48 protein-coding genes are annotated in these 41582 nt (G+C 69.2%); 28 read left to right on the top strand and 20 right to left on the bottom strand.

From position 1 onward, the window contains the following. Positions 1 to 128 precede the first annotated feature (128 nt). On the bottom strand, positions 129 to 662 hold the full coding sequence (locus PUT80_RS40980) for a GNAT family N-acetyltransferase (RefSeq protein ID WP_043839465.1): 534 nt from the start codon (positions 660 to 662) through the stop codon (positions 129 to 131). A 113-nt stretch (positions 663 to 775) separates the two neighbouring features. Here PUT80_RS40980 and PUT80_RS40975 point away from each other — a divergent pair, with 113 nt between their 5' ends. After that, entirely contained in the window at positions 776 to 1132 is a 357-nt protein-coding gene (locus PUT80_RS40975) for an ArsC/Spx/MgsR family protein (RefSeq protein WP_275295348.1), read from the top strand. Here PUT80_RS40975 and PUT80_RS40970 read toward each other — a convergent pair. Then, positions 1125 to 1889, bottom strand: coding sequence for a sulfite exporter TauE/SafE family protein (locus PUT80_RS40970; RefSeq protein ID WP_275295347.1), 765 nt, complete (start codon positions 1887 to 1889; stop codon positions 1125 to 1127). The two genes, PUT80_RS40975 and PUT80_RS40970, sit on opposite strands and share 8 nt — an antisense overlap. 86 nt (positions 1890 to 1975) lie before the next feature. Between PUT80_RS40970 and PUT80_RS40965 the strand changes: the two genes are divergently transcribed. From PUT80_RS40965 to PUT80_RS40940, 6 genes are all read left to right on the top strand, one after another. Then, complete coding sequence (locus tag PUT80_RS40965) at positions 1976 to 2740, top strand: helix-turn-helix transcriptional regulator (RefSeq protein WP_275295346.1); 765 nt, start codon at positions 1976 to 1978, stop codon at positions 2738 to 2740. Positions 2741 to 2825: 85 nt separating this feature from the next. Continuing rightward, positions 2826 to 3515: an alpha/beta hydrolase gene (locus tag PUT80_RS40960; protein WP_238608085.1), complete on the top strand. Its 690-nt coding sequence runs from the start codon at positions 2826 to 2828 to the stop codon at positions 3513 to 3515. Between the two features lie 220 nt (positions 3516 to 3735). After that, on the top strand, positions 3736 to 4644 hold the full coding sequence (locus PUT80_RS40955) for a hypothetical protein (protein ID WP_275295345.1): 909 nt from the start codon (positions 3736 to 3738) through the stop codon (positions 4642 to 4644). Between the two features lie 143 nt (positions 4645 to 4787). Next, positions 4788 to 5195 (top strand): hypothetical protein, encoded by a 408-nt coding sequence (locus PUT80_RS40950; protein WP_051173191.1) that lies wholly within the window; start codon positions 4788 to 4790, stop codon positions 5193 to 5195. 10 nt (positions 5196 to 5205) lie between these two features. After that, positions 5206 to 6261, top strand: a complete 1056-nt coding sequence (locus tag PUT80_RS40945; RefSeq protein WP_275295344.1) for a sensor histidine kinase — start codon at positions 5206 to 5208, stop codon at positions 6259 to 6261. Beyond that, positions 6258 to 6866 (top strand): response regulator transcription factor, encoded by a 609-nt coding sequence (locus PUT80_RS40940; RefSeq protein WP_238608083.1) that lies wholly within the window; start codon positions 6258 to 6260, stop codon positions 6864 to 6866. Before PUT80_RS40945 ends, PUT80_RS40940 begins: the two co-directional genes overlap by 4 nt. Before the next feature lie 965 nt (positions 6867 to 7831). On the opposite strand, the gene PUT80_RS40935 is transcribed toward PUT80_RS40940, so the two are convergent. Further along, entirely contained in the window at positions 7832 to 8206 is a 375-nt protein-coding gene (locus PUT80_RS40935; RefSeq protein ID WP_275295343.1) for a DUF5997 family protein, read from the bottom strand. Between the two features lie 44 nt (positions 8207 to 8250). Here PUT80_RS40935 and PUT80_RS40930 point away from each other — a divergent pair, with 44 nt between their 5' ends. Together PUT80_RS40930 and PUT80_RS40925 are read left to right on the top strand one after the other, a co-directional pair. After that, positions 8251 to 8979 carry a LysR family substrate-binding domain-containing protein gene (locus PUT80_RS40930; protein ID WP_238608081.1) on the top strand — a complete coding sequence of 243 codons (729 nt, stop codon included), beginning with the start codon at positions 8251 to 8253 and terminating at the stop codon, positions 8977 to 8979. Between the two features lie 16 nt (positions 8980 to 8995). Further along, complete coding sequence (locus tag PUT80_RS40925) at positions 8996 to 9790, top strand: SDR family oxidoreductase (RefSeq protein WP_275295342.1); 795 nt, start codon at positions 8996 to 8998, stop codon at positions 9788 to 9790. Here PUT80_RS40925 and PUT80_RS40920 read toward each other — a convergent pair. Beyond that, complete coding sequence (locus tag PUT80_RS40920) at positions 9784 to 10647, bottom strand: type II CAAX endopeptidase family protein (protein ID WP_275295341.1); 864 nt, start codon at positions 10645 to 10647, stop codon at positions 9784 to 9786. The genes PUT80_RS40925 and PUT80_RS40920 overlap by 7 nt on opposite strands. Before the next feature lie 20 nt (positions 10648 to 10667). After that, positions 10668 to 10838 carry a hypothetical protein gene (locus PUT80_RS40915; RefSeq protein ID WP_158691536.1) on the bottom strand — a complete coding sequence of 57 codons (171 nt, stop codon included), beginning with the start codon at positions 10836 to 10838 and terminating at the stop codon, positions 10668 to 10670. A gap of 139 nt (positions 10839 to 10977) precedes the next feature. Here PUT80_RS40915 and PUT80_RS40910 point away from each other — a divergent pair, with 139 nt between their 5' ends. Both PUT80_RS40910 and PUT80_RS40905 read left to right on the top strand, forming a co-directional pair. Continuing rightward, positions 10978 to 12225, top strand: a complete 1248-nt coding sequence (locus PUT80_RS40910) for a sensor domain-containing protein (RefSeq protein WP_275295340.1) — start codon at positions 10978 to 10980, stop codon at positions 12223 to 12225. Then, a complete protein-coding gene (locus PUT80_RS40905) occupies positions 12213 to 12866 on the top strand; it encodes a response regulator transcription factor (RefSeq protein WP_275295339.1) in 654 nt (217 codons plus the stop codon). Before PUT80_RS40910 ends, PUT80_RS40905 begins: the two co-directional genes overlap by 13 nt. Before the next feature lie 238 nt (positions 12867 to 13104). Here PUT80_RS40905 and PUT80_RS40900 read toward each other — a convergent pair whose 3' ends face one another. Together PUT80_RS40900 and PUT80_RS40895 are read right to left on the bottom strand one after the other, a co-directional pair. Then, the gene (locus tag PUT80_RS40900) at positions 13105 to 13230 is read right to left on the bottom strand and encodes a hypothetical protein (RefSeq protein ID WP_255443149.1); all 126 of its coding nucleotides are present in this window, start codon (positions 13228 to 13230) and stop codon (positions 13105 to 13107) included. Next, entirely contained in the window at positions 13227 to 13463 is a 237-nt protein-coding gene (locus PUT80_RS40895) for a hypothetical protein (RefSeq protein ID WP_037820561.1), read from the bottom strand. The genes PUT80_RS40900 and PUT80_RS40895 overlap by 4 nt, the downstream gene beginning before the upstream one ends. A 235-nt stretch (positions 13464 to 13698) precedes the next feature. Here PUT80_RS40895 and PUT80_RS40890 point away from each other — a divergent pair, with 235 nt between their 5' ends. After that, positions 13699 to 14382: a TetR/AcrR family transcriptional regulator gene (locus PUT80_RS40890; RefSeq protein WP_037820558.1), complete on the top strand. Its 684-nt coding sequence runs from the start codon at positions 13699 to 13701 to the stop codon at positions 14380 to 14382. Between the two features lie 58 nt (positions 14383 to 14440). Here the strand turns inward: PUT80_RS40890 and PUT80_RS40885 are convergent, their stop codons facing one another. Continuing rightward, positions 14441 to 15271, bottom strand: coding sequence for an SAM-dependent methyltransferase (locus PUT80_RS40885; RefSeq protein WP_037820552.1), 831 nt, complete (start codon positions 15269 to 15271; stop codon positions 14441 to 14443). Between the two features lie 147 nt (positions 15272 to 15418). Between PUT80_RS40885 and PUT80_RS40880 the strand changes: the two genes are divergently transcribed. Together PUT80_RS40880 and katG are read left to right on the top strand one after the other, a co-directional pair. Then, the gene (locus PUT80_RS40880; protein ID WP_037820549.1) at positions 15419 to 15847 is read left to right on the top strand and encodes a Fur family transcriptional regulator; all 429 of its coding nucleotides are present in this window, start codon (positions 15419 to 15421) and stop codon (positions 15845 to 15847) included. Positions 15848 to 15870: 23 nt separating this feature from the next. Beyond that, positions 15871 to 18114 carry a catalase/peroxidase HPI gene (gene katG, locus PUT80_RS40875; protein WP_275295338.1) on the top strand — a complete coding sequence of 748 codons (2244 nt, stop codon included), beginning with the start codon at positions 15871 to 15873 and terminating at the stop codon, positions 18112 to 18114. A 90-nt stretch (positions 18115 to 18204) separates the two neighbouring features. Here katG and PUT80_RS40870 read toward each other — a convergent pair whose 3' ends face one another. From PUT80_RS40870 to PUT80_RS40860, 3 genes are all read right to left on the bottom strand, one after another. After that, positions 18205 to 19101: a C1 family peptidase gene (locus PUT80_RS40870; RefSeq protein WP_037820547.1), complete on the bottom strand. Its 897-nt coding sequence runs from the start codon at positions 19099 to 19101 to the stop codon at positions 18205 to 18207. A 544-nt stretch (positions 19102 to 19645) separates the two neighbouring features. Next, entirely contained in the window at positions 19646 to 20329 is a 684-nt protein-coding gene (locus PUT80_RS40865; RefSeq protein ID WP_275295337.1) for a TetR/AcrR family transcriptional regulator, read from the bottom strand. Between the two features lie 49 nt (positions 20330 to 20378). Further along, a complete protein-coding gene (locus tag PUT80_RS40860) occupies positions 20379 to 20951 on the bottom strand; it encodes a TlpA disulfide reductase family protein (protein WP_275295336.1) in 573 nt (190 codons plus the stop codon). A 60-nt stretch (positions 20952 to 21011) separates the two neighbouring features. On the opposite strand from PUT80_RS40860, the gene PUT80_RS40855 reads away from it, so the two are divergent. The 3 genes from PUT80_RS40855 to PUT80_RS40845 are packed head-to-tail and all read left to right on the top strand — an operon-like array spanning position 21012 to position 24033. Further along, a complete protein-coding gene (locus PUT80_RS40855; protein ID WP_275295335.1) occupies positions 21012 to 22178 on the top strand; it encodes a histidine kinase in 1167 nt (388 codons plus the stop codon). Beyond that, positions 22175 to 23629, top strand: coding sequence for a BTAD domain-containing putative transcriptional regulator (locus tag PUT80_RS40850; protein ID WP_275295334.1), 1455 nt, complete (start codon positions 22175 to 22177; stop codon positions 23627 to 23629). Before PUT80_RS40855 ends, PUT80_RS40850 begins: the two co-directional genes overlap by 4 nt. Next, the gene (locus PUT80_RS40845) at positions 23626 to 24033 is read left to right on the top strand and encodes a VOC family protein (RefSeq protein ID WP_275295333.1); all 408 of its coding nucleotides are present in this window, start codon (positions 23626 to 23628) and stop codon (positions 24031 to 24033) included. Before PUT80_RS40850 ends, PUT80_RS40845 begins: the two co-directional genes overlap by 4 nt. On the opposite strand, the gene PUT80_RS40840 is transcribed toward PUT80_RS40845, so the two are convergent. The 7 genes from PUT80_RS40840 to PUT80_RS40810 all read right to left on the bottom strand — a co-directional run bounded on the left by PUT80_RS40840 (position 24011) and on the right by PUT80_RS40810 (position 28571). Further along, entirely contained in the window at positions 24011 to 24910 is a 900-nt protein-coding gene (locus tag PUT80_RS40840; RefSeq protein WP_275295332.1) for a hypothetical protein, read from the bottom strand. The two genes, PUT80_RS40845 and PUT80_RS40840, sit on opposite strands and share 23 nt — an antisense overlap. Then, entirely contained in the window at positions 24907 to 25215 is a 309-nt protein-coding gene (locus PUT80_RS40835) for a type VII secretion target (protein WP_238608068.1), read from the bottom strand. The genes PUT80_RS40840 and PUT80_RS40835 overlap by 4 nt, the downstream gene beginning before the upstream one ends. Continuing rightward, positions 25212 to 25649 carry a YbaB/EbfC family nucleoid-associated protein gene (locus PUT80_RS40830; RefSeq protein ID WP_051173186.1) on the bottom strand — a complete coding sequence of 146 codons (438 nt, stop codon included), beginning with the start codon at positions 25647 to 25649 and terminating at the stop codon, positions 25212 to 25214. Before PUT80_RS40830 ends, PUT80_RS40835 begins: the two co-directional genes overlap by 4 nt. Continuing rightward, the gene (locus PUT80_RS40825) at positions 25649 to 26443 is read right to left on the bottom strand and encodes an ESX secretion-associated protein EspG (RefSeq protein ID WP_037820535.1); all 795 of its coding nucleotides are present in this window, start codon (positions 26441 to 26443) and stop codon (positions 25649 to 25651) included. The genes PUT80_RS40830 and PUT80_RS40825 overlap by 1 nt, the downstream gene beginning before the upstream one ends. Next, the gene (locus PUT80_RS40820; RefSeq protein WP_037820534.1) at positions 26440 to 26766 is read right to left on the bottom strand and encodes a hypothetical protein; all 327 of its coding nucleotides are present in this window, start codon (positions 26764 to 26766) and stop codon (positions 26440 to 26442) included. The genes PUT80_RS40825 and PUT80_RS40820 overlap by 4 nt, the downstream gene beginning before the upstream one ends. A 25-nt stretch (positions 26767 to 26791) precedes the next feature. Then, a complete protein-coding gene (locus tag PUT80_RS40815; RefSeq protein ID WP_275295331.1) occupies positions 26792 to 27943 on the bottom strand; it encodes a hypothetical protein in 1152 nt (383 codons plus the stop codon). A gap of 88 nt (positions 27944 to 28031) precedes the next feature. Next, the gene (locus PUT80_RS40810) at positions 28032 to 28571 is read right to left on the bottom strand and encodes a helix-turn-helix transcriptional regulator (RefSeq protein WP_037820531.1); all 540 of its coding nucleotides are present in this window, start codon (positions 28569 to 28571) and stop codon (positions 28032 to 28034) included. A gap of 70 nt (positions 28572 to 28641) precedes the next feature. Between PUT80_RS40810 and PUT80_RS40805 the strand changes: the two genes are divergently transcribed. From PUT80_RS40805 to PUT80_RS40775, 7 genes are all read left to right on the top strand, one after another. After that, positions 28642 to 29580, top strand: coding sequence for a hypothetical protein (locus tag PUT80_RS40805; protein ID WP_275295330.1), 939 nt, complete (start codon positions 28642 to 28644; stop codon positions 29578 to 29580). 132 nt (positions 29581 to 29712) lie between these two features. Further along, positions 29713 to 30363, top strand: a complete 651-nt coding sequence (locus tag PUT80_RS40800; protein ID WP_238608064.1) for a superoxide dismutase family protein — start codon at positions 29713 to 29715, stop codon at positions 30361 to 30363. A gap of 129 nt (positions 30364 to 30492) precedes the next feature. Then, positions 30493 to 31941 (top strand): polyprenol phosphomannose-dependent alpha 1,6 mannosyltransferase MptB, encoded by a 1449-nt coding sequence (mptB, locus tag PUT80_RS40795; protein WP_275295329.1) that lies wholly within the window; start codon positions 30493 to 30495, stop codon positions 31939 to 31941. Between the two features lie 28 nt (positions 31942 to 31969). Continuing rightward, the gene (locus PUT80_RS40790; protein WP_275295328.1) at positions 31970 to 32647 is read left to right on the top strand and encodes a haloacid dehalogenase type II; all 678 of its coding nucleotides are present in this window, start codon (positions 31970 to 31972) and stop codon (positions 32645 to 32647) included. Positions 32648 to 32672: 25 nt separating this feature from the next. Then, a complete protein-coding gene (locus tag PUT80_RS40785) occupies positions 32673 to 34208 on the top strand; it encodes a hypothetical protein (RefSeq protein WP_051729813.1) in 1536 nt (511 codons plus the stop codon). A 79-nt stretch (positions 34209 to 34287) separates the two neighbouring features. Next, positions 34288 to 34902, top strand: coding sequence for an ATP-dependent Clp protease proteolytic subunit (locus PUT80_RS40780; protein WP_037820577.1), 615 nt, complete (start codon positions 34288 to 34290; stop codon positions 34900 to 34902). After that, the gene (locus PUT80_RS40775) at positions 34899 to 35489 is read left to right on the top strand and encodes an ATP-dependent Clp protease proteolytic subunit (RefSeq protein WP_009073577.1); all 591 of its coding nucleotides are present in this window, start codon (positions 34899 to 34901) and stop codon (positions 35487 to 35489) included. The genes PUT80_RS40780 and PUT80_RS40775 overlap by 4 nt, the downstream gene beginning before the upstream one ends. 188 nt (positions 35490 to 35677) lie before the next feature. On the opposite strand, the gene PUT80_RS40770 is transcribed toward PUT80_RS40775, so the two are convergent. Continuing rightward, entirely contained in the window at positions 35678 to 36025 is a 348-nt protein-coding gene (locus tag PUT80_RS40770; protein ID WP_043839420.1) for a helix-turn-helix transcriptional regulator, read from the bottom strand. A gap of 59 nt (positions 36026 to 36084) precedes the next feature. Continuing rightward, positions 36085 to 36456 carry a hypothetical protein gene (locus PUT80_RS40765; RefSeq protein ID WP_275295327.1) on the bottom strand — a complete coding sequence of 124 codons (372 nt, stop codon included), beginning with the start codon at positions 36454 to 36456 and terminating at the stop codon, positions 36085 to 36087. A 103-nt stretch (positions 36457 to 36559) separates the two neighbouring features. Here PUT80_RS40765 and PUT80_RS40760 point away from each other — a divergent pair, with 103 nt between their 5' ends. From PUT80_RS40760 to PUT80_RS40745, 4 genes are read left to right on the top strand one after another with little or no spacing between them, the layout of a single operon-like run. Continuing rightward, the gene (locus PUT80_RS40760; protein WP_275295326.1) at positions 36560 to 37894 is read left to right on the top strand and encodes an aminotransferase class V-fold PLP-dependent enzyme; all 1335 of its coding nucleotides are present in this window, start codon (positions 36560 to 36562) and stop codon (positions 37892 to 37894) included. Between the two features lie 60 nt (positions 37895 to 37954). Further along, positions 37955 to 39433, top strand: a complete 1479-nt coding sequence (locus PUT80_RS40755; RefSeq protein ID WP_275295325.1) for an MFS transporter — start codon at positions 37955 to 37957, stop codon at positions 39431 to 39433. 41 nt (positions 39434 to 39474) lie between these two features. Next, positions 39475 to 40611 (top strand): alpha/beta hydrolase, encoded by a 1137-nt coding sequence (locus PUT80_RS40750; protein ID WP_275295324.1) that lies wholly within the window; start codon positions 39475 to 39477, stop codon positions 40609 to 40611. Positions 40612 to 40661: 50 nt separating this feature from the next. Continuing rightward, the gene (locus PUT80_RS40745) at positions 40662 to 41348 is read left to right on the top strand and encodes a TetR/AcrR family transcriptional regulator (protein WP_037820575.1); all 687 of its coding nucleotides are present in this window, start codon (positions 40662 to 40664) and stop codon (positions 41346 to 41348) included. Positions 41349 to 41582: the final 234 nt, after the last annotated feature.

The following is a 41582-nucleotide window of genomic DNA, read 5'->3' as shown; positions in this document are numbered from 1 at the left end:
GTCTGGGGTGGCTTGTCAAGGCATCTTTCCCGCCTTGACAAGCCACCCCAGACCGTCAGCACAATCAAGCTTCGGGGTGCCCCACGCACGCCAGGGCGCAATGTCGCCGCCAGGCGACGAGCCGAACGTCAGACAACATCCCCCCGCCGAACCCGATAAACCTGCAACCTCAACTCGTAATACTTAGTAGTCTCCCCAACCCAAGACATCCCGATCCGCTCCGCAGTAGCAATAGCCCGGGAATTACTAGGCCGCGCCACCGCGAACAACTCATCAGTCCCGTCCTGGGAAAACGCCCACTCCACCAACGCCCGCGCGGCCTCGGTCGCGTACCCGTGCCCCCACTCCTCGGGCCGCAACTGCCAGCTCAGCTCCAAATCCTCCCGATAGGGCGGCAGCAACCGGATCCCCAGCCCCCCGATCACCCGGCCGTCAGACCGCAGCTCCACCGCCCACCGCCCCCGCGGCGGGGTCAGATTCGGCTGCGCCTCCTGCCAGGCCTGCAACACCGACCGCATCGCAGCGGCGTCCGCGACCCGGTCCATCGCGGGAGTGAGCCAATGCGTCACGTCGGAGGAGCCGTAGATCTGATACGCGGCTTCGGCGTCGTCAGCCGTCCAGTCCCGGATCACGAGACGGTCGGTGGTAATCGGCAGGGTCATGCAAGAACGGTACGCCCGTTCCACCCGATCGGGGCAAGTGATCCAGGACGCACCGCAGAAGTCTTGCCCGGCAAGGACTCCGCCCGCGACAACGCGCGGGTTAGACTGCGCGGGTGGAGATCTGGGTGAACCCGCGTTGTTCCAAGTGCCGCTCGGCGGTGTCGCTGCTCGACGAGGCCGGCGCGGCGTACACCGTGCGCCGCTACCTGGAGGATCCGCCGACCGAGGCGGAGCTCGTCGCGGTGCTCGACCGGCTCGGCCTCGACCCGTGGGACATCACCCGCACCGGCGAGAAAATCGCCGGTGAACTCGAGCTGAAATCCTGGTCCCGGACCCCGGAAGACCGTCCACGGTGGATCGCCGCGCTCGCCGAGCACCCGGAGCTGATCCAGCGTCCGATCATCACCGCCGACGACGGCACCACGGTCGTCGCGCGCGACGAGGACACCGTCCGGTCGGTGCTCAGCTGACCGCGACCGCGATCAGCGCGGCCGCCAGCAGCACCACGTACGCGACGGCGTGCACCTTGTCCGGCAACCGGTCGGCGACCCGGCGGACGAGCGCGATCGTCGGCAGTGAACCGGCCAGCAGCGCCGCGCCCGCGATCGGGTCGAGATACCCGGACGGCCCGCCGCCCGCTGTCGCGTAGACCGCCGTCGCCACCACCGCGACCGGCACGCTGAGCGGGTTCGCCATCGCCGCCGCGTCCGCCATCGGCAGTCCCTTGCGGCGCAGCAACGGCACCGTCATGACGCTGCCGCCCACCCCGAGAAAACTCGCCACCGCACCGATTCCGACGCCGCCCGCGGTGGTCGTGAACGTGCTCAGCGGTTTGGCTTCCCCTTGTGGTTTAAGGAATCCGCCGCGCACCAGGCTGTCCACAATGGTCACTGCCAGGTAGACGATGAACAGGACACGCAACAGTCCGTCTCCGGCGTAGGTCGCGGCCACTGAACCGATGACGGCACCGATCGCGACGAACACGGCGAGCGGCCAGATGTAGTCGCGACGGAGGCGCCCGGCCCTGGCTTGCACGACGGTCGCGCTCACCGCATTCACCACCATCACCGCGGTGGACGTCGCGACGGCGACATGCATCGCGTCGCCGCGGCTCGTGACCGCCGCGACCACCGGCACGGTGACGAATCCGCCGCCGAAGCCGAACAGCACGGTCGTGACGCCGCTGAGGCAGCCGAAGAGCAGAAGAATCAGGATCGAGGTCAACACTGGCTTCAAGGTAGGTCGTGCCGGGTGCGGCGCGCATCCGAAGATTCGCCAGCTTCTTTCGAGAATCAGACACCTACTCTGGAGGCATGCGCAACGTTCCGTTGTCCGAGGTCGACGCCCTGCCGCGGGCTGTGCTCGCGATCAGCACGGACTACCCGCCGGACCACTTCCTGCCGCCGCATCGCCATCGCCGCGCGCAGTTCCTTTACGGGGCCACCGGCGCGATGCGGGTCGGAACGGCAGACGGAACCTGGACCGTCCCGACGCGGCGCGCGGTGCTGATCCCGCCGGAAACCGACCACAGCGTCGTGATGATGAACGTGACCACGCGCAGTCTGTATCTGGAACCGTCCGCCGTGCCGTGGTTCCCGCGCCGCTGCCAGACCGTCGACGTCTCGCCGCTGCTGCGGGAATTGCTCCGGGAAGCCGTGGACGTCGCCCCGGAATACCCTCGCCGCGGTCGCGATGCCACGCTGATTTCCCTTCTGTTGCACGAAATTTCCCGCTGCGTACCGCTGCCGCTCGAACTTCCGTGGCCGCGGCACGAGGGTCTGCGTGCTCTGTGTCAGTCCTTTTCGGACGCTCCCGATGTGCACGATCCGCCGTCTCGCTGGGCGGCGGAGCTGCACGTCAGCGAACGGACGCTGCACCGGCTGTTCCGTGCCGAAACGGGCCTGAGCTTCGCCCGCTGGCGGGAGCGGGCGTGTGTGCTGCACGCACTCCCGCTGCTGGCCGCGGACCTTCCGGTGGCCGACGTCGCGGTCACCCTCGGATACGAAAGCCCCGCCGCCTTCACGACGATGTTCAGCCGCCTGCTCGGCGCGCCGCCGACGGCTTACCGCGAGCCGTGACCCAGATCTCATTGAGTGCAACTTGATTGTGCACAACTTAGTTGTACTGTGGGTCCCGTTCGGAACTTTCTCTGAGGAGGACCTCATGACTGCCACTGTCGTTCTGGTGCACGGCGCGTTCGCGGATTCGTCCAGCTGGAACGGGGAGATCGAGCGGTTGCAAGCGGCCGGGCACCGGGTGATCGCGGCGGCGAACCCGCTGCGCGGAGTCGCCGAGGACGCCGCCTCCGTGCGGTCTTTGCTCGACAGCATCGAGGGCCCGATCGTCCTGGTCGGCCACTCCTACGGCGGTTCGGTGATCTCGGCCGCCGCGGCGGGCCACCCCGGGGTGCGGGCGCTGGTCTACATCGCCGGCTTCCTTCCGGACGAGGGCGAAAGCGCGGGCGAACTGGCCGGCAAGTTCCCCGGCGGCACGCTGGGCGAGACGTTGGAGCAGGTCGCCCTGGCGAACGGCGTCGACCTTTACGTCCGGCAGGACCTGTTCCACCAGCAGTTCGCGGCGGACGTCCCGGCCGCGCAGGCCAGCCTGATGGCAGCGGGCCAGCGCCCGATCGCAGCAGCGGCCCTGGACGAAGCGTCGCCCGCACCGGCGTGGAAGGACCTGCCGGTGTACAGCCTGATCCCGACCGCGGACAAGAACATCCCCGCCGAGGCGCAGCGTTTCATGGCGGAACGCGCGGAGGCGGAGGTAGTCGAGGTGGAGGGTGCTTCGCACGCGGTGCTGGTTTCGCAGCCGGAAGCGGTGGCGGACCTGATCCTGCGCGCTGCCCGGTGACTTCGCCGAGGTGAGGCCGGTCCCGCGCTGCGCCTGGGTGTGCAGCGTGGGTCCGGCTCGGCGGTCCCGGATCTCCGGGCTCAGTTTCGGTGGTTGGCCTGGTCAGCAGGCTTGTTGTGCGGGGTTCGGGGAGCCGATCGGTCCCGTTGTGCGGACTCGTCATAGTCGAGCCGGAATTTCACCGTTCACCGCGTCGGTGCGGCAGTTACCATCGGCGGCCATGAGCACCTCAGGGGGTCCACAGGAGCAGCCGGGAACGCCGCAGGAGCCGGGCGCGGTCCCGCCGGGATGGCAGGCGCCTCCGCCGGGCGCCGGTAATCCGCAGCAACCCGGAACTCAGCCGGGTTATCCGCAGCAGGCCGGGCAGTCTCCGCAGTACGGACAGCAGTACCCGGGCCAGCCGGGCTCGTACCCCGGCCAGGCCGGACAGCCGGGGCAGTACCCCGGACAGCCTGGGCAGGCGCAGTACCCGGGGCAACCGGGTCAGTTCCAGCCGGGCCAGCCGTACCCCGGTCAAGCGGCTTACCCTGGCCAGCCGGGTTATCCAGCACAACAGCCGGGCTACCCGCCCCAGCAGCCGGGAGCCGGTTACGCCGCACCCGGCCAGGGCTTCCTGCCCCAGAACCGGCCGCTCACCACCCCGGGGCTCGGCGCGATCCCGGTGGCTCTCGGCGCGATCCTCGAGGTCGTCGCCCTGTTCGTCCCTTGGGTCACGTTCACCCTGGGCTCCCAAACCGCCTCGGTCACCTTCATCGACGCGTTCAGCAAGATGACGTCCGGCATGGACAGCTTCGCCGCGATGTACGTGCGGTTCCTCGCCTTCCTCCTGATCGCCGCGACGTTGCTGTCCACTCTCCCGTGGACGCTCGGCGCGCTGCGCACGAAGAGGTCGGCGTACTGGCTCAGCGGGATTCGTCGCCGGGAGCTCACTCCGCCGAACTTCTGGTGGTACCGCACCGTCTTCGCGGGCCGGGCGACCGTCATGCTGGCCTTCCACATCGCGGGGATCGTCGCGATGTTCTCCGAGGACCTGTCGAAAATCGGCCTCGGCGCGTATCTGCTCATCCTCGGCGGGGTGCTCGTGATCGCCGGCGCGGCGATCGGGCCGAAGCTCACGGCTGCCCGCTGACGGCGCGGATGACCGGGTTCTGACAAATGTCATCGCGCACCGGTGCGCGGTGACACTACGGCTCGCTTGCCCGTCCGCCCACCATGGGGCGGGCAAGCAGCGCCGGCTCCTCCGGACCGCTCAACGGTCCGGAAAGGACAGTCATGAACTCCCGTCCCGCAACGGTTTCCGAACAACCCCGGATCAGGGCGGTCCGCGTCCTCACCGGGGCCTACCTGGCGCTGAGCGTGCTCACCCTCGGCGCGATCTTCCTCTTCCGCGACGACCCGTCGATGGTCACCGACGTCGTCTGGGTCCGGGCCACGATCGTGGCGGCCAGCGCGTTGCTCACGTTCCTGTTCGCGAGAAGCGCGGCTCGCGGGTCGAAACGAGGGCTGCTGCGGCTCCGGATCGTGTCGGCGGTGATGACGGTCGCGATCGTCGTCATCGTGTCGATTCCGGGCTTTCTACCGCTGTGGGTCCGGCTTGAACAGGGCGTCTGCGGGGCGCTGTTGCTGGCGGTGGTCGTCCTGGTCAACGGACGGCACGTGCGTTCGCTGTTCTCCGAGTAGCGTGCCGGACGTGGACCGCGGCCCCGATTCCGACGCCCAACGCTGGGTACTGGGCTGGCGCCGGCTCGTGCTGGACGCCGGCCTCCTGGTGTATCCGCTGATCGTCCTCGCCCAAACCGGCGGCCAGACCGCGGCGGTGGTGGCGCTGCTGGCGTTCTGCGCCTGCTACACCGGGGCGGCCATCGCTGCTTACCAGTTCCGGAGCCGGGTTTTCTGGATCCTGACCGGGGCGTTGACGCTGCTGTTCGCCGTCGTGCTGCCGATCGCTCGGGCGAACGCGTTTTACCTGCTCGCCGTGGTGGTTTCGCTCGCGGTTCCGAGGTTGCCGCGCTGGGGTGCGGTCATCGTGCCGATCGCCGCGGCGGCGACTGTGGTGGTGCCGTGGGCGGTTTGGCAGGCCGACCCGGGGTGGGCGCAGGCGGCGGCGTTGGTGTTCACCGTGCTGGTGGTGGTCGCGTTCGCGGAGGCGCTGCGGGCGAACCGGGCGTTAGTGCAGGCGCGGGCGGAGGTGCAACGACTGGCCGCGGATGCCGAGCGCTCGCGGATTTCGCGGGATTTGCATGATCTCCTGGGGCATTCGCTCACCGCGATCACGGTGAAGAGCAATCTTGCCCGGCGGCTCGCGGTCAAGGGGGATGAGCGGGCGGTCGAGGAAATCGGCGAGGTCGAGCAGTTGTCCCGGCAGGCGTTGGCGGATGTCCGGGCGGCGGTTTCGGGCTATAGAGAGGTGACGCTGGCCGGTGAGCTCGCTCGGGGGCGCGAATTGTTGCGGGCGGCGGGGATTAGTGCGGATTTTCCTTCTGCGGTGGACGGGCCTCATCAGGAATTGTTCGGTTGGGTGGTTCGGGAGGGGTTGACTAATGTGGTTCGGCATTCTCGGGCTACCGCTTGTGCGGTGATTGTTTCGGATTCTTCCGTGGAAATTCGTGACGACGGTGTTGGTTCTGCTGCGGATGCCGGGAATGGGCTTTCCGGGTTGCGGGATCGGGTGGTCGCTGCTGGCGGGCGGATGGATGCGGGGCCGGTGCGGCCTCGGGGGTGGCGGTTGCGGGTGACGGTGGCGTGACTATTCGGTTGTTGCTTGCGGATGATCAGGCGTTGGTGCGGCAGGCGTTGGGGACCTTGCTTGATCTTGAGGACGATTTTGTGGTGGTCGCGCAGGTGGGGCGCGGGGACGAGGTGGTGGGGGCGGCGCTTGAGCATCGGCCGGATGTTGCGTTGCTGGATATCGAGATGCCTGGGCTGGACGGGTTGGCCGCGGCTGCGGTTTTGGCGGAGCAGGTGCCTTCGTGCCGGGTGGTGGTTTTGACTACGTTCGGGCGGGCCGGGTATTTGCGGCGGGCTATGGAGGCTGGGGCGGTTGGGTTTGTGGTTAAGGACGCGCCTGCTGAGGCGTTGGGGGATGCTATTCGGCGGGTGATGGTGGGGGAGAGGGTGGTGGATCCGGCGTTGGCGGTGGCTACTTTGGCTGCTGGGGAATCGCCGTTGACTGCTCGGGAGAGGGATGTGCTGATCGCGGCCCGGGGTGGGGGGTCGGTGGCGGAGATCGCGGGGAGTTTGTATTTGTCTGAGGGGACTGTGCGGAATTATTTGTCTGGGGCTATTGCCAAGACCGGGGCCCGGAACCGGATGGGGGCGGTTCGGGTTGCTGAGGAGCGGGGGTGGTTGTGAGTGCTCGTCGCCTGGCGGCGACATCGGGCGTTGGTTGCGTGGGGCACCCCGAAGGTTGATTGTGCTGACGGTCTGGGGGTGCTTGTCAAGGCGGGAAAGATGCCTTGACAAGCACCCCCAGACCGCAGGGAGGCTTCGTATCGGGGTGCGGGGGAGCGGCTGGGTGCCTCGATGGGTGGGTGCATCGGCTGTGGTTTAGGGCGCGTGGGTTGGGTGCCTGGTCTTGTTGGGTGAGCGGGCTGCGGCGGGTCCGCGTGCGTTGGGTGTCTGGTCTCGTTGGGTGAGTGGGCTGCGGCTGGTGCGTGTGGTTTGGGTGGCTGGTCGCGGGTGGGGCTGCGGTCGCGGAATAGCGCCCCATTGTGGCATTGGGTGCATGTGACGCACCGACTGTGGCATTGGGTGCATCCAGCGCACCCAATGTGGCGTTGGGTGCGTGGGGGTGCACCGAACGCGGCGTTGCAGCGGTGGGGAGGTCGTGAGGGGAACCCTCACGGAATCAGGGTCTGTGAGGGGTCCCCTCACGCACTTCGCGCGCCGCGACGAAGGCCGTGAAGGGCTCCTTGAGGGAATCTGGGTCCGTGAAGGGGTCCTTCACGCGCGCGAGGAACAGTCGTGAGGGGAACCCTCACGGAATCAGGGTCTGTGAGGGGTCCCCTCACGGACTTCGTGCACCGCGACGAAGGCCGTGAAGGGCTCCTTGAGGGAATCTGGGTCCGTGAAGGGGTCCTTCACGCGCGCGAGGAACAGTCGTGAGGGGAACCCTCACGGAATCAGGGTCTGTGAGGGGTCCCCTCACGCACTTCGCGCGCCGCGACGAAGGCCGTGAAGGGCTCCTTGAGGGAATCTGCGTCCGTGAAGGGGCCCCTCACGCGTGCCAGAAAACAATCGTGAGGGGAACCTGAAGGAATCAGGGCCCCCACGTAACGCACCAACACGGGCGCGCAAGAAGGTCCGAAGTGGACGGACTAGTCGTTCTTCTCCGCGTTCAGCCTCGCGGCTTCGCGGCGGACTTCGGCTTGGGTTTCGCGTTCGCGTTGCAGCCAGGTGGGGTTTTCGGCTTTCAGGGCCTCGATCTGGTCCGTCGTCAGGGCTTCGGTGACGCCGCCCCTGGCCAGGCCGCCGATGGAGACTCCCAGTTTCGCGGCTACCACCGGGCGCGGGTGCGGGCCGTTGCGGCGCAGGTCGCGGAGCCATTCCGGCGGGTCGTTCTGGAGGGCGTTCAGTTCGTCGCGCGAGACGGTGCCCGCGCGGAACTCTGCGGGGGTCGCTTCGAGGTAGACGCCCAGCTTCTTCGCTGCCGTCGCCGGCTTCATGGTCTGGGGGGTCTTCTGCGCCGTCATGCCCACCAGCGTAACCGGCGACCCCGCGCCGGTAGCCTTGCCACGTGACAGGAGCCGACCAGGCCTCGGCGTTCCGGCTCGCCTACGTTCCGGGTGCGACCCCCGCGAAGTGGGTCCGGATCTGGGGCGAACGCAATCCCGAAGTGCCGCTCGACCTGGTCGCGGTCGCTGCTGCCGAGGCCGCGGGCGTCGTGCGCGACGGTGGGGTGGACGCAGCGCTGCTGCGGCTGTCCGCCGACCGCGACGGGCTGCACGCGATCCCGCTCTACACCGAGACCACGGTGGTCGTCGTTCCCAAGGATCACCTGGTCGCGGCTGCCGACGAGGTGTCCATTGCGGACCTCGCGGACGAGCTCGTGCTGCATCCGCTCGACGACTCGCTCGAGTGGGACCAGCTGCCCGGCAAGCCCGCCCTGGAGCGGCCCGAGACGACCGGCGACGCGATCGAGCTGGTGGCGGCGGGCGTCGGCGTGCTGATGGTGCCGCAGTCGCTTGCCCGGTTGCACCATCGGCGTGATCTCACGTACCGGCCGGTCGAGGACGCGCCGCAGTCGCGCGTCGCGTTGTCCTGGCCGGAGGGCGAGACCAGCGACCTCGTGGAGCAGTTCATCGGCATCGTTCGCGGGCGCACGGTGAACAGCACTCGCGGGCAGCAGGAAACGCAAGCCAAGACCGGCAAGGCGGCGCCGGCCAAGAAGAAGCAGCGCGAACCGGACCGTCGCCGGAGCGTGCCCAAGTCCGGCGGGCGCGGCAAGCCTCGCCGTCGTCGTTGACGTTCAGGGAGCAGCTGTGGATCTCGGGTTGAAGGGCAAGTGCGCGGTCGTCACGGGGGCCAACCGCGGGATCGGGCTGGCGGTTGCCGAGGTGCTCGCGGCGGAGGGTGCTGACCTCGCGCTCGTCGCCCGGGACGCCGAAGCCCTTGCCGCTGCGAAGGAAAGCCTCGGCAGGCACGGTACGAAGGTGGTCGCGCTTCCGACGGACACCACCGACGACGCTGCGGTCGCGGCGATGGCGGAGCGGGTCAAGGCGGAGTTCGGGGCGGCGGACGTCCTGGTCAACTGCGCGGCGCCGGCGTCCAGCGGGGTCCGCACGCCGCTTGCGGACCTGCGGGACGAAGACCTGCGCCTCGAGATCGAGACCAAGGTGCTCGGCTACCTGCGGTGCGCCCGTGCGCTCGCGCCGGGGATGCGGGAGCGCGGCTGGGGCCGGATCGTGAACGTCAGCGGGCTCAACGCGCGGCTGGCCGGTTCGACGTTCGGGTCGATCCGCAACGTCGCGGTCGCGGCGATGACCAAGAATCTCGCCGACGAACTGGGGCCGCAGGGAATCGCTGTGACGGTCGTGCATCCGGGCTACACGGTGACGGAACGGACGCCGGAGAAGCTCGCCGAGATCGCCGCTGCGCGGGGGATTTCCGTGGCGGAGCTGGAAAAAGGTCTCACGGCCGGGGTGAGCATCGGTCGGTTGGTGACGGCGGCCGAGGTGGCGGACGTGGTGGCCTTCCTGGCGTCCCCGCGCAGCGTGGCGATCAACGGAGACGCCATCGCGGTCGGCGGCGGCGTTCCCGGGCAGATTTACTACTGAACGGCCTGGAGTTCGCGCGCTGGACTGAGGTAGCCGAGACGGCCCTTGGTCGCGGCGAGCACGATCAGCGCGGCGGCGGCGAACGCGGCGAACAGCAGGTGCTCGGCGATTTTCGGATCCGCGTTGGGGAACAGTTCAGACCAGGCGACGGACAGGTAGTTGTTGATCCCGGCGTGCAGCAGCAGCGCGATCGGCAGGCTTTCGCCGCTGCGGTTGAACACCCAGGTCATCACGAAGCTGATCGCGATCGCGGTGCCGACGAACTCCAGCACGGACCAGACCGTCACGTTCGGCCAGTGGCCCCATTCGGTGAAGAACAACGGCAGATGCCAGACGCCCCACAGCGGGCCGAGGATCAGCGTGCCGCGCAGCGGGCCGTACTTCGGCTGCAAATGCGGGAGGGCGAAATCGCGCCAGCCGGGTTCTTCGGCGAGGCCGGTGGTGAGCACCTGGAGCACGAAACCGAAGACCCACACCAGGATCAGCGACGCGGCAGGGGCCCGGAACGCGCCGGCGAACGGCAGGCTGGAGAGCGTCAGCACGACGGGAACAGCGAAGAGCGCGAGTGCGTACCATCGCCAGTTCACCCGCCATCGCAGCAATCGACCTGCCCACGCGCGCAGCCCGGGACGGCCTTCGGCGAGCGCGGTGACGATGAACGCGGAGAAGATCGGGCCGAGGTACGCGCCGGGGAGCATGCCCAGGATTTGCGTCGTGCCGAGTACCGGCGGGAATCCGAAGTGGACGATGCCTAGGCCATTGTCCGAGAGTACATAAGGGAGCCACGAGAGCCAGCTCAGTGCGATGGCGAGCGTGAAGAAAGCCGTGATCGGGCGTCGGGCGACGAGGGCGGTCATGATGGTCCTTTGTGGACGAGTCAGCGATGGGTGCGGTAGTTCGCGACGAGCGCGATGCCCGAGGCGAGGGTGACGACGCCGAAAACGGTGCTCAGCACCAGGTTGACGCCGAGAGCCGAGGTGATCGCGTTGGCTGCGGCGCTGAGCACCAGCACGCCCCACAACAGCGCCCGGGGAGGTGATTTCGTCATGCCGGGAACGCTACGAACCGGGGCTCGCCAGGACGATCCCGTGCGCGGGAGGATCTAGGTACAGCAGGCTGTACTCCTTCGCTCCGAGGCGGTGCCGGGGCGGATTTCTGGGCTAGGGTTCGGCGGGGTGGGAGGTGCGATGGCAACCGCAGGCGAACCGACGCCGCGTCCGTGGACCGCGCGCGTCCGGGCTGCTCTCGACGCGCTGGAACACCTCGTCGGCGGGATCGGCACTTCGGTGCTGGCGCTGTTGGTACTGCTCGGCGTGGCCGTGGTCGCGGTGCTGAGCCTCGTGGGCGTCGGACTGCTGCTGGCCCGGCCGATGCTGCGCATCGTGCACGCGGTCGCCGACCGGGAACGGATCCGGCTCACCGCGATGAAACCGGACGTCATCAGCCCGGGTCCGGGCCCCGAACGGCTCGGTGCGGCGCTGCGCGAGCGGACGGTGCAACGCGAACTGCTGTGGGTCGCGATCCACGGTGCGGCGGGCTTTCTGCTCGGCTTCATCGCGCTGACGATCGTGCTCAACACCGCGCGCGACGGGCTTTTCCCGCTCTACTGGTACCTGCTCCCGCCGGACGAGGCGACGGCGTCACTCGGCTGGCCGGTGCACAGCCTGGCGGAGGCGCTCCCGGTGTCCCTGCTCGGCGTCGCGTGGGCGTTCCTCTCGGTCGCGCTGCTGCCCGCGATGGCTCGGCTGCAAGCATTGCCCGGCCGACGCCTGCTGCCCGCGGGCTCGGACGCTGACGTCACGCTCCGGATCGCCCACCTCACCGCGACCCGGGCCGCCGCGCTCGACGCGCATTCCGCCGAACTGCGCCGGATCGAGCGCGCGCTGCACGACGGCACGCAAAACCGGCTGGTCGCGGTCAATGTCCTGGTCGGCGCGGCCCGCCGGGCAGCCGCCCGAGGTTCGGCCGACGTCGACGAAATCCTTGGCCGCGCGCAAGACGCCACCGAGACCGCGCTCGCCGAACTGCGCGCGGTGGTGCGCAGTATCCTGCCGCCCGTGCTGGCCGACCGAAGCCTCGCCGACGCGTTGACCGCGCTCGCCGCGGACTGTCCGGTGCCGTGCACCATCGACGCCGACCTGCCCGGGCGGTATGCCGTTTCGGTGGAGGCGTCGGTGTATTTCGTGGTTGCTGAGGCGCTTACGAACGTCGCGAAGCACAGCGGTGCCAGCGGTGTTGAGGTGGTTTTGCGGCGGGAGGACGACGTGCTCCACCTGCATATCACCGACGACGGCCGTGGTGGTGCGGCGGAGTCCGGTGGTTCGGGGCTCGGTGGGATGCGGCGTCGGGTCGAGGCGCTGGATGGAACGTTTGCGCTGGCGAGTCCCGCTGGCGGACCGACGACTGTGGTGGTGAGTTTGCCATGCGGATTGTGATCGCTGAGGACGACCCGTTGCTGCGCGAGGGTCTCGCGCTGCTGTTGCGGGCCGAGGGTATCGACGTCGTCGCGACCACCGACAACCCGACCGATTTCCTTGCTGCCGTGGACAAACACGAGCCGGACACCGCGGTCGTGGATGTGCGGATGCCGCCGACGCACACCGACGAGGGGATCGTCGCGGCGGTCGAGGCTCGGCGGCGGCGGCCGGGGCTGGCGGTGCTGGTGCTGTCGGCGTATGTCGAGCAGGCCTTCGCGACCGACCTGCTCGGCAGCGGCAGCGCGCGGCTCGGGTATCTGCTCAAGGAACGCGTCGGGCGGGTCACCGAGTTCATGGAAGCGCTGAACCGGGTGGCCGACGGCGGAACGGCGATCGATCCGGAAGTGGTCGCGCAATTGCTGACCCGGACGCGTGCGGATTCCGGACTGGAACGGCTCAGCCCGCGCGAACGGGATGTGCTGGCGCTGATGGCGGAGGGATTAGGGAATGGCGCCATCGCCGAACGGCTCGTGGTGACGGACGGCGCGGTCCACAAACATATTCGCAGCATTTTCGCGAAACTGGATTTGGCACCGGACGACAGCGCGGATCGGCGGGTTACCGCGGTCCTGCGTTATTTGGAAGAAGCGCGCCGTTGATCCTTCGCGTGCTTCTGGGCGAAGCGGTGAAGACCTGACGGAACGCGGCCCGGGAGGGGCTGACGGGCGTCCGGCGAGGGCGAAATGGGCAGCGTTCACCGGCATTCGGCCGCGCGCAGTTCACCCGGACGAGTGCAGTATCGGACGCACCCCGAACGGGCCTCAGCCCACCCGGGCGCGTGAAAACCGCACCGGAGCTGTCCGGTGCGATCTCCGGCTGGGACGAGCCCGCCGGTGTCTATTTGCCCGAGCCGGGCTTCTCGTCCGCCGCGCCCTGGGCAACGTCCTCTTCGGACCAGTCGAGCCCGGCCTCGGCGACCACGCCGTCGAAGATCGGGGTGGCCACGGCCTGTTCCGCGCTCACGACGCGCTCACCACGTCGATGATCGCGTCGGCCGCGATCCACTGCGGATCCGCGTCTCTTGCCTGGCCGTCGACCTGGACCGGGACCCAGGTGACCGCGGTCGCGTCGTCGGTGACCGGGGCTCCGGTGACCACCCCGCGCCGGCACAGCTGGCGCCTGCCGGTGCGCTGGCCGACCAGGTAGGTGACCCGGTGGCCGGTGGACAGTTCGGACCGGTGCTGTTCGCCGTCCATGTGTTCCTCCCTGCACGCCACCCTTGTGGGCGACGCTCGCTTCATCGACGCGACTCGCTCCCCTCGTGTCGATGACGCACTCCCGGTCCGTGATCTGGGCCACAGCGACGCAACGGCCGCGGTGAACGCGACACCTACATCGAGGCAACCCGACCACAGACAGTCATCCCTCTATACCCAAAGTAACAGGTACAGTGGCGTATCCGGTATGTGACCCGGCGATACACTCGCGCGGATGACGTCCTCAGGTACTCCGCCCGACGGGCGGGCCACCCGGTGGGCAGGGCAGCGCGAACGCCGGCGCCGTGAGTTCGTGGAAGCCGGTATGCGCGCGATCGCCCGGTTCGGGCCGGAGGTGTCCACCGAGCAGATCGCCGACGAGGCCGGCGTCGCTCGCACGCGCATTTACAAGCATTTCGCCGACACCGCGGACCTGCAGCGCGCTATCGCGTTGCGCGCGGCGGAAATGATCGGCGCGCAATTCTCTCCGCTGTGGGGAGTTTCCGGCACTCCGCGCGAAATGGTGCACGCGACGATCGGCGCGCATATCGAATGGCTTTCCGAACACCGCGCGCTGTATCAATATCTGATGCGGCAGTCGGTGACCGGGCCGCGCGACGTCGTGGCGGACGTGAAAACCGCGATCGCCCGACAGCTGACTGTGTTGTTCGAGTACTACCTCGGCCTGTTCGGCGCGGACCAGCGGGTCGGCGAAACCATCGCGTACGGGCTGGTCGGCTTGGTCGAGTCCAGTACCGCGCACTGGCTCGACGCCCCGCGCGGCATCGACCGCGAGGATCTGCGCCAGTTGCTCGCCCGCTGGGTCTGGTCGATCCTCGACGACACCTTGCGCACGGTCGGCGTCGCGCTCAACCCGGACTCGCCGCTGTCCGATCTGGACTACCGCATCCTCGACTGACCGCGCGAAAGAGCCCCTCGCGGGAATCCCCGCAAGGGGCCCTTCTCGGACCAGCGCGTCAGGCCTTCCGGCCGACCCCGCCCGCGATGCACTCCTGGACCTGGTTCAGCGGCTGGTACCGCGGGCCGTCCGGCCACCAGTCCTCGCACAGCACGAGGCCCGGGTCGACCAGTTCGGTGCCGCCGAACATCCGGCCGATCTCGTCCCAGGTGCGGAAAAGGCCGCTGCCCATCGGGCTGTGCGTGAACTTGTCCTCCATCCGCCGGGCGATCTCGCTGTGCTCGGGCGTCTGCGGGTCGAGGAAGTGCGCGACCACCACGAACGACCCGGACGGCAGCGCGTCGACGTAGGTCCGCATCATCTCCTCGTAGTCGTCGCCGAGGTAGTGGTGCAGAGTTCCGTTGTGCAGCAACGCGATCGGCTTCGTCCAGTCGAGGAACTCGCGCGCGGTCTCGTTCTGCAGGATCTGGTCGGGCTTGAAGATGTCCGCTTCGATGAACCGGGTGTTCTCGTTCTCCTCCAGCAGCGCGCGCCCGTGCGCGAGGACCACCGGGTCGTTGTCCACGTACAGCACGCGGGCTTCGGGGATGATCCGCTGCACGACCTGGTGCGTGTTCTCCGCCGTGGGCAGGCCGGAACCGCAGTCGAGGTACTGGGTGACCCTGCCCTGGGTGGCGAGGAAGCGGCAGGCGCGGATGAGGAAGTTGCGGTTGGCCCAGGCGAGGTCGTTGACCTCCGGAGCCACGGTCCGCACCTGGTCGAGCACCCTGCGGTCGATCTCGTAGTTGTTCGTGCCGTTCAGCGCGGCGTCGTACACCCGGGCAATGCTCGCTCGCGTGATATCGACCCCGACCGGGTGCGAACTGGGCGATTCGACGGCCTCGGTCATTTCTGGCGTCACCTCGGATGTGTCGGACGTCTCTTTGGTCTACTCACCGTAGACCTTCCGGGCTGTCAAGCGACCGCCAGGAGGAGGACAACCGGAGTGGGTGACAGATTCTTGATTCATTCCAGAAAATCGGGCAGACTCCGGGGCATGCCGACGACCACGGACTTCGAGCAGCTGCTGCGCGGAGTGCAGTTGCGGATCACGCGCCCCCGGGTGGCCGTGCTCTCCGCCGTGCACGCCAACGCGCACGCGGACACCGAATCCGTCATCGGCATGGTGCGCGCGGATCTCGGCGAGGTGTCCCACCAGGCCGTTTACGACGTGCTGCGCGCGCTGACCGACGCGGGGCTGCTGCGGCGCATCCAGCCGCCCGGTTCGGTCGCGCGGTACGAGGCCCGGGTAGGGGACAACCACCACCACGTCGTGTGCCGCTCGTGCGGTGCCATCGAGGACGTCGACTGCGCGGTCGGGGAAGCGCCTTGCCTCACCGCTTCCGACGCGCACGGTTACGTCATCGACGAGGCCGAGGTCGTCTACTGGGGCCGATGCCCCGCCTGTTCGACGGCAGCAAACTGATTCTGATTTCCGGAAGGATTCCCGTGTCTGACACCCCGAACGCCGAAGTCGGCGAGATGAATGAGGAGACCGCTGGCGGGTGCCCGGTCCACACGGGCCGCTTCGCGCACCCGACCGAGGGCGGCAGCAGCCGTGACTGGTGGCCGAACCAGCTCAACCTGAAGATCCTCCGGAAGCATCCCGCCGTGGCGGACCCGATGGACGACGGCTTCGACTACGCGAAGGAATTCCAGAGCCTCGACCTCGACGAGCTCGCCCGCGACGTCGACGCGGTGCTCACCGACTCCCAGGAATGGTGGCCCGCCGACTTCGGCAACTACGGCCCGCTGTTCATCCGGATGGCCTGGCACAGCGCCGGCACCTACCGGATCGACGACGGCCGCGGCGGAGCCGGCGCCGGGCAGCAGCGGTTCGCGCCGCTGAACAGCTGGCCGGACAACGGGAACCTCGACAAGGCGCGCCGCCTGCTGTGGCCGGTCAAGAAGAAGTACGGCAAGAAGATCTCGTGGGCCGACCTGATGATCTTCACCGGCAACCGCGCGCTCGAGACGATGGGCTTCAAGACCTTCGGCTTCGCCGGCGGCCGCGCCGACGTGTGGGAGCCGGACGAGGACGTGTACTGGGGCCCGGAGCGCACCTGGCTCGGCGACGAGCGGTACAAGGGCGACCGCGAGCTGGAGAACCCGCTGGCCGCGGTCCAGATGGGGCTCATCTACGTGAACCCGGAAGGCCCGAACGGCAACCCGGACCCGATCGCCGCGGCGCGCGACATCCGCGAAACGTTCGGCCGGATGGCGATGAACGACGAGGAGACCGTCGCGCTGATCGCGGGCGGGCACACCTTCGGCAAGACGCACGGCGCGGCCGACGCGGACGTGCACGTGGGCGCCGAGCCGGAAGGCGCCTCGATCGAGCAGATGGGCCTCGGCTGGAAGAACAGCTTCGGCAGCGGCAAGGGCCGGGACGCGATCACGAGCGGGCTGGAGGTCACCTGGACCCCCACCCCGACGAAGTGGAGCAACTGGTTCTTCCACAACCTCTTCACTTACGAGTGGGAGCTGACCAAGAGCCCGGCGGGCGCGCACCAGTGGAAGCCGAAGAACAACGCCGCCGCGAACACCGTGCCGGACCCGGAGACCGGTGACCTCAACCGGGCGCCGAGCATGCTGACCACCGACCTGGCGCTGCGCTTCGACCCGATCTACGAGCCGATCTCGCGCCGGTTCTACGAGAACCCGGACCAGTTCGCGGACGCCTTCGCCCGCGCCTGGTTCAAGCTCACCCACCGCGACATGGGCCCGGTCCAGCGCTACCTCGGCCCGCTCGTGCCGCAGGAAGAGCTGATCTGGCAGGACCCGGTCCCGGCCGTCGACCACGAGCTGGTCGACGACGCGGACGTCGCCGACCTCAAGGCGAAGGTCCTCGAGTCCGGCCTTTCGGTCGCGCAGCTGGTGTCCACCGCGTGGGCGTCGGCCTCGACCTACCGGCACAGCGACAAGCGCGGCGGCGCGAACGGCGCCCGCATCCGCCTCGAGCCGCAGCGCGGCTGGGAGGTCAACGAGCCGGACGAGCTGGCGCAGGTGCTGCGCACGCTCGAGGGCGTCCAGGAAGCGTTCAACAGCGCGCAGACCGGCGGCAAGAAGATCTCGCTCGCCGACCTGATCGTGCTGGCCGGCGCGGCGGGCGTGGAGAAGGCGGCGAAGGACGGCGGCGTCGAGCTCACCGTTCCGTTCACGCCGGGCCGCACCGACGCGACGCAGGAGCAGACCGACGCGGACTCGTTCGCGCCGCTCGAGCCGAAGTCCGACGGGTTCCGCAACTACCGCGGCAAGGCCAACGCGCTGCCGTCGGAGTACCTGCTGGTGGACAAGGCGAACCTGCTCAACCTGAGCGCGCCGGAGATGACCGTGCTGGTCGGCGGCCTGCGCGTGCTGGGCGCGAACTACCAGAACTCGGCGGCGGGCGTGCTGACCGACCGGCCGGGCACGCTGACGAACGACTTCTTCGTCAACCTGCTCGACATGGGCACCGAGTGGAAGCCCGCCGACGGCGAGGGCCCGAACGCGGAGTCCTTCGAGGGCCGCGATCTCGCCACCGGCGAGGTCAAGTGGACCGGCACCCGCAACGACCTGGTGTTCGGCTCGAACTCCGAACTGCGCGCCGTCGCCGAGGTCTACGGCAGCGACGACGCCAAGGAGAAGTTCGTCCGCGACTTCGTCGCCGCGTGGCACAAGGTCATGAACAACGACCGGTACGACCTGGTCTGAGTTTCCTGATCAGCTGATCGGAAAAGGGCTCCTTGCGGGAATTCCCGCAAGGAGCCCTTTTTTCGCATCACCCGGGTCGCGCGCTGCGGGTCAGCTCTGGACGAGCTTGCCCATCGCGTTGACCTCGTCGACGTCGCCGGTGTTGAAGAACGACCACGGCACGGTCACGAAACCGCTGTCGCCCCAGCCGGAGCCCCAGCTGTTCTCGATCTTCACGCCCTGGTCGTTGTAGGCCACGATGGTCACCTCGTGCCCGCCGACGACCGGGTCGCTGTTCGAATCGCCGGGCAGGTACGAGTAGTCGCTCGCGGTCGAGGAGTTCAGGTCCATGAAGCTCTGGTGCACGGTGAACCCGATCGCGACCGGCTCGCCCTGGGAAATGGCGTTCTCGATGTCGGACCGCGCCGCGTCGCCGCTCGTGGACAATTGCGTGTAGCCGGACAGCTTGTAGTGCGCGGCATTCGCTTTTTCGTTCTGGTCGGGCTGAGTCGTGTAGTCGAAATCGCCCTGCCAGTAGTCGGATTTGGTGTCGATGCCCTGCTGCTGTTCCATCGGCAGCGCGACACTCGCCCAGGTGCCCTGGTCGTTGCCCTTGGCGATCTGGGAGTAAATGAACATCGGGGCCATCGGGCCGCCGCTGATGCCCTGCTCGTTCATCAGCACGCCGTAGCCGGTGTAGCCGGTGGCCCAGGTGACGCACGAGCCGACCTGGCCCTGGTCGCCGGGTGCGTTGGCGTACTGCGTGAGGTCGCCGCTGGAGGGCAGTTCGGCGGTGGTGCGCTGGTGCACGGGGAGCGCGGAGTTCGCGTGGGCGTGCATCCTGGACTGCGCGGCCTTGAGCCCGGCGACGTTCAGCCCGAGGCCGTGCTTCTGGTGCTGCGGGTGGTGCTGGGCGGCGGCCGCGGAGGCCGGGGTCGCGCCCATCGCCGCGGCCATGCCGGCGGCGGCGAGCAGGGAAACGAGTGCGGACGTTTTTCTGATCTGCATTCTCATACTCCTTGTGGGCATGCAGAAAAAGAAATCGGAAAGGGTGGGGAGGTGGATCCGACCACAGCAAAGGTAGATCGGCGGAAATTTTCCGGGAACCTACGAAAGGAGGGAACGTATCAACTGCGGTATTTGCGGGGGATCGATCAAGTGGACATTATGCCCGTTACCGCCGCTATTCCGGCGTACTGGTCCATGATGGACTCATGGGAAATCCTTGCCCCGGCAGTGGTTTGAACCATTCGGCGAGGGTTTCGCGTAGTGCGCGGAGACTCTGCCGCGATGGGCGCGGCGCGGGCCGAGGTCCGTGAAGGGCTCCTTGAGGGAATCCGATTCCCTCAAGGAGCCCTTCACGGACCATTGCCGGGGAGAGAAGCACGCTGCGCGTCGCGTGCGAAAGCCGCCGCAGCGAACCGCCGGGCGATGCGGGTGCGCTGGTGCGGTGGGCTCCCACGAAGTACGTGAGGGGAACCCTGAGGGAATCAGATTCCCTCAGGGTTCCCCTCACGTACCGTCGCGCCGCGCAACCCGCTGCGGAGAAACCTCAGTCCGGCAGCGGGGTCGTGCGCGCGCCGTTGAGAAGGGCGTCGATCGCCCATCGGGAACGTGTGTCGGCGTTGCCGGAGAACAGATTCCCGCTCGCCGCGGCGATGTTCGGATGCGTTTCCGGCGAGAGCCCGCGGACGGTTTCGGCGAGCATGTCGTGCTGCCGTTCCGCGTCCGGGCGGTCTTTGCGGGTGCTGTGCTCGACCGCGCTGGCGGTGGCGACGAGCAGCAGGAGGTCGACCGTCCACGCGGCGGGGCCGGACGGCACCCCGGCTTCGGCGAGCAGGCCGAGCACGGTGTCGACGACGGCGAGGTAGTTCGGTCCGTTCAACGGGGTCACGAGTGCGACGCGGGCGAGCCCGGGGTGCGCGTACAGGACGTCGCGGTAGGTGGACATGACTGTCCACAAGCGACTCCGCCAGTCGGCTTCGGCGGCACCGGCGGCGGTGGTGGGGACTTCGCCGAGGAGTTCGTCGAGCACCGCGGCGTGGAGTTCGTCGGTGTCGCGGACGTAGACGTAGAGCGAGGCCGGACCGGTGTCCAGTTCCTTCGCGAGCCGCCGCATGGTGACGCGTTCGGCGCCTTCGCGGCGCACGACGTCGAGAGCGGCCGCGACGATGCCTTCGCGGCTCAGCGCGGGCTTGGCGGGACGTTCCCGGCGGTTGTAGCCACTCGCGGTCATCCGCCCATGGTAGGCGCACGCCGCCCGAACGGTCTGGACCTTGGCCGGTCTACTCGGCGAGCACGCTGTCCAGGGTGGGCTGGACGTCGGTCCGCAGGACCGCGCCGAGGTAGACGGCCGCGACCCGCTGCTGCTTGTCCACGACCAGCGAGATCGGCACCGCGCTCAGCGGGAGGCCGCGCAGCCGCAGGGCGACCCGGCCGGACGGGTCGAAGATCGACTCGTAGCTGAGCCCGAGGTCCTTGACGAAGTCGGCGGCGTACTTCGGGTTGTCGCGGACGTTGATGCCGAGCACCCGGATCCCGCGGGCGTGTCCGGAGTCGGCGATCGTCTGCAGAGTGCGCGCTTCGGCGCGGCACGGCCCGCACCAGGCGCCCCAGAGGTTGAGCAGGACGACTTTGCCGGAGTAATCGGCCAGCGACAGGTCCTTGCCGGGTTCGCGCAGGCTCTGGCCCTTGAGGTCCGCTACCTTTTTGCGCTGCTCCACGGGATAGTGGATGGTCGTCTGCCCGCCCGGCGAGACGAATTCGAACGTGTCCGGCTGGCTGACCGCGTCCTTTCCGGTCGCGCACGCGGTGAGGGGCAGCAGTGCCAGCAGAAACAGGCGACGGGCGAGGCGCACACGGCATGGTATCGCTGATACCGCGGGCGGCCTCCGCCCCGGTTTTCTAGGCTGGACCTCGTGTGGGAGAGAGCGCGGGACCGGTTGCGGAGCAGGCTGGCCGACGGCTTGGCCCGGTCCGGGCTCACGCTGCCCTGGTGGGTGCCGATGGGGACGACCGCCTTCACGGTGATCGGGCTGATCGTCGCGGTCGGGCAGCGGGCCGGGTCCGCGCTTCCGGTCGCGATCGGCGGGTTTCTGCTGGCCACGGCATCGACGCTGCTGTGGGTGTGCACCGGGCGGCTCGCGCCGTCGTGGGTGAAGGCGCTCGGGATGCTCGCCGGGATCGGGCTGCTGCTGACGCATCCGGTGGTGCCGGACTTCGCGCCGATGCCGTTGATCGTGCTCACCGGCGAACTGGGGTCCATCGCTTCGGCGCGGGTCGCGTTCGCGGCGACCGGCGGGGCGATCGCGGTGCTCGGGGCGGCCGCGCTGACCGTCGGGCTGGTCGGGTTCCCGGTGTACATGCTCGCGGTGGTGGTCGGGATGGCTGCCGGGTTCATGCTGCGCTGGTACGTGCGTGCGCTGGACGCCGAGCGAGGCAAGCAGGAAGCCGTGCGCGAACAGGCGATGCTCGGCGAGCGGCAGCGGATCGCGCGCGAGGTGCACGACGTGGTCGCGCATTCGCTGAGCATCACGTTGCTGCACGTCACGGGCGCGCGGCACGGGTTGCGCACGGATCGCGACATCGACGAAGCCGTCGCGGCGCTCACCGAGGCGGAGCGGATCGGACGGGCGGCGATGGCCGATATCCGGCGCACGGTTGGATTGCTCGCGCAGGAGTCGGCGGGGACGCGGCCGTTGCCCGGTGCGGGCGACATCGCGGACCTGGTGGCCGAAACGTGCGCGGCCGGGCTGGTCGCGGACTACGAACTGAGGGGTGACGTGACCGCGGTCGACAGCACGGTGGGGCTGGGGCTCTACCGGATCGTCCAGGAGTCGCTGGCAAACGTCGTCAAACACGCACCGGGGGAGAAGGCGTTGGTACGACTGGAGATTGACGCGACGGACGCGCGGCTGACAGTCCGCAATGGACACAACGGCGCGGCGCGCAACGAGGGTGGTTCGGGGTTGGCGGGCATGACAGCACGCGCGCATCAGCTCGGTGCGCGGCTGGCAGCTGGACCCGAGGGCGGCGAGTGGGTAGTCGACGTGGCGGTGCCGTTGGCGCGCGGGGCCGCGTCGTGACCGCTGCCGCCGGGGAAACGCGGGTCTTGCTCGTCGACGATCAGGAGCTGGTGCGGTCCGGGTTGCGGTTGATCCTGCGTCGCCGCGACGGGTTCGTGGTGGTGGGCGAGTGCTCGGACGGCGACGAGGTCCCGGCCGCGCTCGAAGCGGCCGGCGGGGTCGATGTCGTGGTGATGGACCTGCGGATGAAGCGCGTTGACGGCATCGAGGCGACGCGACAGCTGCGCGCGTCCGGCCCGCGCCCGCCGGTGCTCGCGCTGACCACGTTCGATGACGACGAACTGCTCGCCGGGGTGCTGCGCGCGGGCGCGGTCGGATACGTGCTGAAGGATTCCTCCGCGGAGGACCTGATCCGCGCGGTGCGAGCGGTCGCGATGGGCGAGGCGTGGCTCGATCCGGCAGTCACCGGACGCGTGCTCACGACCTACCGCGAGGCGGCGGTGGATCGCCCGGCGATGCCGTCCGGGTTGTTGACGCCGCGCGAACTGGATGTCCTGACCGCGGTGGCGCGGGGTTTGACGGACGCGGAAATCGCCGGAACGCTGGGGATTTCCGCGAGCACGGTCGAGGCGCATTTCGAGCGGCTGTGCGCGAAACTCCGCCTCCGCGACCGGGCGGCGGCCATCGTCTACGCCTTCGACCACGGCCTGGTCACCCCCGGTGCCGCCCCCGCCCCGGTCGACGCGGATTCGTTGCGGTTCAGCGTGCTCGGCCCGTTGCAGGCTTGGCGGGGGCCGAACCTGCTGGACCTGGGCCCGGTGCGGCAGCAAGCCCTGCTCGCGGCGCTGGTCCTGCGTCCGGGCGAGACGGTCAGCCCTGGGGAGTTGCTCGACGGCGTCTGGGGTTTGGAGCCGCCCGGCACCGGTGGCCGGGTGGTTCCGGTTTACGTGCACCGCCTGCGGAAATGCCTGCGCGGGGCTGGCGAGCGGACGGAAGACTCGGTCATCGGCAGCGATCGCGGCGGATACCGCTTCGCGGGGGAGCGAGCGCAGCTGGACGTCACCGAGCTGACCGACCGGATCTCGGAAGCCGCGACCGCCACCCGAGGCGGTGACCCGGCAGCCGCGGTCGACGCGTACGACGGTGCGCTGGCCCTGTTCCACGGCGAGCCCTTGGCGGGATTGCCCGGCCCGTTCGTCGAGGGGGAACGCGTGCGCCTGACCGAGCGGCGGCTGACGTTGGTGCAGGAGAAAGCCGTGCTGCAGCTGAAGCTCGGGCGAACCGACGACGTGGTGCACGAGCTGTCGGCGTTGCTGGCGGTGCATCCGCACCGGGAACCGCTGGCGGTGTTGCTGATGCGGGCGCTCCACGGCGGCGGCCGCCGGGCGGACGCGCTGGCGGTGCACCGGCGGATGCGGGAACGGCTGCGGGCGGACCTGGATGTCGAACCGGGGGCGGAGCTGGACCGGGAGTTGCGGGTGGTGCTCAGCTCGGAGCGGGGTCCCTCGTGAGTGCGCACGGGACCCTGCACCATGTCGAGTTGTGGGTGCCGGACCTGGCCCGCGCGATCGCGTCGCTGGGATGGCTGCTGGAAGAGCTGGGATATCAGCGGTTCCAGGACTGGGAGGCCGGACGCAGCTGGCGGCTCGGGCCGACGTACCTCGTGGTCGAGCAATCCCCGGCGCTGACCGCGGACCGGCACGACCGTTGCCGGCCGGGGCTGAACCACCTGGCTTTTCACGTCAAGGACGCGGCGACGGTCGAGCGGTTGGCCGCCGACGCCGCCCGGCACGGGTGGCAGCTGATGTTTCCGGAGAAACATCCCTATGCGGGCGGCGCGGAGCACTACGCCGCGTACCTGCAGAACGACGACGGCTTCGAGGTCGAGCTCGTCAGCTCTGCTGCGCGGTGCTGACCGGAGTGCGCGGGCGGCTTTGGCTCGGGTACTGCGAATCCGCCGAGTCCGAGTCCGAAGAATCCGCGTACTGCGAAGAAGCCGGATAACGCGACGAAGCCTGCGAAGAAGAATCCGAAGAGCTGGAGTCCTCCCCGGAACTGCTCTTCGACGCCTCGCTGAGCTTCGTCATCAGCTGCGTCGCGGCTTCCAGCCCCTGCGTCACCGAAGTGATCAGCTGCAGCAGATTGTCCGAGTCCGACAGCAAAACCCCGAGCTTCTGCGCGATCTGCCCGCCGTACTGCGTCGCGATCGCCACCGCCTGCGGGATCGCCGCCGCGATGCTCGCGCCGAAGGTCGCCTGCGCGGCGGCGAACGCCTGCGTCATCAGCTGGATAATCTGCCCGACAGCCTCCGAAATGAGCCCGCCGACCTCCTGCTGCGCCTTCGCGACGACCTTCCCCGCTCCGGTGGCCGCCTTGGCCATCGCGATACCGGCCTGACCGACAGCCTCGACGCAGTCCGCGTGCTGGGAGCTGTTGTCGCGGTAGCTCGAAGCCGAAGAACCGCTCCACTCCGACGTCTCCGGACCCGCCGACTGCCGGTAGTCGTCCGCGACGGACGACACCTGCTGGCCGCCGCCCTCCATGCCCTGCGAGTGCGACGACACCGAATCCGGGTTGCCCTGCAACTGTTTCAGCGGTTCTTCCAGGAACCGCACCAGCTCGGTGATCATCCCGAACCCGGCGGAGGTCAACGCGGCGAGCGGGTCCTGCGACGCGCCGAGCAGGTCGAGCGCGGTGGTCGCGCCGCCGAGCCCGGCGGACACCCAGTCGTGGTTCTCGACCGCCTTCGTGGTGGTCTTCAGGTCTGCCAGCAGCTGGCCGGAGTCGGTCACGGCAGGTCCTTCCCGGGCAGCGAGGCCGCGTTGCCCTGGTCGCGACGCTCGTAGCTTTCCGCGGCCTGTGTGAGATTCGCGCTCACTTTGTCCACAGTGGACGATGCGTGCGAGACGGCGTCGTTGGTCTTGCCGACCGCTGCTTGCAGGCCGGCGGTGAGGAACTGCACGAAGACGCCGAGCGCCTGGTCGCCGAGTCCGGACGGGGCGCTGCGGGCGACATTGCCGAGCCGGTCGGCCAGGTCGCCGACGGTGGCCGCGTGCCGGCGCAGTTGCGCGGGGTCGACCTCGAAGCCGGCGGTCACGAGATGATCCCCGGGTTCGCGAAGTAGTCGTCCTCGCGCGGCGCGGCGGGAGCGGCCTCGACCGGCAGGTTGTCGCGGACGAGCTGGAGTGCCGGGCCGTCGCCGACGTAGTCGGTCATGATGTCCACGACCTGCGCGCCGGCCTGGCGGTGCGCGTCGTGGACGGTGGCGAGGATGAGCCGGGCGAGCGCGTCGGCTTCCAGCGCGCGGGCGGCAGGGCTCAGCCGCAGGTCGGTCAGTGCGCCGCTCGGGCCCACCTCGACCTCGACCTCGCCGCGCGGGGACGCGGCCCGGCCGCCGACGCGGCTGAGGCTCGCGCTCGCGGCCTCGGCGTTCGCCTGCATCCTGGACAGGTTTTTCTGGTAGTCGGCGAGCCAGGCCGCCGAGTCTTGGATCGGCACGGAAGGTCCTCCGGTCGTTTTCGGTGCGGTCATCACGGCCGCCGCGCGGCGGTGGCCATCTCGCCGAGGGCGAAGCGCAGGTCGGCCGGGCGCAGCGAGTTCACGCTGAGCCAGCCGCCCCGCGCGGGGTTGATCCGGACGCGGCCGCGCGGTCCGTCCATCCAGGACAGTTCGCGGCCTGCCCTGGTGCGCCCGTCGCGGGTCGCGCCGAGCTGGCCGCGGCCGGTCAGCGGGACGACCAGGCCGACGAGGCTGTCCAGTGCCGCCGGGTCTCCGCCGCTGTCGTGGACGAGGTCGCGCAGCCGGTGCGCGCGCGAGGCGTCGTCCTCGTCGTCGGTGAGCGCCATCGCCTCCTTGACCGCGTGCGCGGGCAACGTGACCGGCATCGTGCGGGCCGCCTCGACCTGCGGAATCTCCGCGAGCACGGCGTCCACCAGCGCGGTCTCGTCCACCCGGCGCACCGACAGCGTGTCGGCCTCGAGCCGTTGCCGGCAGATCAGCGCGGAGGATCGGTAGACGAGTGCGGTGACGGCGGTCGCCCCCTCGGCGTCCGCCACCACCAAATCGACGATGCCGCGGCGTTCGCGCAGTGCGGTCACGGCTTCCGCGGCGAGGCCGTCCGGTCCGGATTCGTCCGCGAGACCGCGCGCCTGCAGCGCCTGTCCGGCGGTGGCGAACAGGATCTCGCGTTCGCCCTCGATCCGGCCGTAAGACGGCACCTGCAACGGAAACGGCCAGCTCGCCCCGGCGTGCACGGCCAGCAGGTCGGCCTCGACAAGTCCGATGTGGACGGTCTCGTCGCCGGCGCGCGGCAGCACGGCGGTCATTCGGCTTGCCGTTCGAGCCGCTGGAACGCTTCCTGCACTCCGGATTCGTGCTCTTGATAGCGCCGGATGCCCGCCTGCAGCGCCTCGTGGAACCCGGTCAGCTCGGTGTCCGCGGCGCCCAGTTCGCCGGTGAGCCCGGCGTGCCCGGCGGCCTCGCGCAGCCGCTGCGCCAGGTGCAGCGCGGGCGGCGCGGTGCCGAGTTGCGGGAGCCGGTCGGCGAGCCGTCCCGCCGAACCGACGAGTTCCCCGGTCTGCTCGCCGAGCCTGCCCAGCGCGGCGACCTGCCGGTCCAGCGCGTTCGGGGCGACCTCGTGGCCGGTCATCGGAAACTCCTGTCTTTTTCGGCCGTCACAGCCCGATCACCGGGCTGATGGTCTTGTCTTCGGGGTGCAGGAGCGGCTGGTCGAGGACCGGCATCTTGTTCTTGTGCTCCTCTTCCTCCTCCTGCGCGGCTCCCGCGCCGCGGCCGGGCATCATCCCGTTGCCGCTGGCCGCGCGGGCGGCGGCCATCTCCGCCATCGCCGCGTTGCGGGCGAGCAGGGCGCCCTCCATGCCGAGCGCGGAGGGGATCCCGGCGGCCATGCCCGATTCGACCGGGGCCGCGGTGGTCAGCGCGCCCCACGGCATGCCGCTGCCCGCGCCGGTCCCGGCCCCGCCGAGCGGACCGGCGTAGCTCGACGCACTGGTCGACTCGTCCGCGCCGTAGGAATCCGCGGTCGTCGCCCCGGCGGGCGGCGGATTGATCGCGTGCGAGCTCTTGTGCAGACTGGCTTCGTAGCGCTGCATCACGTGCACCGCTTCGGCTTTCTGTTCGGCGGCCGCGACATTCGCGGCGAACATGCTGGCCCCGCCGCCCGCGACCGCGCCGATCGCCGCGCCCATCAACGCACCCGGACCGGCCCCGATCCCGCCCGCTCCGGCGCCGAGGATTCCGCCGATCACCGCGCCCGCACCCGCTCCGGCCGCCGCGGCGGCGACCACGCCCCCAGTCGGGTCGCCCGGCGGCTTCGGCATGGTGTTGCGCGCGACGGCGAGCGAATCGCCCGCGTTCTGGGCCGCGCCGCCGACGGTCCCGGCGCGGTCGCCGATCCCGGACGCGCGTTCGCCGAGCGAACCCAGCCGTCCGGAAGCGCGTTCGGCGGCCTGTCCGCTCCAGTTCTCGTGCAGCGTCCCCTGCTGCGACTTGAGCGAATCGGCGTGCGACCGCATTTCCGAACCGTGCCGCTGCCATTCGGCGGCGACCGTGCTGACGTCGCCGACGTCGGCCTTGTCCCACAGCATCTGGTACAGCTGCTGGTGCGTGTAGGCGTTCCAGTTGGTGCTGCCGGGCGGGATCGGGGCCCCGAAGTAGCCCTCCCACACGTTGCGCAGCGCGGACACGACCGGTTTGGCCAGGTCGCCGACCGGTCCTGCCTTGTCGAGTCCCGCGAGCGCCGAGTCCGCCAGGTTCTCCACCCCTGCCGACGCGGCGTCGACCACTGATCCGGATTCGCCGGTCATACCCCCACCTTCGCCTCTGCCCGGCAGGCTGTCGCCAGGCACTCGCGCACGGTAAGGGGCGGCGATGAAATCACGATGAAAGCTGTGATCACCGGGGCGGGACGAGGTCTCCGCTCTCGATCCTGGCGGCGGTGCGGGCGAGCCACGCGGCGTCGTGCCGGAGCCGCGAAACCAGGAAATGCGCCTCGATCATCTGCATTTCCGGCAAATCGGCGTTGTCGAGCGTCGCGGACAGCTCGTGCTGCTGGTCGCGGACCCGTTCCGCGCGGTCGCGCAGCAGGGTCACCGCGCGGGCGGGCGGCAGCGCGCCGAGGTAGGCCAGCGCGATCAGGAACCGGGAATCGAGGTTCGGGTCGGCGTCGCGCAGCTGCCGTTCGATCCGCTCGCGGAAGTCGGCGAGGCCCGCCTCGGTCAGCCGTACCGGCTGCGGATCGCCGTCGCCGTCCGGTTCGACGAGCCCGTTCCGGGTCAGCGTGCCGACCAGCGTGTACACGGTCGACGTCTTCGGGTTCAGGAACGGATAGCGGGTGCGCAGCTCGCGCAGGAGCGCGTACTGGTGGCGCGGGGTTTCCACGAGCAAGCCCAGCATCGGCAGCACGAGGGGGTTGTCGAGAGCGTTCGTCGGCACCGGACCAGGGTAGCGCACGTTAGTCGTATACGAGTACATTGCTCGTATACGACTACTGGAGGAGATGCTCGTGATCGTCTTTGGCGTGTGGCCCGGCGTGGTCAGCACGGATCTGGTGCGGCTCGAAACCTTCATCGACGCGCCGCCGGAGGACGTCGAACGGACCGCGGAAGCGTTGCGGGACCTCGCGAAGGGCACGGAGCGGTTCTACGTGCGGTGCTACCGCAGTTACCGGGGCCCGCACGCGCCGACGCCGCCCAACCCGGTGCCGTATCTCGGGGACGGGCGGGTGGTCGACTACGTGCTCGGCTACAGCAGCCCGGAGGCCGATCCGGACGGGTTCGCCGACGCGGTGCGTGCCGCGGTTCGCGAGGTCGCCGAGTTGGGCGGCGGGAAACTGCAGGTCTGCGAGGAGGTCAACGTGGCCGCGCCGCTGGACGGCGGCAGTCCTGGTTGCTACGAAGCGCTCGGCGCCGGGCTCGCGGCGGCGCTGGACGAGCGGACGCGGCTCGGGGTCGACGTGGCGATCGGGTTCAACGCCGCGGTCGCGCTGCCCGGCGATCCGTTCTGGGTCGCGGTGCAGTCGGCAGTGGCTCCGGAGGTGCTGGCTCGGGTCGATTTCCTTGGTCTGGACTTCTTCCCGGACGTTTTCCGACCCGTGCCAGCCGACGCGTTGACCGGTGCGGTGACTCACGTCGTGCGGTCGTTTCGCGAATCCGCGTCGGCGATCGGGATCCCGGTGAGCGTGCCGATTCATATCACCGAAACCGGATGGCCGACCGGGCCGGAGAATTCGGAGGAACAACAGGTTCGGGTGATGGAATCCGTGGCGCGCACGGTGCTCGGGTTGGCTGCCGAGATCGGGGTGGATACCTACGAGATTTTCGGGCTGCGGGACGGATTGTCGAGCGGTCCGCGGGAAAACCGATTCGGGCTGCTGCGCGACGACTATTCCGCGAAACCGGTGTACGAGACGGTGAAGCGGCTGATTGCCGAGCATTCTTCCTGACCGGGGATTTGCGAAAGGTGGACATTCCGCCGCGCGCAGGACCCGGTTAGTGCCATCTGGCCCCTGGTCACGGGGAAGGCGAGGCCCGATTCTGGATCGGTCAGAGATCACCAGTGCCTTCAGGGAGATACCGTGCGCAGAAAGAAGTTGGTGGCAGGCGCGTTGGGTGCCTGCGCACTGGTCATGGGCGTGGCGCCAGCGGCCAGCGGCTACGTCGGCGAGCAGTTGCCGGACACCGCCCGGCAGCCGGCCGGTGCGGCTTATCGCGACGGCGATTCCGCCTCCGCCACGCTGAAGGACGCCAACGGCAATGAGGTCGGCTCCGCGTGGTTCACCGCCGACAACCGTTCGCACGCCGTCTGGGTCGAGGTGTACCTCACCGGTCATTTCACGCCCGGTTTCCATGGCATGCACGTGCACGAAAAGGGAAACTGCACCGTCGGCGACCCGAAGAACCCGTTCACCGCCGCCGGCGGCCATCTGATGCCGATGGACCACCACACCGGACTGCCGATCGGGCAGCTGCCGTCGGTCCAGGTGCGGTCGAACGGCCGCGGGTACCTCAAGTTCGTGCTGGACACCTTTACTCTGGACCAGCTGTTCGGTCCTGACGGGACCTCGATCATCGTCCACTCGAAGTCCGACAATTTCGCGAACATTCCCGCCGACCGCTACAGCGTCCGGGGCGACCCCAACGCACCCGTGCCGGACGAGAAAACCAAGGCGACCGGCGACGCGGGAACTCGGTTCGCCTGCGGGGTGATCACCCGGGACCAGAACTGAATCCGTCCTTTGTGGACTCAAATTCAGGATGGTCCGTGAAGGGCTCCTTGCGGGAATCAGATTCCGGCAAGGAGCCCTTCACGGACCGGCAGCCGGGGTCGCGGAGGCGGCGGCTACTACGATCGGGGCATGTCTAGTCAGCCGGTCACGCTCTCGCGGCCCGTGCGGTTCTTCAGTTTCGCGTCCGCGGCGAGTCTGCGCTGGACTGGCTTCGGCGGGGTGCTGCTGCTGGCCGTCGCGGTGTACGCCGGGGCCGCCGGGATGTCCGGGGTCCTGCCATTCGCGGGCGGGATCGCCGGTGTCGGCCTGGTGGTGCTCGCGTGGGCGCTGCTGGGCGGGCGCGTCCTTGCCTCGGACCTCCCGGACGCGGGCTGGCTGAAGCGGACGCTCGCGTTGTGGTGCGGGCCGTTGCTCGTTGTGCCGCCGCTGTTCAGCGGGGACGTCTTCAGCTATCTCGCGCAGGGTGCGGTGGCCGCGCACGGGTTCGACCTCAACGTCGTCGGGCCGCAGCAAGCACTGGGCTCGGCGTCGGACATCGTCGGGCGGGTCAGCGTTTACTGGCGCGAGACGCCGTCGCCGTACGGGCCGTTGTTCGGTGCGGTCGAGCGGGTCATCGCGCAGGTGTCCGGCGGGAATCCGATCGTCGGGGTCGCGCTGCACCGGCTGATCGAGGTGGCCGGGCTGGTCCTGATCGCGTGGGCGGTGCCGCGGCTGGCGGCCGCGGCGGGGGCGTCGCCGCGGGTCGCGTTGTGGCTGGGCGTGCTGAACCCGCTGGTTCTGTGGCACGTGGTCGCCGGGACGCACAACGACTCGCTGATGCTCGGCCTGATGGTCGCGGGCGTGGCGATCGCGCTGAACGCGCTGGGCGACCGGATTCGCTGGTGGCCGCTCGCGGGCGGGGTGCTGCTCATCGCGCTCGGCGCGGAGGTGAAGGTGCCCGCGCTGGTCGCGCTGGCCGCGGTCGGCACGGCGATTGCCCGGCGGCGCGGGCGGATCGGCGAGTTCCTGCTCGCCGGCGCGGCGATGGTCGTCGTCTTCGCGGCGGTGTCCGCGGCGGTTTCCCTGGCGTCGGGGATCGGGTTCAGCTGGGTGTCCGCGCTGACGACGTCGGGGGAGGTCAACAGCTGGATGGCGCCGACGAACTGGTTCGGCTTCCTCGTCGGCGGCATCGGTTCGCTGTTCGGCGCGCACATCACGCAGACGATGATCGGCGTCGGCAAGGTCATCGGGTACGTGCTCACCGCGGCCGCGATCGTCGTGGTGCTGCAGCGGCAGTGGACCGGCCGGATCGACGCGGTCCGCTCGCTGGGGCTGATGCTGAGCGCGGTCGTGGTTTTCGGGCCGGTGGTCCAGCCGTGGTATCTGCTGTGGGCGGTGATTCCGCTGGCCGCGTCGCTGCCCGCCGGACGCGTGCGGTCCGTGGTGATCACGCTCGTCGCGGTGTTTTCGGTCGTGCTTCCGCCGGTGGGCGGCAACTTCAGCGGGCGCGTCGGGTTGCTGGTGCTCGCGTACGTGATCGGGCTCGCGGTGGTGGTCGCGGCGTTCTTCGCGCTGCGGAAAGCCTCCACAGTGGACTAGCGCTCGCGCGGCCGGATAGGTTGCGATCATGGACATCGAGGTGCTCGTGTTCGACGTGCTCGGCACGCTCGTCGACGAACCGGCCGGAATCCGCGCCGGGATCCGGAAATTCGCGTCGTCGCTCGCTGCCGCGGAAGTCGAAGAGCTGCTTGCGGTGTGGCAGAAGCACGTCGAGCAGGAGCAGGGCCGCATTGTCGCCGGGGAACGGCCGTACGTCGCGAGCGATGTCATCGACAGGGAAGCCGCGCAGGCAGTCGCCGACGTGGTCGGTACCGGCGATGTCGCCGAGTTGGCGCTCGCGGCCCGGCGGCTGCCGCCGTGGCCGGACACGGTGGACGGCCTCGCCCGCCTTGCCGAACGATTCCCGCTGGTCGGTCTGTCCAACGCGAGCCGGACCGTGCTGCTCGACCTGTGCGCGAATGCCGGATTGCGGTGGCACACCGTGTTGTCCGCCGAGAACGCGCGCACCTACAAGCCCGCCCCGGACGTCTACCGCCTGGCCATCGACGTCGCCGGTCGCGCGCCCGAGCGGCTGCTGATGGTCGCGGCGCACGCGTGGGATCTGCGCGGGGCGCAGGAAGCCGGGTTCCGCACCGCGTACGTCGGCCGTCCGGTCGGCGATCCGCCGGGTCCCGACGATCGGTTCGACTTCCACGCCGACGGGCTTGCGGACCTCGCCGAGCAGCTCGAACACGGTCGCGACTGAACCCAGGACCAGGCATGATCTCGGCGTGACTGATCTCAGCGACTTCGAACAACGGCTCGTCGAAGCGGCCCGCGAAGGCGAACTGCTCGGCGCCGCCAAGATCGACGTCGCGGACCTCGCCGAAACCGAAAGCCCGGACCACATCGTGCGGGCGCAGGTCCTCCGCGACCTGCTGCTCGGCAGGCACGGCGACCTCGACCCGCGCGGGATCATGCTGGCCAGGGCCCGGATCACCGGTCTCCTCAACCTCGACGGCGTCTCCGCGGCCGCCGGGCTGATGCTGCTGACCTGCGTTTTCGACCAGCTTGTGCTCGCGCGCCAGGCAAGGCTGCCGCACCTGTACCTGATCGGCGGGCGGATGCCGGGCCTGCACGCGTCCCGGGTGCGGATCGAGGGAGACCTGCACCTGTCCGACGGCGTGCGGATCACGGGGGACAGCCCGGACGGGGCGATCCGGCTGATCGGCGCGCACCTCGGCGGGAGCCTGCTGTGCCGGGACGCGGAAATCACGAACCCGGCCGGGCTCGCCCTGGAGGCGAGTTCGGCGGAGCTGGGCAGCGGGCTGTACCTGCACCGGGGAACGCGGATCAGCGGCTCGTCGGCCGACGGCGCGATCCACCTCAACGGCGCGTGCATCGGCGGTCCGCTGGAGTGTCAGAGCATCAAGGTTTCCAACGATCTCGGACCGGCCATCGAGGCGGACACCCTGACGGTCGGCCGCAGCATGCTGATCCGCGATTCGGAGTTGAGCGGCAAAGGCGAGATCGGCGCGGTGCGGTTGCAGGGCGCGCAGATCGGCGGGCAGCTCGAGTTTTCCGCGACCACGCGGGTCACGTCGCCGGAAGGACGGCTGCTCGGGCTCTCCGACGCGAAGGCGACCACGGTGTTCATGCCGGACAAACTCGTGTGCCCCGACGGCAGCACGAGCGCCGAGTGCGACCACCCCGAACTGGCGTGGCTGGACGGGTTCACCTACGCCGCCATCGATCCGTCGTTCGGCTGGCGGCGATGGCTGCACCTGCTTCGCTGCCACACCGAGTACTACGACGCCACCGGTTACCAGAAGCTGGCGGCCGTCGAGCGGACCGCGGGCCACGACGGCAACGCGCGCACCATCCTGATCGCGCAGCAGGACGACCTGCGCCGCCGTTCGCCGGAAGCGCTCGGCGGACGGATGTCGCGGCTGTTCCACTGGATCTGGGGCACGCTGGCCGGATACGGCTACCGAGCCCGGCGTACCGCGGCGGCGTTGCTGCTCGCCCTCGTCGCGGCCGGAGCGCTCGGATTGTGGGCCGGGGCAACGGAAACCCAGCCCGGACACCACGCGGCGCAACGAGTCGCGACCGGTGCGGCGTGTTCCCCGGTCGAGCTGATCGGTCTGGGACTCGACCGAGGTTTGCCGATCGCGCCGACCGGCTTGCGGAGCCGCTGCGACCTCGACACGGCGAGTGTCGCCGGGCAGGTGTTCACCGCGGCGATCTGGGGGGTGCAGATCGCGGTGTGGGGACTCGCGACGCTGGCGCTGGCCGGGTACACGAACCTGGTGCGCAAAACCGCCTGACCTGCCGCGCTGCTCACAGCAGATCTGCCGTCGGCAGAGAAGGCGGACGCGACGGGTTCCGCGGCGGCAAGGTCGGGGCATGACCAACGAATCGACTCCGCCGATGTTCGACCAGCGGCTCCGGGAACGGTTCCTGAGCCAGCGGGTCCTCGTACTGGACGGCGTGCTCGACGACGACAACGGGACGGTCCTCGCGACCCAGATGCTGTCGCTGGCCGGCGAAGACCCGGTCAAGGACATCGCGCTGTGGATCCACTCGCCCGGCGGATCGGTCCCGTCGATGCTCGCGATCCGCGACGTGATGCGGCTGGTGCCGTGCGACGTTTCGACGCTTGCCCTCGGATTGGCGTGCAGCGCCGGGCAGTTCCTGCTGTCCGCCGGCACTCCCGGGAAGCGATTCGCCCTGCCGCACGCGCGCATCCTGATGCACCAGGGCTCGGCGGGAATCGGCGGCTCGGCCGTGGAGGTCGAGGTACAGGCCGACGACCTGCGCTACACCCGGGACACCGTGCTGGGCCTCACCGCGCAGGACACCGGTCAGCCGTTCGACCGCATTTTCGCCGATTCCCTGCACGACCGGTGGTACACGGCCGCGGAGGCGCAGGACTACGGCTTCATCGACCAGATCGTCGACCGCCTGGAGCAGGTCGTGCCGGTGCGCACGCACGCGATGGGCCTGGGGGTACGCGCATGAGCACCTACACCATCCCGAACGTCGTGACCCGCAGTCCCGGCGGCGAGCGGATCATGGACGTCTACTCGCACCTGCTGTCCGAACGGATCGTGTACCTGGGCACGGCGATCGACTCGGGGGTCGCGAACGCGCTGATCGCGCAGCTGCTGTTCCTGGAGTCGGACAACCCGGAGCAGGAGATCAACCTGTACATCAACTCCGAGGGCGGCGACCCGGCCGCGATGCTGGCGCTGTACGACACGATGCGCTTCATCAAGGCCCCGGTGGCGACGACCTGCGTCGGCCAAGCGGTGGCGACGGGAGCGGTGCTGCTGGCCGCCGGAGCCGCCGGCCGCCGATCGGTGCTGCCGCACGCGCGGGTGGTGCTGCATCAGCCCGCCGCACAGGGCCGCGGGACCATCCCGGACCTGATCCTGCAGGCCGACGAGGTGATCCGGGTCCGGACGCAGCTGGAGGAGATCACGTCCCGGCACACCGGCCACGACGTCGCGGAACTCCGGCACGACACCGACCGGGACCGGGTGTTCGACGCGGCCGGGGCGGTGGAGTACGGGCTCGCGGACCAGGTGATCGAAGCACGCCCGTGAGGCGAGGACGCAGGCCGGTTCTGGGGCTCCGGCCTGCGGCTTCGCGCCCCGGTTCGGTGGGCCGCGGGTGGTTCCGCGGGCTGCCGTCAGCGCTGGTGCGAGCTGCGACTCGACCGCATCGATCTGCCGGTTGTGCGCGGTGATTTCACAGCCTGGCGCCGGTGGTTCGAGTAACTCCGCGGCCCGGTTCAGGCCGCCATCAGCACCGGACCGGCCGGACGTCGCGCCGGTCGCGGTCCGACCACGCTGATCCGCCGCATGTCCCCGGCGATCCCGCTCAGCAGACCGGCCAGGTTGACCCCGAGCGCCCCGGTCACCGCGGCGATCATCTCGCTCGACGGTTCCTTCCGCCCGCGCTCGATCTCGGACAGGTACTGCGGCGAGATCCCGGCCCGCTCGGCGACGTCGACGAGCCGCTCGCCCTGGTTCTCCCGGGCGGCACGGAGACTGCGGCCGAGTACCTCGCGCCACAGGGGTTCCGCCTCGTCGTCCCGGGCGGGGGCGCGGCGCTGGTGGAAAGGAAGGATGTCCGCCATAGGCCCAGCCTGGCATCCGCCGGGCCCTCGGCGACAGCGGTTCCGCTCAGGGCAGAACGTCACCCCGCGACTTGGTTGCCGAGCATGATCACGCCGAGCACCAGCGCGATCGCCGACACCCCGATGCCCACCCCCGACACCGGCTTCCCCGTACGCCGTCCGACGACGCCCACGAGTCCGAAGGCCAATCCGGCCAGTCCGAACGGAAGCGCGAGGTACGCCCGGATGCCGGTCAGGTCGATCGGCAGCAGCGGAACCACGCAGCCCAGCACGCCCAGTACCAGCGACAACACCCCCAGCCAGACGCCGTTCGCCGGAGCGGGCAGCGGATAGGGGGCGTAGCCCGGGTACTGCTGGACATTCGGCTGAACCGGCCACGGCTGCCCGGGTCCGGCCGGCGGCATTCCCTGCGGACGGGGTTCGTCAGTCACCGGAAAGCTCCTCACCGTGCGAAAGAAACGTTGCCACACCTTAGAGCGCGGACGCGCTCGGTAGGGTGCCGGAGGAAGCACCCAGCGACCGACGAGGTGACGCATGGACCGGCGCGAACTGATAGACCAGGCTCTCCGCGGCGTCGAGGCCTGGGAGCGCAAATGGGGTCCGTTCACCCCGTCCCCGGCCAGCGAGCCGGACGTCGACCTCCCCGCGCTGCTCGAGACCTACGCCGCCCGGATGGACGCGTCGTTCCCCTTCTTCCACCCCCGCTACGCGGGCCAGATGCTCAAACCGCCGCATCCGGTCGCGGTCGCCGCCTATCTCGCCGCGATGGTGGTCAACCCGAACAATCACGCGCTCGACGCCTCGCAGGCCACCTCGCCGATGGAGGTCGAGGTCATCGCGGACCTGGCGCGGATGTTCGGGTTCGCGCAGCCGTCGCTCGGCCACCTCACCTCCAGCGGGACGATCGCGAACCTCGAAGCCCTCTGGGTCGCCCGCGAACTGGCCCCGGGCAAGGCAGTCGTCCACTCGCAGGACGCGCACTACACGCACGGCCGCATGTGCCAGGTGCTCGGTGTGGAATCCCGCGCGGTGCGGGCACTTCCCGACGGACGCGTCGATCTGTCCGCGGTCGAAGCCGAGGTCCGCGGCGGCGGGGTAGGCACGGTGGTGCTGACTCCGGGAACGACCGGACTCGGGGCGGTCGACGACATCCAGCAGGCCCTGGCGCTGAAGGAACGGTACGGGGTCCGCCTGCATGTCGACGGCGCGTACGGCGGCTTTTACACCTTGCTGGGCGAGTACGAGGCCTACCGCGCGATCGGCTCGTGCGACTCCGTCGTCGTCGACCCGCACAAACACGGGCTCCAGCCGTACGGCTGCGGCGCGGTGTTGTTCGCGGACCCGTCGGTCGGCCGGTTCTACAAACACGATTCTCCCTATACCTACTTCACGTCCGACGAGTTGCACCTCGGCGAGATCTCCCTGGAATGCTCCCGCGCTGGTGCTGCCGCCGGGGCGCTTTGGCTTACCCTGCGAGCGTTCCCGCTGGAACGTGACCGAGGACTGGGTCGATTGCTGGCGGCGTGCCGTCGAGCGGCGAACGACTTCGCCGGACTGCTCAAGGAATCCGACCGTTTCGCACTGCACCTCGAGCCCACTTTGGACATCGTCACCTACTGGCCGCGACGGACCCGGATGAGCGAGATCACCGAAGCCGCCAACGCCATCCTCCAGAACGGCATGGCGGACAAGGACAACCCGCTGTATCTGTCCACTTTGCGCGTTGACGCGGAGGCGTTCGCCGCGCTGCATCCGGACGTCGAACGGGACGCCGAGACCGTCACGATCCTCCGGTCGGTGTTGATGAAGCCCGAGCACGAGGCCTGGATTCCGCAGCTCAAGCAAGCGCTCGACCGGTTGGCGGAGTGAGTCCCGGACAGCGGGACTGACCGGTTCGATCCGGACGGACCGCCGGTTACATCGGTGCGCATGGCTGAGCAACCGCGCACCGCAGAGCGGTCGACCTGGTATTACCTGGCGATCGTCGTGGCGATCGCGCTCCTGACCGAGAACGCCAACTTCGAGTTCACCCTCGTCGGGGTGGGCCTGCCCGACATCGCCGCCGCCTTCGGAACCGACCAGGTGGCGCTGGTGATGACCGTCGTTTTCGTCGCGTCGCTCGTCTTCCTCCCGATCGCCGGGAAACTCGCCGACACGCACGGCAAAAAGAAAGTCCTCCTGGCCGCGGCCATCATGTTCGGCGCCGGCTCCCTGATCTGCGCACTGGCCCCGGTGTACTGGCTTTTCCTCACCGGACGCGTGCTCCAGTCCGCTTTCGTCGTCGCGTACGTCGCCGGTTACGGCCTCATCCGCGACCTCTTCCCGCCGCGACTGGTGCCGCTCGGCGTCGGCGCGCTCGGGGTCGGCACCGGCGTCGCCGCGTTCGGCGGTCCGCTGCTCGGCGGGTATCTCGTTGATACCTACGGGTTCCGGAGCGCCTTCTGGTTCACCCTCGGCTACGACGTCGTCGTCTCGACAATCGTGCTGCTCGTCGTCCCCGAAACCCGGGTGCGGATCAAACGCCGCATCGACGTCGCCGGCGGCTTGCTGCTCGGCGGCGGGATGGCAGTGCTCGTGCTCGGCTTGGTCGAGAAGGAGTATCTCGCTTACGCCGTGGCGCTTTCGGTGATAATGCTGGTGCTTTTCGTGATTGTCGAGCGTCGCCGCGCCGAACCGTTGATCGATCTGGCGCTGGCGGCACAACCCAAGGTGTGGCTGACACTGCTCGCGTCGGGAACCGCCATCTTCGTCACCACTGCCAACAGTTCCGTGCTCATCCCGCAGCTGCTTCGGACTCCGCACTTGCCCGGAGTGTCAGAACACGGTCTCGGCATGAACGCGTTGGAATACGGCGTGAGCTACGGCCTCCCGTTCGGTCTGGTCGGCGCGGCCGCCGGTTACGCCGCCGGATGGGTGTGCCGGAGATTCGCGCCGAGAACTGCTTTGCTCACCTCGATCATCGGCACTCTCGGCGGGGTCGTGCTGATCCTTTTCGGACAGTTGAGCGGACCGGTCCTGATCGTGGTGATCGCCGCGCTCATGGGCATCGGGCTGGGATTTCTCTACGCCGGAGCCAACAATCTCGTCATCGAGGCCGTGCCCGCCGAAGCGCAGGGCGTCACGACTTCGTTGCTCTACACCGCACTCGGCGTAATGAACACCCTCGGCACCGCGATCGTCGGTTCGATCACCGCTGCCCATCAGGTCCGGCTCAGCTCCGGTGTCTCGATCACCAACGACGCCGGATACCAGGCGGCGTACTGCGTACTGCTCGGCGTGAGCGTCCTCGCGCTCTTGCTGACTGTCCTCATGCGACACGGCCGCACCCCGGCCACCGGCGGAACAGCTGCGGCGGAAAGGCCAGGTCTTGACATCAACACCGGTGTCGATAATATGACACAATCGTAAACATGGGTTGATGCCGTCCGGCCCCATGGAAGGAGACCACCGTGCGCAGCGTCAAACGACTTGCTACTCGGATGTTGGCGGTGATGTCGGCGGGACTGCTCACGCTGACCGGCGTCGCGAACGCGGCCGACGCCTGGCCCGCGACCGAGGCGGTGCCCGGCCTGCCCGGCACGCCGGTGCCCGCCGACGTGCCGGGAACGGCGTCGGCCAGCGGCGCGCAGTGCCGCGACTACTTCTTCCCGGTCACCGAATCGCCGGAAAGTCCCGCTGTGCTCAAGGAATTCGGCCAACTGTGCACTTCGGACCCGGCCTTGCTCGGCAAGCAGCCGGTGCAGATCCTCATCCACGGCGGCACCTACGACCACACCTACTACGACTGGCCGTACCAGCCGGACCGCTACAACTACGTCCGCTACATGACCCAGCGCGGCTTCACGACGCTGAACCTCGACCGGATCGGCTACGGCCACAGCGACCATCCGCCGGCCACGAGCATGAACTTCGACGTCGCGGCCAATACGACCCACCAGATCGTGCAGTATCTGCGCCAGGGCGCGCTGGGCAAGCAGTTCGGCACCGTGACGGTCAACGGATACTCGATGGGCGGCCTCACCGCGCAGGTCGAGGCAGGCAAATTCCACGACGTCGACGCGTTGATGGTGCACGCTGTCGGCCACGGGCTGCTGACCCCGCGCTCGACCCTGCGGCTCGGGACGTTCGCCTACCCCGCGCTGCTGGACCCGAAGTTCGCGGACAAACCGTGGGCGCTCGATCCGGCGTACCTCACCAGCATCCCCGGCAAACGCGACTTGTTCCACGGTCCACAAGGGACGTATGACCCAGAGCAACTGCAGGTCGAAGACGCCACAAAGGACACCATGTCCGCGACCGAGCTGGCGGACATCACCTTGCGCACCTACACCGACCAGACCAAGAACATCGACGCACCGATCCTGTGGTCGCCGGGCCAGTACGACAAAATCTGGTGCGGCACCACCGACGACTGCAACACCGATCCCATGGCGGCGAACGAAGCGAGCTACTACCGGCCGGGCGTGTTCACGAAATACCTCGTGCAGAACACCGGACACGCCACGCTGCTCGGCTACGGCGGCGTCGACTACCTGCGGGAAATCGTGAGCTGGCTCGGCGAACGAGGGATCCGCGGGGTCCAGTGAGCCGGGTGCGCCGCAGTTCGCCGGGGCAGCGGACCGGTAAACTGCGGCGCATGTCCACGGCAGAGCGAGGCAAGGGTTCGCGCAGCGGGTTGCGCCGGACGCTGATGACGTCCGAACTTCTGGACACCGCGACCAAGCTGTTCGCGGAAAAGGGCTACGAGGCCACGAGCCTGCTGGACATCGCGAACGCGCTGAACATTTCCCGGCCGGCGCTGTACCACTACGTCAGCAAGAAGGAAGACCTGCTGGCGATGCTCGTCGAGCAGGTCACCAACGGGTTCGCCGAGGTGCTGGCCCAGCTGAAGGCGCGCGACGACCTGACGCCGTCGGAGAAGATCGCCGACGTGGTCGCGCTGATCGTGCGGCAGCGGGCGGAGCACTCCGACCAGTTCCGGATCCTCGACCGGTCCGAGCCGATCCTGCCGGAGCCGCTGGCCGGGGAGCATCTGACGGCCAAGCGGAAGATCCTGCGGGAGTTCACGGCGCTGGTCGAGGCGGGGATCGAAGCCGGGGAGTTCCGGCGGGTCGACGCGCGGACGGCGGCGTTGTCGTTGCTGGGGATGTGCAACTGGGTCGCTTGGTGGTTCCGGCCTGGGGGAGATGTGGACTCGTTGGTGGCTACCGTCACTGGGTTGGCGACGGGGATGCTGGCGGCTGGGGAGAATGCCGGGCGGGGGCGGCAGGATGCGCGGACTATTGCGGAGATTCGGGGGTTGTTGGATCGGTTGGAGGGGTGAGGTTTCTCCTCCTGCTGGGTCGGGGGAAGAGCGGCTGTGCCGGGGGAAGGAGCGGCTGGGTCGGGGAAAGAGCGGCTGTGCCAGGGGGAAGAGCGGCTGTGGCGGGGGGAAGAGCGGCTGTGGCGGGGGGAAAGAGCGGCGAAGCCGCGAAAAGACAGCGGCGAAGCCGCGAAAAGAGAGTGGTTGCGTGGGGCACCCCGAAGTTTGAGTGTGACTACGGCGCGGGGGGGGTGG

The organism is Amycolatopsis sp. La24, assembly GCF_029087445.1.
Lineage (GTDB): Bacteria > Actinomycetota > Actinomycetes > Mycobacteriales > Pseudonocardiaceae > Amycolatopsis > Amycolatopsis nivea.
Note: the sequence above shows the minus strand (reverse complement) of the source record. Positions and strands in the feature narration are given on the sequence as shown.

Excerpts from the sequence above, each read along its gene's own strand:
- PUT80_RS40980 (WP_043839465.1), bottom strand. The coding sequence starts at position 662 with ATGACCCTGCCGATTACCACCGACCGTCTCGTGATCCGGGACTGGACG.
- PUT80_RS40965 (WP_275295346.1), top strand. The coding sequence starts at position 1,976 with ATGCGCAACGTTCCGTTGTCCGAGGTCGACGCCCTGCCGCGGGCTGTG.
- PUT80_RS40960 (WP_238608085.1), top strand. The coding sequence starts at position 2,826 with ATGACTGCCACTGTCGTTCTGGTGCACGGCGCGTTCGCGGATTCGTCC.
- PUT80_RS40955 (WP_275295345.1), top strand. The coding sequence starts at position 3,736 with ATGAGCACCTCAGGGGGTCCACAGGAGCAGCCGGGAACGCCGCAGGAG.
- PUT80_RS40950 (WP_051173191.1), top strand. The coding sequence starts at position 4,788 with ATGAACTCCCGTCCCGCAACGGTTTCCGAACAACCCCGGATCAGGGCG.
- PUT80_RS40935 (WP_275295343.1), bottom strand. The coding sequence starts at position 8,206 with ATGACGGCGCAGAAGACCCCCCAGACCATGAAGCCGGCGACGGCAGCG.
- PUT80_RS40920 (WP_275295341.1), bottom strand. The coding sequence starts at position 10,647 with ATGACCGCCCTCGTCGCCCGACGCCCGATCACGGCTTTCTTCACGCTC.
- PUT80_RS40915 (WP_158691536.1), bottom strand. The coding sequence starts at position 10,838 with ATGACGAAATCACCTCCCCGGGCGCTGTTGTGGGGCGTGCTGGTGCTC.
- PUT80_RS40910 (WP_275295340.1), top strand. The coding sequence starts at position 10,978 with ATGGCAACCGCAGGCGAACCGACGCCGCGTCCGTGGACCGCGCGCGTC.
- PUT80_RS40905 (WP_275295339.1), top strand. The coding sequence starts at position 12,213 with ATGCGGATTGTGATCGCTGAGGACGACCCGTTGCTGCGCGAGGGTCTC.
- PUT80_RS40895 (WP_037820561.1), bottom strand. The coding sequence starts at position 13,463 with ATGGACGGCGAACAGCACCGGTCCGAACTGTCCACCGGCCACCGGGTC.
- PUT80_RS40890 (WP_037820558.1), top strand. The coding sequence starts at position 13,699 with ATGACGTCCTCAGGTACTCCGCCCGACGGGCGGGCCACCCGGTGGGCA.
- PUT80_RS40885 (WP_037820552.1), bottom strand. The coding sequence starts at position 15,271 with ATGACCGAGGCCGTCGAATCGCCCAGTTCGCACCCGGTCGGGGTCGAT.
- PUT80_RS40880 (WP_037820549.1), top strand. The coding sequence starts at position 15,419 with ATGCCGACGACCACGGACTTCGAGCAGCTGCTGCGCGGAGTGCAGTTG.
- PUT80_RS40870 (WP_037820547.1), bottom strand. The coding sequence starts at position 19,101 with ATGCAGATCAGAAAAACGTCCGCACTCGTTTCCCTGCTCGCCGCCGCC.
- PUT80_RS40865 (WP_275295337.1), bottom strand. The coding sequence starts at position 20,329 with ATGACCGCGAGTGGCTACAACCGCCGGGAACGTCCCGCCAAGCCCGCG.
- PUT80_RS40830 (WP_051173186.1), bottom strand. The coding sequence starts at position 25,649 with ATGACCGCACCGAAAACGACCGGAGGACCTTCCGTGCCGATCCAAGAC.
- PUT80_RS40825 (WP_037820535.1), bottom strand. The coding sequence starts at position 26,443 with ATGACCGCCGTGCTGCCGCGCGCCGGCGACGAGACCGTCCACATCGGA.
- PUT80_RS40820 (WP_037820534.1), bottom strand. The coding sequence starts at position 26,766 with ATGACCGGCCACGAGGTCGCCCCGAACGCGCTGGACCGGCAGGTCGCC.
- PUT80_RS40815 (WP_275295331.1), bottom strand. The coding sequence starts at position 27,943 with ATGACCGGCGAATCCGGATCAGTGGTCGACGCCGCGTCGGCAGGGGTG.
- mptB (WP_275295329.1), top strand. The coding sequence starts at position 30,493 with ATGTCTAGTCAGCCGGTCACGCTCTCGCGGCCCGTGCGGTTCTTCAGT.
- PUT80_RS40790 (WP_275295328.1), top strand. The coding sequence starts at position 31,970 with ATGGACATCGAGGTGCTCGTGTTCGACGTGCTCGGCACGCTCGTCGAC.
- PUT80_RS40780 (WP_037820577.1), top strand. The coding sequence starts at position 34,288 with ATGACCAACGAATCGACTCCGCCGATGTTCGACCAGCGGCTCCGGGAA.
- PUT80_RS40775 (WP_009073577.1), top strand. The coding sequence starts at position 34,899 with ATGAGCACCTACACCATCCCGAACGTCGTGACCCGCAGTCCCGGCGGC.
- PUT80_RS40770 (WP_043839420.1), bottom strand. The coding sequence starts at position 36,025 with ATGGCGGACATCCTTCCTTTCCACCAGCGCCGCGCCCCCGCCCGGGAC.
- PUT80_RS40760 (WP_275295326.1), top strand. The coding sequence starts at position 36,560 with ATGGACCGGCGCGAACTGATAGACCAGGCTCTCCGCGGCGTCGAGGCC.
- PUT80_RS40755 (WP_275295325.1), top strand. The coding sequence starts at position 37,955 with ATGGCTGAGCAACCGCGCACCGCAGAGCGGTCGACCTGGTATTACCTG.
- PUT80_RS40745 (WP_037820575.1), top strand. The coding sequence starts at position 40,662 with ATGTCCACGGCAGAGCGAGGCAAGGGTTCGCGCAGCGGGTTGCGCCGG.